The following is a 55,577-nucleotide window of genomic DNA, read 5'->3' as shown; positions in this document are numbered from 1 at the left end:
CGCTCAGCTTGTTCTTTTGCTAACTGCTCTTGGCGCTCTGCTTCTTGTTGCTCTTTATCGGATTTACCAAAGCCCAACCAAGATAAAAATTTGTTTTTCTTTCCCATATTCACTTATGACCGTGTTAGATAAATTGCATAAACCCAAAGCAAAATGTTGATGATCTTGCTACCATACTCGAAAGCGCCAATCCGCATCAGCTTATTGCTTTTACTTGGATTGATATCACACTTAATTTTGGGCTCGAAAGGCAAGCCGAGGATGGCAACCTTAGTGCTTAGACAAAATTGCGTGCAAGTGTACCATGTTCCGTAAGGATGAAAAATCCTGACACCAAGAACCTTTAATAAAGAAGCAAATTACGTCGCTATGAGAAAATCTAAGCCTAAGTCAAATACCAAACAGTCGGGATTTATTCGCCTGATCAGTGGCAAACATAAAGGTCGCAAGTTACCAGTTCATGATGTTGTGGGATTAAGACCAACAACGGATAGAATGAAAGAAACCGTTTTTAATTGGCTCATGCAGGATGTAAGAGACGCAAAAGTACTCGATTGCTTTGCCGGTGCTGGCAGTCTAGGATTTGAGGCTATTTCACGCTTTGCAGCAAGCGGAACCTTTATCGAACTGGATAAAACCGCGGCGACGCAGCTTAGCAATAATGCAACCTTACTTAAGCTGGATAACGTTGAAATCATTAATACCGACGCATTAACCATGCTGGCAAATAACCCTAAGCAACAGCAATATAACTTGGTTTTTATTGACCCACCCTTTCGCAAAGGGCTTGTGACTCCTTGTTGTGACTTACTTGAGTCACAATCTTGGCTCAGCGAAGACGCACTCATCTATGTTGAATTTGAACAAGAGGCACAACCTGAAACACCAGAAAATTGGCAAGTAATTAAAGAAAAGCATGCAGGACAAGTGATCTGCCGTCTTTATCAGCGCTGAAATTCCCCCATAAAGAATGAAAAAACAGCCGCTAGCGTATGACATGACAGGGCTGGTGTTTTTAGCTATAATTTAAGCTTTACATGCGGTCTTGCTTCAGATTACAATACCGCACCATTTTTGAACCAATTGGCTAGTTTTTAGCCAGATAGAGCTAAGCTCATTAATTAGGTAGGTGAATTTTTAATGCCAGTAATTAAAGTAAGAGAAAACGAGCCGTTTGACGTTGCACTACGTCGTTTCAAACGTTCATGTGAAAAAGCAGGTATCCTTTCTGAAGTTCGTCGTCGCGAGCACTACGAGAAGCCAACTGCTGAGCGTAAGCGCAAAAAAGCTGCAGCGGTTAAGCGTCACATGAAGAAGCTTTCTCGCGAAAACGCACGTCGCGTTAAATTATACTAATCAGTATTGGTCTTGTATCAATGAGCTTATTAGTTACGCTAAAAGACGCACAAAAAGAAGCGATGAAAGCCAAAGATAAACTTCGTCTTGGCGCGATTCGTGCGGTACTTGCTGAAATTAAACAGCGAGAAATCGACAACCAAACTACACTAGACGACGCAGGCATTACTGCGGTTTTAGTTAAGTTGGTTAAGCAACGTCGCGATTCTTATACCCAGTATAAAGATGCAGGGCGTGAAGACTTAGCTGAGATCGAAGCTAACGAAATTAGCGTACTTGAGACATTCCTTCCTAAGCCACTTAGCGAAGATGAAATTGTCGAGCTAATTGATGCCGTGATTGCACAAACTGGTGCGTCAGGCATGCAAGACATGGGCAAAGTAATGGGTGCGATTAAAGCAGAAGCTGAAGGTCGTGCTGATATGGGTAAAGTCTCTGGTTTAATTAAGCAAAGACTTACCGCTTAAGCCCACATACAATTGTATGATTGATAAGTGAACCGAGCCTAGTGCTCGGTTTCTTCGTTTTAGGCGTCATTCGCATCAATGCAGCGCTGATAAAATATCTCACTTGAATTAAGTTGATTTTTTCTCGTTGCTCCTTGATATAATGCGCTCACTCACTAATACAACTTCGGAACTTAAATGAAAGGCAAAATCCCTAGACAGTTTATTGATGACTTGCTCGCAAGAGCGGACATTGTCGAGCTCATAGACGGTCGCGTGGGATTAAAAAAAGCAGGAAAAGACTATCAAGCTTGCTGTCCATTTCACAATGAAAAAACGCCTTCATTTACCGTGTCACGTGATAAACAGTTTTATCATTGCTTCGGCTGTGGTGCTAATGGCAACGCAATTTCCTTTTTAATGGAATACGACAAGCTTGAGTTTGTCGATGCTATTGAAGAATTAGCCGCCCTATTAAACTTAGAAGTACCACGCGAAAATGCCCCGCAAGGGCCGCAACGTTCAATGGAAGAAAAAAAGTCTGACTATGACTTAATGCTCCAAGCGGCTAAGTTTTATCAGCATCAGTTAAAGCACCATAGCAATGCCACGCAAGTAATTGACTACGTAAAAGGGCGCGGCTTGAGTGGCGAAACTGTACAAAAGTTTATGATTGGTTATGCACCACCTGAGTGGGAAGCATTGTGCAATCAAATAGCCCGCAAGCCAGAACACAAGCAACAACTGCTTGATTTAAAATTAGCATCAGAAAAGTCAGCTGGCCGCCAATTTGACTTCTTCCGCGATCGCTTGATGTTCCCTATTCGTGATAAACGTGGTCGTGTCATCGCATTTGGCGGAAGGATAATGGGTGCAGATCAAGGCCCTAAATATCTAAACTCGCCTGAAACACGCATTTTCCATAAAAGTTTCGAGCTTTATGGTTTTTATGAAGCCAAGCAAGCACACAAGCAATTAGATAAGGTGTTGATTGTGGAAGGCTATATGGACGTCGTTGCCCTAGCAGAAAAAGGCATTGATTACGCCGTTGCCGCATTAGGCACTGCAACCACAGCTGAACACATGCAAACTTTGTTTCGTAATACCGACAGAGTGATCTGCTGCTACGACGGTGACAGAGCTGGCCGCGATGCTGCTTGGCGTGCGCTTGACCATGCCCTACCTAACTTGAAAGACGGTAAGTCACTACAGTTTGTATTTTTGCCTGATGGTGAAGATCCGGACTCATTAGTGCAGCAAGAAGGCAAAGACGCCTTTGAAGCACGACTGGAAACGGCAAGCGATTATACGCAAGTATTGTTTACCAAATTACGTGAGCAATGCGACCTTACAAATGATGCAGGCAAATCCAAGCTGCTTACCGATGCCATTCCACTGATCAGCAAAATACCCAGTGACTACTACCAAGAGAGTTTGTTAACTACCTTAGCGAGGTTAATTGGTCGTACTCGTGAGCAGCTTAGTGCTAAATTGGCAAGTAACAAACAGCAGAATAAAATTGAGCGCCAATTTAAAGTGACTCCGATGCGTCGAGCGATTGGCTTACTGCTCCAACATCCACAGCTTGCGCAAACGGTTGAGTATATGCCTGAACTCGGTGAAATGGCGATCCCAGGTATTCAACTACTGCTGAGCTTACAAATGTTATGTAGTGATAATCCACAAATAAACACAGCGCAGTTACTTGAACACTATCGCGGCCAGGCTGAATTCGATGCCTTGAAAAAGCTTGCGATATGGCAACATGGCGTTGCTGAAGATAGGCTAGAAGACGAATTTAAAAATACTTTTCAATTTATTGAAGATCAGTGTTTAAATTATCGCCTAGAGACCCTATTAATAAAGGAGAAAACCGAAGGCTTAACAAATGATGAGCGGCTAGAATGCGCACTCCTTACCCAAGCGCTTAAACAGTAGAAGTTCTAGTCAATAGCAATTTTCGGTGCTATAATGTTCTATTCACTGCGTCATCAAAATTTAGCTGTTAAATGGCTGGCGCCTGTTGTATCAACTTTTCAGAGTGGAAGCAAATTTCTCTATGGATCAATCTCCTCAGTCACAACTCAAACTTCTGATTCAGAAAGGTAAAGAGCAAGGTTATTTAACTTTTGCAGAAGTTAACGATCATCTTCCACAAGACATCATAGACTCAGATCAGGTAGAAGATATCATCAGCATGATCAACGATATGGGTATTCAGGTCTCTGAAAATGCGCCTGATGCTGATGAGTTGATGATGCAAGAAACAACAACAGATGAGGATGCTGCGGAAGCAGCAGCTGCGGCATTAGCAACAGTAGAAAAAGAAATTGGCCGCACAACTGACCCTGTTCGTATGTATATGCGTGAAATGGGTACGGTTGAACTTCTAACTCGTGAAGGCGAAATCCAAATCGCTAAGCGCATTGAAGAAGGGATCAACCAAGTACAGATTTCTGTTGCTGAATACCCAGAAGCTATTACTTATCTTCTAGAGCAATGGGACAAGTACGAAGCAGAAGAAATGCGTCTAAGCGACATTGTTTCTGGCTTCTTTGATCCTAATGCTATTGAGGAAGATGAAGCACCAATTTCAGCAACACACATCGGTTCTGAGTTAAGTGATGAAGACTTAGATGACGAAGATGATGATGAAGATGATGACGATGACGACTCAGAAGAAGGCGATTCAGGCCCTGATCCTGAAGAAGCTCGTGAGCATTTTGAACATCTTCGTACATTGTATAATACAGCGAGAGAAATTTTTGAAAGTAAAGGTCGCTCGCACCCAGATGCAAAAGCTGCAATTCAGGAAATCGGCGATCACTTCCGTACTTTCAAGTTAGTACCTAAGCAATTCGACCGCATGGTAAATAACATGCGCGACATGATGGACAAAGTGCGTGTTCAAGAACGTATCATCATGAAACAAGCAGTCCAGATTGCTAAGGTACCAAAAAAGGTTTTTGTTAAGCACTTTGCTAACAATGAAACCGATACCGCATGGATCGATGCTGAAATTGCATCAGGTGAAAAACATTCGGCAAAACTTGCTGAAGTAAAACCTGAAATCGAACGTTGTGTTAACAAGCTTAAAGCGTTTGAAGATAGCACGGGTCTTAGCATTGAGCGTATTAAAGACATCAACCGTCGCATGAGTATTGGTGAAGCGAAAGCTCGCCGTGCGAAGAAAGAGATGGTTGAAGCGAACTTACGTCTTGTAATTTCAATCGCTAAAAAGTATACCAACCGTGGCCTGCAGTTCTTGGATCTGATCCAAGAAGGTAACATTGGTCTGATGAAAGCGGTTGATAAATTTGAATACCGTCGTGGTTATAAGTTTTCAACATATGCAACGTGGTGGATCCGTCAGGCGATCACACGCTCGATTGCGGATCAGGCAAGAACTATCCGTATTCCAGTGCATATGATTGAAACAATCAATAAGCTGAATCGTATCTCTCGTCAAATGCTACAGGAAATGGGCCGTGAGCCAAGTCCTGAAGAATTGGCAGAACGTATGATGATGCCTGAAGACAAGATCCGCAAAGTGTTAAAAATCGCCAAAGAGCCGATCTCAATGGAGACGCCAATTGGTGATGATGAAGATTCACATCTTGGTGACTTTATCGAAGACACAACTATCGAGTCGCCGATTGATTCAGCAACGATGGAAAGTCTTCGTGGCGCGACCAACGAGGTACTTGCAGGTCTTACCGCTCGTGAAGCTAAAGTACTACGTATGCGTTTCGGTATCGATATGAATACAGACCACACGTTAGAAGAAGTGGGTAAACAGTTTGATGTAACACGTGAGCGTATTCGTCAGATTGAAGCTAAAGCGTTACGTAAGCTGCGCCACCCTTCTCGCTCAGATCTATTAAAGAGCTTTTTAGACGTTAAGGGCTAAAAAGTAGCAAATAAGATTAAGGCCGCTATTCAGCGGCCTTTTTTATATTAATTGGATTAAATAGGTATACACACATGGCTTGGATCCAAATCCGAATTTATTCAGATAAAGCCGATGCCGATGCGTTAAGCGATATGCTTATGGATGTCGGTTGTCCGTCTGTCACATTCATGGATAGTAAAAACAATCCCGTTTACGAACCAAAACCCGGCGAAGTCATCCTATGGCCCGAGACAACGGTGATCGGTTTGTTTGAAGCGAATCATGATATGCAAGCAGTCGTTGACTTTGTCCAATCACAGTATCACAAGCCGTTGAACTACAAGCTTGAACAGCTAGAAGACAAAGACTGGGAACGCGAGTGGATGGATAATTTTCATCCGATTAAGTTTGGTGAGAGATTATGGATCTGCCCAAGCTGGCGTGATGTGCCAGAGCCCAATGCCGTCAATGTGTTACTGGATCCAGGCCTTGCATTTGGTACTGGTACCCATGCCACAACCGCACTTTGCCTGCAATGGCTAGAACAACAAGACCTCAGCGGTAAAACGGTCGTTGATTTTGGCTGTGGCTCTGGGATTTTAGGTATTGCAGCAATCAAATTAGGCGCTGAGCGTGTGATTGGTATTGATATCGATCCACAAGCGCTTATCGCAAGCCGCGATAATGCCGAGCGTAATGGCGTTGCAGATAAACTAGAAGTGTATTTACCTGAAAACCAGCCGCAATTCAGTGCTGATATCGTTGTTGCTAATATTCTTGCACAGCCGCTGAGAGAGCTACACGAAATTATTCTCGGCTTCTTGGGCGACAAAGGTGCCATCGCCATGTCTGGGATTTTAGAAGAGCAAGCGCAATCTGTTGCGGATGTTTATGCGCCATTTTTAAAGCTAGACAACATTGCCCAACAGGGTGAATGGACGCGCGTCAGCGGTGTGAAAAAATAAGGCTGCTAACGTAACGCTGACAAAAGTATCAGCGGCTCAATGAAAGTTAGTAAGTTTTAACTGGTAAAGCCTGTAATTAACAGGCTTTACGCATTTTTCACAGCTTAAATTTTCGACTCAAATTGTACCTTTAAAATTGTTTTTGCATAAATTTCGTGCAAATTATCTGAGCTCTCAGGTTGTTATCAAATGTCAACCCATAAAGTTCAAAAAAAAAGCAATTATGTTCAATTTATAACCTTTGATTTTTGCGAAAAAAACCGTAAACTTAGCGCCCCTTGAGGTAAGGCGGATTAAACTGTAGTGCGTATTGGTCCATACCAACTTGAAAACAATCTTATCGTAGCACCAATGGCTGGGATCACCGACAGACCGTTTCGACAACTGTGTCGACGTCTAGGTGCAGGGCTTGCGGTATCAGAAATGTTGTCTTCAAATCCAAAAGTGTGGAAAACCGATAAGTCGCAAAATCGCATGGATCACAGCGGTGAATCGGGCATTCGCTCGGTACAAATCGCAGGAGCGGATCCTGAGTTGATGGCGCAAGCAGCACAATTTAATGTCGCAAACGGTGCGCAGATCATAGATATCAATATGGGCTGCCCCGCTAAGAAAGTGAACAAGAAGCTTGCAGGCTCAGCATTGTTGCAATATCCAGAGTTGGTTGACGAAATCGTAACCGCTGTGGTTGCTGCTGTTGATGTACCTGTGTCGTTAAAAATCCGTACAGGATGGGACACAGACAATCGTAACGGTGTTGAGATTGCTCGCATAGCTGAACGTCGAGGCATTGCTTCGCTAGCCGTGCATGGCCGTACAAGAGCATGTATGTATAAGGGCGAAGCTGAATACGCCACGATCAGAGAAATTAAACGTTCAGTATCTATTCCTGTGGTAGCAAACGGTGACATTACGTCTCCTGAAAAAGCGAAGCAGGTGCTGGAATACACGGGCGCAGATGCCATTATGATTGGTCGAGCCGCCCAAGGTCGTCCTTGGATTTTCCGAGAAATAGACCACTATTTGCAAACCGGTGAACATTTGCCAGAACCTGAAATAGCAGAGGTTCGAGCAATATTGATGGAGCACTTAGTAAATCTTCATCAATTCTATGGTGAGCCAATGGGAGCGCGCATCGCACGCAAGCATGTATCTTGGTATTTGCAGGCCCATGACCAAGAAGGTCAATTTAGGCGAGTATTCAATGCCTTGGAGACGCCAGAAGCGCAAATCGAGGCATTAGAAGACTATTTTGAAACATTAGGGTGAATGAATTTATTCATCCTTCAGGCTAACTAAGAAAGAGACATAACGATGTTCGAACAAAATGTGACTTCTCCATTTATTACTAACGCTCATGTTCAGTCACAAGAGAAACCGCAACCTTTGCGCGATGCAGTTAAAAAAGCTGTACATCACTACCTAAAGCAGCTTAATGGTCAAGACGTACAAGACGTTTATGAGTTAGTTCTTTCTGAGCTTGAAGCACCTCTACTTGAAGAGGTTATGACTTATACTCGTGGTAACCAGACTCGTGCAGCGATCCTTTTAGGCATCAACCGTGGCACACTTCGCAAGAAGCTAAAAAAATACGGCATGAACTAAGCACTGCTGGTAAAATTTAGTTGATAAAAAAGCACCTTCGGGTGCTTTTTTATTGTTTAAAATTCAGCAGCTAGCGGACATTTATCCTTTTCATATCGCACTTTTCTCATGTTTATCTCGCCTTTTAACATCGTCATCTTAACAATAATGCGCTAAAATACCGGCTTTCTAAGCTAGCCCTTAACTAATCATTGAGGAAACCTGAACCATCATGGATATACATCGTCCAATTCGTCGCGCCCTACTAAGCGTGTCAGATAAAACCGGTATCGTTGAATTCGCCACAGCACTTGCAGCTCAAGGCGTAGAAATTTTATCAACTGGCGGTACTTGCAAACTACTTGCAGACAACGGCATTAAAGTAACAGAAGTATCTGATTACACTGGCCACCCAGAAATCATGGATGGTCGCGTTAAAACGCTTCACCCAAAAGTGCACGGCGGTATCTTAGGACGTCGTGGTCAAGACGAAGACGTCATGACTGAAAACAATATTTCAGCAATCGATATGGTAGTAGTCAACTTATACCCCTTCGCACAAACTGTTGCGAAAGCTGACTGTAGCCTAGAAGATGCAATCGAAAATATCGATATTGGCGGTCCAACTATGGTTCGTGCTGCGGCTAAGAACCACAAAGACGTGACCATTGTTGTAAATGCGAATGACTACAGCCGTGTCATTGAAGAAATGAAGGCAAACTCTGGTTCTACAACATACAAGACACGTTTCGACCTTGCCATTGCTGCCTACGAGCATACCGCACAGTATGACGGCATGATTGCCAACTACTTCGGTAAAATGGTTCCGGATTATACGGAAGAAGCAGCAGAGGAAACCAAATTCCCTCGCACTATCAATATGCAATTCACTAAGAAGCAAGATATGCGCTACGGTGAAAACTCGCATCAAGACGCTGCTTTTTATGTTGAAAACAACATTGAAGAAGCATCCGTCGCGACGGCTAAACAACTTCAAGGTAAAGCGCTGTCTTATAACAATATCGCTGATACCGATGCGGCACTTGAGTGTGTTAAAGAGTTTGATAAGCCGGCTTGTGTTATCGTAAAACACGCAAACCCTTGCGGTGTTGCGGTAGATGAAAACATTCTTGCCGCCTATGACCGCGCGTTTAAGACTGACCCGACTTCTGCCTTTGGTGGTATCATCGCCTTTAACCGAGAGCTAGACGGCGACACGGCGGAAGCCATCGTAGCGCGTCAGTTTGTTGAAGTTATCATCGCGCCGAGCGTATCAGAAGAAGCCGCACAAATCGTTGCTGCAAAGCAAAATGTACGTTTACTAGAATGTGGTCAGTGGTCAAACAAAACCACTGGTACCGATATTAAGCGTGTTAATGGCGGTATCTTAGTACAAGATCGTGACCAAGGTATGGTTGGTTTGGACGACCTTAAGGTGGTTTCGAAACGTCAACCTACAGAGCAAGAACTAAAAGATCTACTGTTCTGCTGGAAAGTCGCTAAATTTGTTAAGTCCAACGCGATTGTTTACGCCCGTGATGGGATGACTATTGGTGTGGGCGCTGGCCAAATGAGCCGCGTATACTCTGCGAAAATCGCAGGGATTAAAGCCGCAGACGAAAACCTAGAAGTTCCAGGTTCTGTCATGGCTTCTGATGCGTTCTTCCCATTCCGTGATGGCATTGACGCCGCTGCAGCTGCGGGTATCACTGCGGTTATCCAGCCGGGTGGTTCAATGCGTGATGAAGAGGTGATTGCCGCCGCTGATGAAGCGGGAATGGCAATGGTGTTTACCGGCATGCGCCACTTCCGCCATTAATCAATAAAGCGCGAAACTTATGAGTTTCGCGCTTTTTGTTTCAGCTAATTTCCAGTATTCTGGCTACAGCATAATCATAACAGAATGAAGGAAGCTAACGATGAATCTAGGTATGAAATCTCTTATCGCTGCTGCAGTATTTACCACTTTAGTGGGCTGTAACGCGACAGAATCCAACTCCAGCCAAGCAGTACCAAGCGCGATTGCAAAAGCAGTTGCTAGCGACAATCGAGCTGAGAAAAATAGAGCGCGAGACCAGTATCGCCACCCAAGTGAAACGCTTGCTTTTTTTGGCATTGAGCCATCAATGACCGTGGTAGAAATTGCACCTGGTGGTGGTTGGTATAGTGAGATTTTAGCGCCACTGGTTAAAGGTCAAGGCACCTATTATGCAGCGCACTTCCCTGCTGATTCAGATGTTGGCTACTATCAACGCTCATTAAAAAGCTACAAAGAAAAAGTAGCAACCAACCCAGACTATAGTGAAGTAAAGATCACGGAATTTGCACCGGTAACACACAGCAACATTGCACCACAAGGCAGTGCTGACGTGGTACTAACTTTCCGTAACGTGCATAACTGGTACATGGGTAAGGGAGATGAAGGTGTACTTAGCGCGTTCAACGCGTTTAATAAGGCACTGAAGACTGGTGGCATTTTAGGTGTTGTTGAACACCGTCTGCCTGAGCACCGCCAACTTGAGGATCAAAAGTCGTCAGGTTATATGAAGCAAAGTTATGTTATTGATATCGCCAAGCAAGCTGGGTTTGAATTAGTTGCAAGCAGCGACATTAACGCTAACCCGCTAGACAGCGCCAATCACCCAAAAGGCGTCTGGACTCTGCCACCTCGCTTAGCGCTAGGTGATGAAAAAGCAGCGCAATATAAAGCGATTGGGGAAAGCGACCGCATGACCTTAAAATTTAAAAAGCTTTAATAGGAAAATTTCGCCATGAATGTACTCGTCATTGGCAGCGGTGGACGTGAGCATGCGCTTGCGTTCAAAGCCGCACAAAACCCATCTGTAAAAACGGTTTTTGTAGCACCTGGAAACGCAGGTACTGCGCTTGAGCCTAAACTCGAAAACGTGGCTATCGGCGTTGAAGATATCGATGCCTTGGTCGTCTTTGCTAAAGAAAACAATGTACAATTAACCATTGTTGGCCCTGAAGCACCGCTAGTTATCGGTGTGGTTGACCGTTTCCGTGAAGAAGGCTTAGCTATTTTTGGACCTACTCAAGCGGCAGCGCAGCTAGAAGGCTCTAAGTCGTTTACTAAAGACTTTTTAGCACGTCACGATATTCCAACAGCGGCTTATCAAACGTTTGAAGAGATTGAACCTGCGCTTGCCTACTTGAAAGCACAAGGGGCACCTATCGTTGTTAAGGCTGATGGTCTTGCTGCTGGTAAAGGGGTCATCGTGGCAATGACCGAAGCGGAAGCAGAAGAAGCTATCCGCGATATGCTTGCGGGGAATGCGTTTGGCGAAGCGGGCAGCCGTGTGGTTATTGAAGAGTTTTTAGAAGGTGAAGAAGCCTCTTTCATCGTCATGGTTGACGGCAAAAATGTACTTCCTTTTGCCACCAGCCAAGATCACAAACGTGCGTACGATGGTGATAAAGGTCCAAATACAGGGGGCATGGGTGCATACTCTCCAGCTCCTGTAGTCACGCCAGATATTCATGATCGCATCATGGCCGAAGTGATTAATCCAACGGTTGAAGGTATGGCGAAAGAAGGTCACCCTTATACAGGTTTCCTATACGCTGGTTTGATGATCACAGCAGACGGCACACCAAAAGTTATCGAGTATAACTGCCGCTTTGGTGACCCAGAAACACAACCTATCATGTTACGCCTCCAATCTGATTTAGTTGAGCTGATTGAAGCGGCAAACCGTGAAGAGCTTGATCAAACATCGATTGAATTCGATCCGCGAGCTGCCGTTGGTGTTGTGCTTGCAGCTAGTGGCTACCCTGGCAACTATCCTAAGGGTGACGCTATCTCAGGTCTTCAGGTGAACTATCCTGAAGGTGAAAAAGTGTTCCATGCCGGTACTAAGCAAGATGGCGAGCATGTAGTCACCGCTGGTGGTCGAGTATTATGTGCAACGGCCCTTGGCCACACGGTAACCGAAGCGCAAAAACGCGCCTACTCTCTAGTGAAAGACATTCACTGGGATGGCGTAGAGTACCGCACAGATATCGCATATCGCGCAATCGCACGCGAAAGCTAATTCGCGTTCAGTTTTGTAAGGCCAGCTCGATGCTGGCCTTTTTCATTTTTACACACTGCGTTTCTTAGTTTGTAATGGTATCCTACCCTTTTATGAGCATTTTTAGGGGCAAAGATGCAAGTACAAGGTACACTCAGCAAGTTAAAGTCAGCGCTTGTTGAACCTATTCAATATCAATTACCCGTGGGTGATAACTTAGTATCACTCAATGACTACTTTGGTAAATCCGTCACCCTTACCTTCACCGGCAATATATTTTGCAGTAGCTGTGGTAAAAAAACCAAAAAAAGCTATTCGCAGGGGCACTGCTTCGTGTGTATGAGAAAGCTCGCCAGCTGCGACATGTGTATTATGAAGCCAGAGACCTGTCACTATGATCAAGGTACCTGTCGTGAACCCCAATGGGGCGAAGAGAACTGTATGATCCCGCACTATGTGTATTTGGCCAATACCTCAGGCCTTAAAGTTGGGATCACCCGTCATACGCAGATCCCAACGCGTTGGGTAGATCAAGGCGCAACGCAAGCATTGCCGATTTTTAAGGTGCAGACCCGTCACCAGTCAGGATTAGTGGAAGTGGCGCTGGCTCAGTTTATTGCCGATAAGACTAACTGGCGCAATATGCTCAAAGGCATCAACCCTGAAATAAACCTCAAAGCAGAAGCCGCTAAACTTATCCCACAGATCCAAGCCAAACTCGACGAACTCGCCGAACTCTTTGGTGCAACCGCTATTGAAGTGCTAGACGAGGACGTGGTCGACCTCACCTTCCCAGTAAACCAGCACCCGAGTAAAATCAGCTCGTTTAACTTTGATAAAGACCCTGTTGTATCAGGCGTGCTTGAAGGGATCAAAGGCCAATACCTTATTTTTGATAATGGTGTGATCAATATTCGTAAGTTTACTTCTTACGAAATTACCTTCTCTGACGAATAAAATGCATGCCAATCGTCTTCTGTAAGCGGCTTACAGAAGACGTAACCTTGGATTGTATGACAACCGAGCTTGCGCAGGTAACGTTTCTGTACTGGCTTTTCAACGCCCTCAGCTACAACTTGCAGGTTGAGCGCCTTAGCCATCGCCACAATTGCCGAAACAATTTCGCTGTTGCCATATTCATCGGGCACTTTAGCGATAAAACTCGCATCTATTTTTAAGATGTCGATGGGCAGCTTAGCCAAGTAACTGAGCGCAGAATACCCTGTACCAAAATCATCAATCGCCAGTTTGACACCCAGCTCCTTGAGTTTTTTCAAGGTGTACTTAGCCTCGTGAAGATTACCGATGAAGCTATTTTCGGTAAGCTCAAGCTCAAGATACTTACCGTCGACGTTATGCTTTTTTAATGCCTGCGCGACACACTGATAAAGGTCGCCTTGAGTGACATGAGACGCCGAGATGTTAATCGCCATGCGCCTAATCTCAACCCCAGCGCATTGCCATTGCGACAAGTGCTGACAGGCTTTATCTATTACCCACTGATCTAAGCGCATAATAAGCCCGAGCTCCTCAGCAAGTGGGATAAATTGGGCCGGCGAGATCATCCCGAGATTTGGGTCACGCCATCTTAGCAAACACTCAACACTTGAAATGCGACTGCTGGTTAAACATTGCAATGGCTGAAAATGCAGTTCAAACTCGTCATTTTCCAAGGCATTCTGAAAACGACTTAGCATGGACAAACGCTCAAATGAACGTGCATTCATCGAAGCTTCGAATAATTGGAATGAATTACGCCCGACTTCTTTGGAGCGATACATAGCAACATCGGCGTGTTTGAGTAAAGTTTCCGTATCATGACCATCCTCGGGATAAATAGCAGCCCCCATTGAGGCCGTCGCAGCCACCTGCATATCACCAAGTTGAAAGGGATTCGATAATGCCATTAAGATTTGGTCTGCAAATTCAATAACCTCCGACATGCCATTCACTTCGCTTAGTAACACGACAAATTCGTCGCCACCAAGTCGGGCCAACGTGTCACCTTCGTTTAGAATAGACTTTATTCGCTCACTAACCTGCACTAATAACTCATCTCCAGCGCTGTGCCCAAGTGAGTCATTCACTTCTTTAAAGCGGTCTAAATCTATAAACATCACACTGAGTTTTTGCTTATAACGGTGCGCTGATGCCAATGCCATAGAGAGTCTATCGTAGAATAAGCGACGATTAGGCAGCCCAGTCAATTCATCAAAGTAGGCTAAGCGAGCAATTTTTTCTTCCGCATTTTTACGCTCTGTAATGTCGCTAAAAATGGCTGCGTAAAGCATATCGTCACTGTACGGTTCTCTGATCTCAATAATCGTGAGCCATTCAACATAAATCTCACCGCTCTTTTTACGATTGCATATCTCGCCCTGCCACACACCCGTTTCTCTGAGCGTTTGCCACATACTCTGATAATAGGATTCATCATGTAGCCCAGAGCTCAACACACTTGGGTTTTTCCCTAGCACTTCGTAATTTTTGTAGCCAGTAAGCGCACTAAACGCTGGGTTGATCTGGATTATTTCTCCTGAGCTTTTGGTGATCATGATGCCATCGAGAGAAGCATCAATAATACGGTTAGCTAGATATAGATTTTTCTCCGATTTTTGCAGTGCAATATCACGTTGTACTAGGACTTTTTCCAGCTCACTACAATATGCAGTTTCAATTTCAGTCAGGACATTTTTGAGTGCTAATAGCCCAATCACTTGTTGCGAATCTGGTGAAGTCACCACCAAATGACGAATGGAGTTTACCGTCATCAGCCGGTAAGCATCGAATAGGCTGTCTTTTGGCGTCATGGAGAGCATAGGATAGCTGGCCAATTGCCAGCAAGGCTGGCGCCAATCAGGGTTGAGAATAATATACGCAATATCACGCTGAGTAATAATGCCATACTCATTTAATTCACGGTTATACACCAGCACGGCGGTAAGCTTTAGCTCACGCATATTATTGATAACATCAGAGACGCAGTCTTCACTGTCTAAAATCACTATGCTCGAGTCAAAGTGCTGCTCAATTGGTCTAAAGTGCAAATAATGGTCGAGCCCTTGACTGCGCACGATATCGGATAAAGAAACCACACCACAAGGCAGATTATCTGAGTCCACCACGAGTAAGTGACGGATCCCTAGTTGGTGGAACTTGACCGTTGCCTCGCTCAAGGTTTTATCTATTTGAATTTTTTGCACTGGTGCTGTCATCACGGCCCGGATCGGGACCTGTGCAAAGTCGGGATCGTTAAAATTGAGCTTAACGCAATCCGATTCGGTCCAGATACCAATGATATCATCGGCACGAGTAACAAAGATCGAGCTCACTCTACTGGCTCGCATCTTCGCCACCGCATCGTATAGACTGGTTTGCTCATCGCAACATAACAAGCTATTGGTAAATACTTCTTTGATCTGTAACTGACGTGAATCACCAACCATAAGCACACTCTCGCAATATTATTCCAATTTAAAGTATACTGGGCGACACTTTTTATAACTTGACCAAGAACAAATTATGGCGATAAAAAGCTATCCTTTATTGCTGGTATTAGACCAAAGTATTGAGTTTATCGAAGATGAAAAAGCACTTAGAGATGCAACGCATCTGCTCGATGATGCGTCACTAAAACGGTTAATTCTAGTATACCCAAACGATTGCTGCAGCAACGTACACGGTGCGCCCGTGCAAGGTATTGATTTGAAATATTTAACCGAATTAGTGCAACAATATCTCGTTGACGAAGGCCAGTGTTGCGTGAGCAAAATCCAATTGAGCAATACTCAGCAGGCTTTTGATTTGTTAGGTCTAAGCTAACCGGCTTCAACCAGCGCTTTGATATGTGTCACAGCGCTGCGGCCTAAAGAAGAAAGATCGTAGCCCCCTTCTAAGTATGAAATAATCCCCAAACAGTCCGATGAGTTTGCAAACTCTACCACTTGCTCGGTGAACCACTGGTAATCTTGTTCAACAAACTTGAGCCCGCCCATATCATCCTCTAAATGACCATCAAACCCTGCACTGATAAAGATGAGCTGAGGTTTAAATGATTGCAGCTTAGGTAACCATTGTTGCTCCACCAAGGCTTTTAATTCTGTGCCATCTGCTCCCGCACTCAATGGAGAATTGATAAGTGTTTGATGATTCTCAATCGCGGTATTTGGATAAAAAGGGTGCTGAAATAAAGAGCAAAATAACACGCTATGATCGTCTTTGAAAATGTCTTGTGTGCCATTACCATGATGTACATCGATATCCAATATAGCCACCCGCTCTACGCCCTTTGTCTTGGCATAAGCGGCGGCAATAGCAACATTATTAAAGACACAAAATCCCGATGAAGTACTTTGATTGGCATGATGTCCAGGAGGTCTAACAGAACAAAATGCAGCATCAAGTTTACCAGCAACGACTTCGTCCACCGCAAGTATTCCTGCGCCAACAGCCCGTTCAATCGCTCTCATAGAATCAGGACAAAGCCAAGTGTCGCCGTCTAGTTCGGTTAACCCTTCATTAGGAATTTTATCCATGACTTCTTTGATCATGGCTTGGTCATGAACCAATGCATAGTGTGACGTATCGGCTTTCAGTGCCGTTTTGTGTTCAATGGCGATATCAAGTCCAGACGCTAGCAACCGATCTGATATCGCATCTAACCTCGCAGGACACTCAGGATGTTCCTCGGTCATTTTATGCTTGCGGCAATATGGATGAGTAATAATTGCAGTACGCATAACGAATATACATCCTATGTTAGTTTGCGACGAGGTTGATTTAAGTAGCTACTCTTTCACTATATCAAAGCCACATAATTGTGGCTTTGATACTTTGGTATACTTAGTGCTGGATTTCTTTCGCCTTTAAATCCAAGTTATGAAAATCGAAACTAAAGTCGCTTATTTCTGGATTAACAAACTCCATCGCAGCAGACTTAACCCGTTGAGATTTATCCATCACAAAATTGATGTAAGCATCTGCTTCAAGTAATGGCTCATCCCAACGCACCACAAAAGTGTTACCGGTTAAGTGCTCAAGTTTCCCTTTTAGGCGCTTAGTATGCGTAAAATCAATGCGCAGTGCCTTACCAAGCTTTTCCACTACCACATCGCCATACCAAGCGCTATTTAATGTCCCCGTGTAGTTGTTCAACGGTAAAGCAGGCTGTGGTTTTGCAACTTCGATTATCCCAGCTTTGGCATATTTTTCTTGTTGCGCCTTAAAGTAATCATCGGCGATGATCTGCACCCAGTTTTTATCTTCTAGGCCAAGCGCATCTTCAAACACTTCATTGATAATCGCGGAAAGTGCAGGGTATTTTTGCTGGTTTGATAAGACCACCACACCCAGTTTTTTCTCTGGGATCATCGCAACTTGCGACACCATACCTAAAATCCCACCGCCGTGGCCCACCTTCTTGTAACCAAAGTAGTCCTCTACTGCCCAACCAAGGCCGTACCCTCTAAACTGCTGGTGATATACTTCTGCGGCTTTTCCTGCGGGAATACGTGTAATGTGTGGATGCCACATTTGCACTTGTTGCTCTTGGCTAAATAGCTGCTCGCCAGAAGGTAAACGACCACCTTCAAGCTGAGTTTGTAACCACTTGGTCATGTCATCCACGTTAGACGCAATGGCGCCAGCACCACGGAAATCTTCTAGGTAGTTAACAAAGAACGGTGTAAGTTTGCCATCCATCGGAATATGGCCAGTCGCCCAATTACTATTGTTAGCCGGGATCCGAGAGAATCCAGCCTTTGAGTCATCCATATCTAGCTTGGTAAACATTTCCTGCTCAACAAAATCGCGCCAATCTTTACCACTGACTCGGCTTACAACTTCTCCTGCAACAACAAACATCAAATTGTTATAAGCGTAATGACTGCGGAAACTTGAATCCGGTTTGAGGTGTGAAATACCAGCAAGCAATTCAGGCATGGTTTTATTAGTATCAGGCCAGATCATAAGATCGCCCGCCCCAAGGCCCAATCCACTTCGATGACTTAATAAATCTCGGATAGTCATCTCTTGAGTAACATAGCTATCGTAAAGCTTAAATTCCGGAATATGCTTGATGACTTTGTCATCCCAACTCAGCTTACCTTGATCTATCAACATCGCCAGTGCTGCTGCCGTGAATGCTTTGGTATTGGATGCAATACCAAACAAGGTATCCGCATTGACCCTAGCAGGCTTATTTAAATGCGTCACCCCGAAGCCCTTGGTCATCACAACCTGACCATCTTCTACAATACCAATTGCCAAACCTGGAATATTAAATTTTTCCATCGCACTTTTTACCGCAGCTTCAACATCCTGTTGGTTTACTGCCGCGCTTGCCTGCGCACTAAGAAAACTTGCAGCAACTAGGCCTGAGGTTAATAGCCATTGTTTTATTTTCATTATTTTTCCTTGGTTTTTTGCCACAACCAATCATGATGTTACCAGTCAAGCTTTGAGATTTAACTTCGTAATATCACAGTGGTAGATGGCTAATTCTTGTTGTTGTCTGTCACTATTATTATCTGTAACGTGTGATTGCGCCGAAATTGCCTGTAAATAGCTAGTCGGAAACTGATGCTCCTTTGCCCCGGCCAACACATGATGTACGTACCAATCGAAAGGTAATTGATGTTCCACAAAGGTGTTAGCAATATAGCACCAAGCGTCCACCATACCGCCATCTTGCCTTTCAACAGGCAAACAATGACAGCTGTAGCGCTCCCCTTCAATGTCGTCCAAACGCGCCTTTTCTTGCTCATCCAACGCATACAAAACGCCATAAACATGGCTATTTGCTTTAGTGCTCGGCGTAATACTGCACTTGGCTGAACCATCGGTGCTCAACATATCAAAAGTCAGCCGATAGCCATGCAATTTCCCCACTCCAAGTAGCTTCGCTTGTGGTAAGCGAGCAAGCAGACGTGCAGTCGACATATTTGAACCAAAACTAAAGTTAATAATGTTTTTGTCACTCATTACATCACCAATCTTACTGCAAGCAATAACATGATCACACCGATCCCGCGATCAAACCAATGTCCTGCACGACGAAAAAATTGTCTTACCGTAGTTTTTGATAAAACTAAAGATAAAAATGAAAACCAGGTCCAGGTAGCCAACGCCATATAAACACCGTAAAACAACTGCACACTGCTTGGTGTGGTTGGCTCAATCACTAAGGTAAAAAGCGATAAGAAAAACAGCGTTGCTTTAGGATTTAAGGCATTGACCAAAAAGCCTCGTTTTAACGCAGTCCAATTAGACTCAGTAACAGCGTGTTCAGTAATATTTTCTTGCTCTGAATTGGGTTTTGCATACCGCAACGCTTGGACCCCTAGGTAAGCTAGGTAAAGCGCGGCGATGTATTTTACTGCTGTGAACAAGGTTTCAGATTGAGATAGCAGTAACGCAACTCCCAATAAGCAATAACTGACATGTACTAAAATACCAAGGCCAACCCCAAAACTCGTCCAAAGGGCATTTGCTCTACCCTGCTGTACACTTTGTTTAAGCACTATCGCAAAATCAGGACCAGGACTTGCGACAGCAAAAAAATGTGCCAGCGCAATTAAAATAAACTCATCAAGATAAGCGAGCATGTGCATGCTCCTGTAAGGCCAGTAAATCACCCCGCTCTGAGTTATTCATTAAGGTATTAATTTGCTTTTTGGCCTTTTTATACTGACTCACAAGGTGTGACTTAAGATGCTTATGACCATCTTTCACTCCTTTAAAATGACATACTAGGGCATGTACAAAAACACTTTGCTGCTCCGTCAGTGCAGCTTTTCGGTTAGCATATTGGTTGTAGCAAGAACCACATCCTCCCCTAAAGTGATATACGGTATTAGACACCATGACTCCAAAGCCAAAAAAGCTCGCCAGCACATCACAAGCTGCATCTAATTGCGCTTCCCCACCTGGAGGTAACACGCCACGCTGTAAAATTAGAACTTTTGCCATAACACCTGCATAACTGGCGATCAGATCTTGAGGCTGATTTATTTGATTGGGATTATAAGAAATCAAAATAGGCGCAGCCGCTTCAGCGATAACCGCTTGCTCACCGCGCCAACGCCCTGCAATGTTTAACTTAGTCATGCTGGTCGACGTGAGCATGCGTTCAGGCGCAACTAAAGTGATTGGCCACTGCTGTAGCCCTGCATAGGATTTTACTCGGGAGAAAACCACTGCCGCCATTTCTTCAATGCTGGATACCGGCTCAGGAAAACAACTGGGAGTCGGAGTAATGATCTGCGTTTCATGTAAAAAGTACTCGCCATCAAAATGCTCAAATGCCCAGACAAAGGTATCAATTAACCATTGGGTTTCTTCACCGCTAAGCAAAGGTGAGACTTTAAATAAGGACAGCATGCTAATAATTCACTCTTTTCTGGAATAACCCCTGATAAATAGCATAAACTCTGAGCCTAATGCAAAAACATGGAGTTTCACATGCCACACTTTATTCTCGAACACTCAGCTAATTTGCCAATTGAAACCGAGGCGTTAGTATCACAGGTGCAGCAATTTGCCTGTGCAAGTGGCTTGTTTGATCCAACTTCCGTCAAAACCCGTGCTGTTGCTTTTGAGCACTTTCAGCTAGGTGATGGCAAACAAGGATTTATTCACCTGCAGATCCATATGATGGCTGGTAGAACATTAGCGCAAAAACAAATGCTCACGGAAGGTGCACTAAAGCTTTTGCTCGCAAAAGTCGGGGAGCATTTTGCGCTCAGTGTCCATTGCTATGATTTATTATCCGATATTTACCGCAAAAACTAATTTATTATTCGAGTTATTTAGCTATGAAATTTCCATGTAGATTGGAGAAATTTTTGAGCCACGTTGCAGAGATGCCGCGCAGCAAGGTCAAAATTAATATTAAAAAAGGTCTAGTTACCGTCAATGGCAATATCGTCAAAAAAGGCGATATCCAAGTCACCCCAGCAGACCACATTACTTTCGATGGCAAACGCCTAGAGTATTTGGGTTTACGCTACTATATGCTAAACAAACCACAAGGTTATGTGTGTGCAAATAGTGATGAATTACACCCAACAGTATTCGATTTAATCGAAGAACCTAACTTAAAAGATTTTCATGTTGCAGGTAGGCTGGACATCGACACGACGGGTTTGGTTTTGCTCACTAACGATGGTGATTGGTCTCATCAAATCACCTCGCCGAAAAAACAAAAGTTTAAAACTTATGTACTAGAAAGCCGCGATGAGCTCACTGAAGAAGCGCTAACACAGCTTGAACAAGGCGTTGAGCTACACGGTGAAAAACAAGCAACCCTGCCGGCAAAAGCGGAGCTTATTGATAAATTTGCACTACGCTTGTCTATTTGCGAAGGAAAATACCATCAAGTAAAACGTATGCTTGCCGCAGTTGGCAATCAAGTAGTTGAACTTCATAGAGAAAATATTGCAGGGATCGAGCTTGATCCAAACCTTGCAGAAGGTGAATATCGCCCGTTAACTGATGAAGAAATAAGCATAATTAATGCAAGCTAGTTATCCTATTTGTGTAGTATGAGTAAATATCATCTCAAAATAGTCCGCATAGAGCATTAACCTACTTACAAACTCCCCCTAAACGTGCTAAATCATGTAATGAGAGTATTTTTAGGGGGCGATCCTGTGTTTTCTAGTTTCACGTTAAAAACAAAAATAATTACCTTTGCCGCCGCAATATTTGTATCCTTACTTGCTGTTGCCTTTGTAGGTCTTCAAGCTCTGCGCCATGCCAGTGAAAGCGATAATATTGCACGTATCAACCAATTAATGAAAAGCACGGTTAATATTGTTAAACAGTTTGAGCGCTTTGCAGAGCAAGGGAAACTGACTGAGCAACAAGCAAAAGAGATGGCAATCCAGGTTTTAAGAGAAAATAAATATCATGACTCTGAGTATGTGTATGTTGTTAATGATAAAATGGACTTCGTAGCAACACCTCATGACCCCCAACTACATAACACCAGCTTTAATGACTTTGAAGATGCTGACGGAAAAAGCATAGGCAGCATGGTGAAGCGCTTAGTCGGTAACCAATTTGATCGGATCATTACTTACAATTGGACTTCACTGCGAGATGGAGAAGTTGTCGACCTTACTTCAGTGGTACAAAAAACACCAGGGTTTGGCTGGTACATCGGCACAGGTATTAGCTACAAAGAAGTGAACGATCGTTATTGGGACACCGCAATCTGGTTAGTCGCACTTTCGTTAGCGGTTGCCGTTGCATTGACCACCGCACTTGCGCGGTTTGGACTGTCACTCAACAATAAACTGGGTGCCGAAATCAATGATGTGCTCGAAATCGTAAAACATGTTTCAAGAGGAAACCTCACGACACCTATCAATACTACTGACTGTAAAGATTATAGTATTCTCGCAGCCATGGACTATATGCAAGACGGATTAAAAGGAGTAGTTGAAGGACTTAAAGAAGCAACCAAGGCGCTACAAAACCAAACATCAGACAGTGAGGTGCGCTCTGTAGAACTTGAGAACCTAACTCGCAGTTTAAATGCAGAAACTCAAATGGTGGCTTCAGCAATTACAGAACTCACGGCATCAGCACAAACCGTTGTCGAACATGCGGAGCAAGCTGCAAATTCAGTTCAAGAGGCTGAAAAGCAAGGTAATGCTGCCGACAAACTGACTGCTCAGGCAGCAACTGAAATTGCATTATTAGAGCAACAAATTGACAGCGCTGGTAATAATATTCAAGTACTAGATGAAGAAGTATCTAATATCGCTAATGTACTTACCGTTATCCAATCTATCGCCGAGCAAACCAATTTGTTAGCCCTCAATGCTGCAATAGAAGCTGCTCGAGCCGGTGAGCAAGGACGAGGCTTTGCTGTCGTAGCGGACGAGGTCAGGCAGCTTGCTCAGCGCACTCAAACCAGTACAGAAGAGATCCGTACCATGATCACTAAACTACAGGGTGCAACTCAAGATGCCAAGGCTTCTGTAAGCTTGAGCATTGCAACAAGCGAAAAAACGGTGAGTATGTCATCTAAGGCATCTCAAGCGCTTGTACAAGTCGCCGATTCTTTAAAATCTATATCGCAGATGAGTCATCAAATAGCTCAAGCAGCCAAAGAACAGTTGGATGCAGGAGAAGATACAGCCAAACGTGTCGTTGTTATCTCTGACACGGCCTCACAGACGGCAAGTGTGTCTGAAAAAGCACATAAAGCGACTGACACAATTAAATCTTTATCCGGAAATCTAGAGATTGAGATGGCCAAATTCAAAGTGTGAAAAATTGATTTTATCTTTACTTTTCATACCATTAGAATAGTGTAAATATATCTAAACTATTATTTTAAAATTTTCTTTAATTTTTCATTCACCTTGTGTTTATTTGGTGTTAAGTTTGTACCTGTAGGGAGTGTCGGTTGAGTAGTCTGGCACGGCTCTCCTGAAGTTGTGATAATCACAATAAAAGATAAATCCAATACAATTTGATCGCTTGGTATTCAAGTGTCTTCAATAAGGACTATGATAATGCAAAAGCTAAATTTGAAAGAATGCAAAAAGGTTTCTGGTGGCGGTATTTTTGAGCCTGAATTTCCAGTACAAAAAAGCCAAGAGTCTCAGAAGAAAGACTAAGTTTTAGATTGTCAAAATGAAAAAGAACTTTTCAATAAGAGATCTACTTCTCCCCTACGCTGTGATCGGAGTAGGTCTTTTTGTATTATATGATATTAGGTATCACTTCTTTCTAATTTATATTATGACAATCTCTGCAATTTTGGTGGTGGGGATTCGGCTGAAAGATATTAACATTTCCACTTTAGCTATTCTGGTTGCAATTCCTTTTTCTCTCGAAGTCGTTGTTTTTTCGTCCGGATTAATTAGCTTATCTTCAACCGAAAGCAGTCGCTTACTCCAAAATAGCATTATTTTTGGCGTACATTTCCTAATAAATTTGTCAGTTGTATTTCCATTAACTCATAGAGTAGAACTAACTAAAAAGCTGTATCCCAAAGCAAAAGTAAAGTTTACTTTCGCTGACTCTATTTTGCCCTGGTTAGCTATTTTAGGAGTATTTATGAGCTTTGCAGCCTTGGTTGAAAACTATTTAAGACATGCTAAAGGTGTCAATAGTACTATTTTCTTTTACAGCTTTGACGTTAGTGGTTACATTATTTACGCTTCCAATTGTGGCGTCCTACTTGTTTTAACTGCCTTAACGTATAAAGAAGAATACGACTATGCGCTACCAAGCTTACGCAGAAAGCGTTAACCTCCTGTAAAATAAGGATTCACCAAATTTATAGTTGCGCTTGTGAACTGTTTATCTAAACTATACCTTTGTTTTAGGTTCTGCAGCTCACCAGAGGCTTGAAGTTTGGTAAGCCCTTCTTCCAACGCCTTTGCCAGCGCTTGCTTGTCTTTGTTTACAAAGAAGTAAAAGGCAGTTGAATACGATAGATGAAAATCAGGTACGATCATGAGGTTTTCGTTATTTTGTGCGATCAATTCCGACTTTGCCTCAATCACCGAGCGTGGAAAATAATCCGCTTTTTTATCCGCAATTAAATTAAACATGGTTTGATAATCGGAAATTGGCCTGACCTTCAGACCATTATAACTAAGAATTTTAGTATCGGGCCAATCGTGTCCTTGTACCGCGGTAAAGCGCTTTAATTCGTCAAGCGAACGAACAGCTTTTATGGCTGGATAAATATCTTTATGAACAATCAGCACACGCTGTCCGATAAGTCCATCATACAAAGGGACTTTTATGGGGATAGCGATTTGCTCACGCGCGGGGCTGGTCATCGACCAATGTAAATCAACCTTACCTCGGCTTAGTGCCATTAACGTGCGTTGTTGATGAGGGTGAATTTTTATGTGTTCGATTTGAGCTGAGTACTTAGCAGCAGCCAGTGCCTTTTCTAGTAATTCATAAAGATAAAGATCGCGATCGTACAAGGTTCGCGCTTCTTTCGCGACATAGATTAACTCGGGGGATTGCGCTGCAATACAAGCACTTTGAAACACCAGAGCAGAGATCATTACACTCGACTTTAACTTCATCGCACAACCCCTTTTAGTGGAAACAATACTACAAGCAAGAGTATTTTTACGGATTGCTATTACTATTGCGTAATTAAAAATATAGTCAACCTGCATTTTCCAATCGTACAGTCGATACAGTAGGCTTGCGACGGTTACATACAAATAAATAGCTATTACGATAGCGCTTTGCTTCTTTTTTAGCATCTGTTGCTAAAGCTGCAACTTGATGCGAATTAATACAGTGTTGTAAATCAGGCCTCACTAAACCAATCGATAAAGTGAGTAAAGGTACAAACTGCTTTTGCCCTTCACGATTTGTGGCCCAATAACCGCCAGCGCTAACATGCTCGGGCGTAAAAAAAGCTTTTGATTTAAGCTCAAACTGAGAAATGATCTCATGGCACAATACTTCTGCATCATTGTTATCGAACACCACCATAAAGTCGTCGCCCCCGATATGCCCAACAAAGCTAGAGCTCTGTGCACACACATCAACAGTCACCTCGGCAAGTAGCTTAATCACGCTATCGCCACTGGCATAACCATACAAATCATTAAACTGTTTAAAATGATTAAGATCGATATATGCAAGAGAAAAGTCATGATGTGAACGTAACCTTTGCTCTATTGCTTCATTTATCGCGACATTACCCGGCAACATAGTTAATGGATTGGCATGTTGAGCATGACGAATTTTTTCTTCAGTGATGTGCTTGAGTATGTCTCTCAAGGGCGCTAAACCAAGATAACGACTATCTCTCGTAATGATGATATGGCGTCGAATATCAAATTCGTGTTCCGTTATTTGCTTACTCACCGTATCAAGTTCTTGCTGCTCATCCACCACTAACGGCTGTTTATCCATCAATTTAATTACTGATTTTTTATCGAAAAGTGCATGACCATATGGTGCAGCAAAGACCTCAGTCAATTGATCTCTATGTAGCAGCCCCACGGGCTCTCTAGCATCATTGACCACTGCAAGGCTGGTAAGCTTACGATCTTGTTCAAACAACCGATGAGCATCGATGCATTGCGTACATTCATGGATAGCATTGGCCTCTTTGGCAAGCCAACCGATTGCCATCGACGACTCAAATTGATTGAAGGTTGTTTTGGATTCCGTGTGTAAAGTTTTAAACAGTGCGAGTTCTGTGGGAGGTTTGCGAGTTGGCTTGGCAAGTAAAAAACCCTGCGCAATTACTATACCGAGTTGTTCAATAAGCTTTAGCTCTTCAATTCGCTCAATTCCCTCGGCAATTACTTGAGTACCGGTGGCTTTGGCAAGCTCGATAATGGACTTTAAAAACTCGCGTTTCACTACACTTTGGTCACAATGGTCAATAAAATATCTGTCGACTTTGACGTAGTCAGGGCATAACTCCGACCACTTTTTGAGACCGGAGTAACCCGCTCCCAAATCATCAATCGCAATGTGAAATCCAAGTTCACGATAATGGGTAATTGTAGTTAGTAGCAGATTTGCATCATCTACTTTGTCTTGCTCTGTCACTTCAATGACGACACGCTTGGGATCGAGCCCATACATTTCTGTGAGGTGTCTGGTTTCACCCTTTGGGTGACTCGGATCAAGTAACGCTTTTGGACTAACGTTTAAAAATAACTTACCGGGAAGGTTGAGTGAGACGAACTGCTTAATAGCGGCTTCACGACAGATAATCTCCAGTTCTGACAAACGCTCCAGCTTACTCGCAATCGCAAAAAGTTTGTCTGGTGATTCCAACAGTGAGCCGGACATACCACGGCTTAATGCTTCAAACCCTAAGATTTGGCGTTTCGCAAGATTGTAGATAGGCTGAAACAGAGTAAATACAGCTTTTTCTTTTATTATTGTATTAAGTACTAACGTGCGCGAAGGATCCACAGTATTAAACTCACTGTAAAAGTATAATCGCGCACGGTAGCAACAGAGTATGACAGATATATGTCAATCGGGTGAAATGTACCCAATTTACAATTGAATGATTTTCAACCCCTTACTTCAGCGCTCGTTCTACCTGATCAAAGTGTGCAATCACTTCCACAATTTCCATCTCTGCACTCTTATAGTCTTCAGCGCCACTAAACCCTTTCATCGCAATCGCTTGAACAGTTGCTGGATGTACTAATAAATCTTTGGCATGGTAGCAAACAGGGTCATCAAACTTGGGTAATTTGCCATCTGCGTGATAACCCGTTTCAATCTCTTCAAGTGGTAAGGTAGGAATGATATCGGCGGCTTTATCCAAGGCATCTAGATAAGTCTGACACTGAGGATACTTGGCCACAAACTCATTAAGCAAAGTTCTAGAAAGAGTCACGAGGCCGGCGGATTGAGCTTCAAGTGCTGCAGAATCCTTTTCTATGCGAATATCCGCAAGTAAAGCCTCCGCTTGCGCTTTATATTGTGCTAAAGATGAGGTTGCTTCTGTGGGAGCAGATTCTGTGCGTTGTTCTAATTCAGGTTGCTTAGAACATGCGGTCATTAATGTCAGTGCACCAACCGCCATCACAAATTTGTACATAAGTATCTCCTTTATTGATAACGATTATCATTATATAGTAATGTAATATTTTAGAAACAATAAAATGACGTTTTACAAGCAACAAAAAAGCGGCCAAAAAGCCGCTTTCGATTATCACAACGATTTCAGTGATTAAGGCATAGCGTCTAGATCTGCACCTTCTTTTTCAACTTCTACCGGGATCAAATCTTCTTTGCTGACACCCATTGCCACTGCAACAGAGCTTGCAACGTAAACAGAAGAGTAGGTACCGATAAACACACCGAATAATAATGCCGTTGCAAAACCATGTATGGTTTGACCACCCCATACGAATAACGCAACTAATACTAAAATAGTCGTGATTGAAGTCACTAATGTACGGTTAAGCGTTTGGGTCAGTGAAATATTGATGATCTCTAGGGTGTCGTCAATGCGTACTTTGCGGAAGTTTTCACGAATCCGGTCGGACACAACGATAGTATCGTTGAGTGAGTAACCGATCACCGCCAATATTGCCGCCAAAATCGTTAAGTCAAATTCAAGACCTAAGATTGAGAACAACCCCATAGTCAGCACAACATCGTGAAATAACGCTGCAACAGCACCTACAGCAAAACGCCATTCAAATCGAAAAGCAACGTAGATCAAGATACAAATAAGCGCAGTTAACATCGCCAAACCGCCCTGCTCCTTGAGATCTTCACCGACACTCGGGCCTACGAATTCAATGCGACGCATAATTACGCTTTCATCCGCTTGTTTAAGCGCTGCAATGAGTTGGTTACCCAACACCTCTGCTTTCACATCATCTCCGCGTGGTGCGAGTCGTACGAGTACTTCCTGGCTCGAGCCAAAAAGCTGTACAGAAGCATCAGCGAAACCATTTTCGGCTAATACACTACGTACCTTTGCTAAGTCTGCAGGCTGTGAAAACCCAACTTCAACTGCCGTACCACCGGTAAAGTCCAAACCAAAGTTTAGCCCTTTTACCATGAACGAGGCGATTGAAGCCAAGATCAACAATGCCGAGAAAGCCATTGAGAGCTTTCTTGCTGACATAAAACGGATAGTGCTTTTTAAGTTTAATAATTGCATGCCCGTCTCCTAGATTGATAGCTTAGTGATACGTCTGCCACCGATAATGGCATTAATAACCGCACGTGTACCAACAATCGCTGTAAACATTGAAGTAATGATACCGATAGCTAAGGTTACCGCGAAGCCTGCAATTGGGCCCGTACCGACAGAGAAAAGGATCACTGCTGCAATTAGGGTCGTGATGTTAGCATCAAAAATCGTACTAAATGCACTGTCGTAGCCATGATGAACGGCTTGCTGTGGACTGCGCCCTTCCGCAATTTCTTCACGAATACGTTCAAAAATAAGTACGTTTGCATCAACAGCCATACCAACTGTTAACACGATACCGGCAATACCAGGCAGCGTCAGTGTAGCACCTGGGATCATCGACATCACACCTACAATCATGATGAGGTTAGCCGCAAGGGCTAGGTTTGCTACCAGACCAAAGCCTTTGTAGTACAGCAACATAAAGGCAAGAACAAAAGCAAAACCAAGGACAACCGCTGTCATACCAGCTTCAATGTTCTCCTGACCAAGGCTTGGTCCCACAGTACGCTCTTCAACGATTTGAATTGGCGCCACCAATGCCCCTGCACGTAGTAGCAAGCTTAAATTATGCGCTTCTGCTGGACTATCAATTCCGGTAATACGGAAAGAGCTATTTAAACGTGCTTGAATCGTTGCAACGTTAATCACTTCTTCCACTTTGATTGGGGGTAACGCTTTGCCGTTTTCATCTTTCTTGCCTGATGGCTTGTACTCAATGAAAACCGTCGCCATACGTTTACCGATAGCGCGTTTAGTAAAGGCATTCATTTTTGCCCCACCTTTGCTATCAAGTTTGATATTCACCTGAGGGCGCTGATATTCATCCATACCAGACTGCGCACCTGTGATATGCGTACCTTCAAGAATAACACGCTTTTTAAGCACGACAGGATACCCATCTTTATGTGGGATCACTTCAGTGCCTGGGGGAGTGCGGCCTTGTGCCGCGGCACGTACGTCAGCATTTTCATCTACTTCACGGAACTCAAGTGTCGCAGTGGCACCTAGAATTTCTTTTGCCCGAGCCGTGTCCTGAACCCCTGGAAGTTGAACAATTATACGCTCGCCGCCTTGACGTTGAACATTGGGTTCGGCAACACCAAGTTGGTTAATACGGTTACGAATAATGGTTTCGTTTTGCTTGATAGCGTATTCACGCAGCTCTTTATATTTAAGATCGCTAAGGCTTGAAAAGAAAGCGAGGCTGTCGCTACTATCATTGATGAAATCGTTACCTGGGTAACGCTTTCTCAAAAAGCTCATCGCCGCATCTTTATCTTCTTCCGAACGCATCGTTACTTGTACACGTTCACTATTAGAGACACGACGCACCGAACGATAACGCAATTTCTCTTCACGTAAATCGCTCTTGAAATCTTGCTCCATTTGCTCAAGTGCATTGTCCATCGCCGTGACCATATCCACTTCCATAGTGAAGTGAACACCACCACTTAAATCTAGACCGAGCTTCATTGGGTTTGCACCTAAGTCTTTTAACCACTCAGGTTGTGCTGGAGACATATTGATTGCTGAAATGTAATCGTCGCTTAAGCTATTACGCAAAATATCTTGTGCTTTAAGCTGATCTTCAACATTTTTAAAACGAACAAGGATTTGGCCGTCTTCTAACACAGAAGATTTCACGGCAAGGTCGTTCTTTTGTAGGGTTTCGTTAACTTGATCTAATACACTGAGCGTCGCATCAGCACCTTTTGTGCCAGATACTTGTATGGCCGGATCGCGGCCATACAAGTTAGGTGTGGCATAAAGAATACCGATAGCCAACACAGCGAGAACAAGTAAGTACTTCCACATTGGAAACTTGTTTAACACTGGGCTATCCCTTTATTGTTATTCTTATAGAGATTTCATTGTACCTTTAGGTAACACAGCTGAAACCGCTGACTTTTGCACTGTCACTTCAGTTTGATCGTTTAGTGCGATTACAACAAAGTCTTTATCATCAGCAACTTTTGTGATTTTACCCACAAGTCCACCTTGAGTTAGTACTTCGTCACCCTTACCTAATGCACCCATTAGGTCTTTATGTTCTTTAACACGCTTAGCTTGTGGACGGTAAATTAAAAAATAAAATACCAAACCAAAAATACCTAACATGATTAGCATTTCCATGCCACCACCAGCAGGAGCTGCCGCTGCAGTGCTAGCATGCGCGTTTGAGATAAAAAAGCTCATTTCACTTCCTCGTTTATAAATTAATTATTTTCTGTCAAGCCAACTCTGGCACCGCAATGCCACGGCGCGCATAAAAGTCTTCGACAAATTCATCAAATGTACCTTCAGATAAGGCGTTTCTCATTCCTTCCATCAAACGTTGATAATAACGTAAGTTATGGATGGTATTGAGCCGAGCGCCTAGAATTTCATTACACTTATCTAAGTGATGTAAGTACGCTCGAGAGTAATTCTTACAAGTATGGCAATCACACTCCGCATCTAGTGGACTGGTATCTGTTTTGTGTGCTGCATTGCGAATTTTTACCACGCCGCCAGTCACAAACAAGTGACCATTACGAGCGTTACGCGTTGGCATTACGCAGTCAAACATGTCGATACCACGACGCACCGCTTCAACCAAATCTTCTGGTTTCCCAACGCCCATCAAATAGCGTGGCTTGTTTTCCGGCATTTTATACGCGCATTGGTCAAGAATATTGATCATGTCTTCTTTTGGCTCACCAACCGATAAACCACCGAGTGCATAACCGTCAAAGCCGATTTCTTCTAAGCCCTTTTGCGACTCGGCACGAAGCTCTGGGTACATACCACCCTGAATAATACCGAATAGCGCAGAAGGGTTGTCACCGTGTGCTTCTTTAGAGCGCTTGGCCCAACGTAAGCTTAGCTCCATCGAGTCTTTTGCTTCTTTTTCTGTCGCTGGATACGGCGTACATTCGTCAAAAATCATGACAATATCTGACCCTAAATCGCGCTGTACTTCCATCGCTTTTTCTGGAGACAACATGATTTTCTCACCATTAACTGGTGATTTGAACAATACACCTTCTTCCGAAATTTTACGCATCGCACCAAGACTAAATACTTGGAAACCGCCTGAATCGGTCAAAATCGGCTTATCCCAATTCATAAAATCATGCAAATCGCCATGCTGTTTGATGATCTCAGTGCCTGGTCTTAGCATCAAGTGGAAGGTATTCCCTAGACAGATATGTGCGCCCGTTTCTTTGAGCTCATCAGGGGTCATGCCTTTTACTGTGCCGTAAGTACCAACAGGCATAAATGCAGGCGTTTCTACCACACCACGGTCAAAAATCAAGCGACCTCGGCGAGCCTTACCCTGTTTGCTATCTAATTCAAATTTCATTATTACCTCGTTGTCGGAAAAACAGTCCAACTTTGACTAAAAAACGTGCTAAGCCAATGCTTAGGGCAGTGATCTTCCGATTCTACCAAGATTACTAGCGCAATTCTAATATTGGGATAAAAAACACAAAGTCCATATCGAGCGTGTAACTTTACAGCTATAAAACGCAAAATGCCCAGCAATACTGGGCATTTAAATAGTTGTATGGCGTGAGTTACTTATCTTGCTTTTGCAAGAACATCGCATCACCGTAACTAAAAAAGCGGTATTTTTGCTCAATTGCGGTTTGGTAGGCCTTCATAATATGCTGTTGCCCTGCAAACGCACTCACTAACATAATTAGCGTTGATTCTGGTAAGTGAAAATTAGTCACCATTGCGTCGACCACGTTAAAACGGTAGCCCGGATAAATAAAAATATCGGTATCGCCGTAAAGCGGAGCAATTTCACCGCCATTTGCTTTAGCGGCAGACTCAAGTGAGCGCACTGACGTAGTACCCACAGCGATCACCCGTCCCCCTCTGGCTTTAGCCGCTTTAATTGCCTCCACGACTTCTGCTGAGACCTCGATATATTCTGAGTGCATAACATGCTCTTCTACCGAATCGACTCGCACCGGCTGAAACGTGCCTGCGCCCACGTGCAAAGTAACAAAAGCCATCTCAACACCTTTGTCTTTTAGCTTGGCCATCAATTCATCATCAAAGTGCAATCCGGCAGTAGGTGCGGCGACTGCGCCTGGTTTCTCACCATAAACAGTCTGATAACGCTCTTTATCTGCTTCATCATCCGGCCTGTCGATATAAGGAGGTAAAGGCATGTGGCCAATTTTATCTAAAACAGCCAATACATTTTCTTCGCCCTCGAATCTCAGCTCAAATAATTCACCGTGGCGCTGAACCATTTCTGCGGTTGCTTGGCCTTCAAGTTCAATTTTAGTACCAGGTTTTGGCGACTTACTCGCTCTTACGTGAGCAAGCACAGTACGCTCATCTACAACGCGCTCAACCAGTACTTCGAGTTTTCCACCACTGGCTTTTTGACCAAACATACGAGCAGGAATAACTTTAGTGTTATTAAAGATGATTAAGTCTTCTGGATTTATGAGTGCCAAAATATCTCTAAATACTTTGTGTTCTATTTCACCACTATTGCCATTTAAGGTAAGAAGACGACTGCTAGAGCGTTCCTTCATTGGGTGTCTGGCAATCAACTCATCAGGAAGATCAAAACTAAAGTCTGCTACGCGCATGGAAAGGCCTCATTTCTAAAAGTTCGCCAAGTCTAGTGCGGTGTTTTAGCGAAATCAAGTGCTTGTAACCTTGCGTAAATACCTTTAACCTAGCGAGTCTAAAACGGTAATCACCATGTAAAATTTTGTGCGGTGTGCACCTTTGTTTAGTGCGTTCTTTATTCTTTACGTTTAAACAATAACTTATCGCTATCGGCTATGATTTCCGAGCAACGTTCGTGTCACTGTTTGATTATTATCAAGCAGCGGTTAAGTGCGATTTGCTAACTTTAAGATAAGCCCAATGATTGTGTCGCAGTATCTGGTGAGGTTTTTTTATTGTGTCTAGACAACTAACGTTGCTCATTGTTAACGCCAGTGCTCACGAGCGTCAAACCTTGACTAAAACTCTTAGTGCATTAGATGTCTTTACTATCATTGCCAAGTCCGACTCTCAAGATGCGCTAAGCTTACTGAAGACCCAAGCAGTAGATTTAGTGATCACCGGTTTGGATGTTGGCAAAATTGACGGTTGGCGATTCTCTCGCATGATCCGCTCAGGTCTGCTGGCAACCCCCAAAAACACCCCTATCGTACTTATTCCACCGACTTATTGTGAACGAATAGCCGAAACCACCGCACGTAGCTACAGTATCGATGCCGTGCTGCCATTTGAACGTCAAGACATGTTGCCGCAAATTTTGGCCAATGTATTGTCAACGCATTTAGACAAAAGCAGCCGCCTCAACTTGCTCTTGTTAGAGCCCAACCAACAACGTGCACAAAAAATATGTGAGCACTTATCGCACAATTTTGTTTGCACCCATGTAAGCTCGGCGGCCAGCGCTTTATCACTATTTCTACAAGATCACTACGCTATTGTTTTAATGGACACTACATCTAACTTGTCAGGTTCAGCAGAAAGCTTAGTCGAAAGTATTCTCAAACATCGTCCAAGCCAAGCCATTGTAACCATTATTGACAAGCGCGATGCCGACCATGCCGAACAACTATTATTATTAGGTGTTACCGACTTTGTTCGAGCGCCATACGATATGCCCTTTTTAAGCAAAGTATGCGACCATGCGGCGCGGCGAGAAGATTTTATGGTGAGCTATGCTGAGTTTGCCAATAAAGTCGAGCAACTCAGTCGCAGTGAGAGTCGCTATAAAGATTTGTTTTCTGCGCACCAAAGGATCTTGCTACACCTTAGAACTGTAGTCGTTGAATTGGATTTGGAAGGCGCGATCCGCTTTATAAATCCAGCATGGGAATATCTCTCGGGATTTGGTATTAAGTCGAGCCTTAATACCCAACTCAGCAACTATATTGCCAAAGATGAACTGGTAACTTTCAACAAGGTCATTCGAGAAATTCAAAGTGGGATAAGGCAACATGCGCAAGTCGAGCTACAGCTCTGCCATAAAGCTGGACATCTAGTATGGGTCGAGTGTCGCCTGCAACTTATCAAGAATACCTCAAGTTCGGTCGCAATAACTGCAACACTCGATAACATTCACGAGCGCAAGCAAGCTGAACTACAGCTCAGACACTTAGCACTGCATGATACGCTTACCGGCTTACACAACCGCTACTATTTTGACCAGCAATTAAATCAGCTTTGCAATGAAGTAAAATCAGCAGAAGAGATAGAGCATGCGCTAATTTACATCGACTTAGATCACTTTAAGATCATCAATGACAGTAAAGGTCATCAGCAAGGAGATATCGTACTCAAAGAAGTATCTGAGTTGTTTGGTGACAAAATAGGTGAAGAGCATCTCACTTTCCGTATTGGTGGAGACGAATTTGCTGTACTGCTCAAGCACACCAATTTACTCGATGCGCATATGTGTGCTGAAAGCATTTGCATGGCTATCGAAGAACATAAATTTCACTTTGAAGATAATGCATACTCTCTCAGTTGTTCTATCGGATTAACGCAAATAACCAATGAAAATGCGGATCCCAGCGAGTGTTTGAAACAAGCAGACATAGCCCTTTATATTGCCAAGAATCTCGGTCGCAACTTGGTTCATTGTTATAACAAAGAAGATGAACAAAACCAGACCCTGCAAACCGGTTTAGAATGGGGCCATAGTGTTAGGCAAGCGCTTCAGAACGACAGCATAGAACTCCACTATCAACCAATCTGGGATTTCAAAAAACAACAAATAGCCTATTACGAAGCACTGCTTAGATTAAAGATCAACGGTGAGACAATTTACCCAAATCAGTTTATTCCTGCATTAGAGCTGCTTAATGATACATTTTTGATGGATCAATGCGTGATCAGAACAGCAATTAAAGCATTGGCGGAACACGAACTCCTGAGCCAAGTGGCAATTAACTTATCCGCTCATTCATTTTTAGATGAACGACTACAGCCCCACATCCAAGCTTGCTTAAAGGAACATCAAGTTTCAGCTAATCGCGTTATTTTCGAAATCACTGAGTCTGCCAGTATTAACAATCTTAACGCAACGCAGACGATGATCAAAAACCTGAACGATCTTGGCTGTCATTTCGCTATTGATGATTTCGGGACAGGCTTCAGCACTTTTAGCTACCTAAAACAGCTACCTGCACAGCATGTTAAAATAGATGGCTCCTTTGTTCGGGACATGCTCAACGACCCTATTGATCTGGCGCTGGTCAAAGCTGTAAACGATATTAGTCACTCATTAGATAAGTGTTCAGTTGCTGAATATGTCGAGAACAAAGAGATATTTCAAAAACTTAAGGAAATAGGTGTTGACTATGGTCAAGGTTACTTTATCTCGAGACCACTCCCTATTGAACAACTAGCGAGCAGTGCAAAAACTATTTTATCTCTAAAAACAGCGTAGTAACATTTTTATACTAAAGGTCACTTTTACTTCTTGCAAAGTCCACTATAATTAAAGATACCAGTTTAAAATGTCATCAAATTTTAAGGTAACACCTTAATTTTATAGACATTCAAAGGATTGAGTTACATCTTGCTATGGACTTCAAGGGGTAAATTATGCTGTCATTATCACTGTTTTTACTACTTGCAAACTTGCTCATCGCTTATCAATGTTACCGCTATGCCAACACTAAAGGATATCCGGTAAAATTGTTCACAGGGCTCGGTTTGCTACCCTACTTTAATCTAGTGGTTTGGGTTTACTTACTCTTTTTACCAAATTTAACTACTGCAAAAAATATAGAGCAGGCTTAATACAAGCGAGTGTAGTTCCTTTATAAATAAAACAGCATGTAATCATGCTGTTTTTTGTGTTATCACTTTGCGCCCCTAACCTCAAAGAAACACTTTTACCCCAAGCTTAGATTAACTAAAAGCGATAGCTAGTTACTGTCTCGGCTAGCTCCTTAGCCGTTTTCTCACCTTTAACACATTGCTGCACCAAGGATTTTGGATAAACAAATACCTGTTTATTGTTTGGATTACTAAGCTCACTGTAAATAAAGCTTACATGCTCATTTCTAGGCAAACTTCTTAAACCCGCACCATAGTCGCATAAACTTCGGGCTAAGCTGGTTACTAGCATTTTTTCAAGCGCCTGCTGCTTTTCCGCTTTCTCTTTCGCGCGTTTGACCCGAGAAGCCTCAAGGCTCGCTTTCAGCTTATCTTTCAGGTCCTTTAATTCCGAATCCTTAAGTGAAAGCTTTTCTATGCGCTTTTCAACTTCTCTCAATGACTCGGTAAATTCTTTTACTTGATCATCACTTTCGTGCCTTTTCGCAAACTCCAGCTCCGCTTTTTGGCGTTCAAGCTCCCTCAATTGAATTCTATTCTCTCTTTCTTGCTCTACGGCTTCGCGGACTTTCTCGGCTCCTGCTCTCACTTTCTCAGCAGCATCCGAATAAGCTTGAGAAAAAGCTTCAGCTATCGGCTGTGAAATCTCGATCTCCGCGATGTCCATATCAAATTCCGGCAGTTCAAACTCCCCTATTGCAGCCACATCATCGAGATTGTCGATATGAGAGATCCACTCTAAACGGTGCCGGCGCTTTAATGCCAGTTCAAACACAACTCCCTGGTCTTTTAAATAATAGCCAGAAACACTACGAACTTGATCTTGTGTGTCATGCTGCAGTGCACTCATTAATACCCGCTCAAAAATAGCAACCTCACGCTTTAGCGCTTCATCAACAACTTGGGCCTGAGCAAAGCTTGTAGCAATGGCTGCAACAGCGCCAAAACAAAGTGGAATTAACTTCATGGTTTACCTCGATACTGTGCTAAATTTTGTGTCGGTGTTTGCTCTACTTGCTCTGCCAATTCATTCAATTGCAGCCTAAGTAGGGCTTGGTCTTGCGCTCTTTGTGCTTGGATCAGATCAACGAGATTATTCATCGCCAAACTGCGCTCTTTGCGATTTTGTTCAACCACTTGCGTTGCTAACTTGGCAAGCGTAGCTTGATCTATTGGCTTAGTCTCATCAAGTTTTGCAAGCATAGCCTGCATAGCGCTTTGCTGCTGTGCCAGTTGTGTTTGTTGAACACTCAACTGTTGATGCAAGCCTAAGTTCTGTAGCCAAAGTCCTGATACACCGAGCCCAACAACCAGCCAAGCAGCAACGGCAGCCACAGGCCAAGCGCGAGTTTGGTGCTGCAAAGTGAGCTGCGAGGGTGGCGCTTGCTCTTCGAATCTAGCGGCACGCTGTTGCCAAGTAGTGGCAGCACTCATCAATTCTCCATATTCACTATCTGCCTGAAGTTCGGCCAACTCTGCCTCAGACAGCACTTTGCCATCTAACCACTGCTCAAATAAGTGTGCTAATTTAGCCATGATTTTGCACCTCTAGTTGCCCTTTCATCTTACCTAACGCACTGTATAGCCTAGCCTTCACCGTATTACTTGATAATTCAAGCTGCAGCGCAATTTCATCAAAGGTGTAATGCTGGAAAAACTTTAGCTCCACGACAATGCGCTGCTCAAATGGTAGTTGTTTCAGCGCGATATATATCTCTTCATTACTTTGTTGTTGCGCTATTTTGCTGTCAGGTCCGTGTTGCGGCGTCTCAGGTTCTTTACCTTCAATCGATTCAAACTTATGTTTTCGCATGTGATCCACAATCCTTGCATGGGTGATTTTAAATACCCAAGTCGAGAACTTAGCATCACCATTAAAGGTATGCAGATTTCGATACATACTTAAAAATACATCTTGAGCAATATCTAGCGCGTCTTGCGGATTACCAACCAGCCTCAAACATTGGTTATAAACACGACTATGATGCTGGGCGCAAAGCTTTGACCATGCTCCTTGATTACCTTGCAGTGCTCTTTTTATTAATTGTTTTTCGCTATTAAAAAACACGCAGTTCACTCATCCAATCTTCTCACTAACTATTAATCGTAGCGGGCGCAAAAAAAGTTGCTCAGACGGGAAATTTTTTTGAAAAAAAAGCACCGTTACGGTGCTTCGTCATCATTATTGCGACTGACATTGGCCACTGATGTAGCCACCAACAAAGTCGCTAAACAGTCTAAAATCTCTGATCCGCCCAGTAGTACGACGCCAAATCAAGCCAATCTCACGATATGCATGATCTTGTGGTGGCATAGCCACTAAAGGCTTACCTTCCAAAATCCCCGCATTGATCGCCATTTGAGGTAAAAACGTCACGCCATTTTTATATTCCACCATACTTAATAAAGTATGTAGATTTGCCGCCTCAAATGGATTGATGCACGCGCTACGGTTCAGGTGACAAGCACTAAGCGCATGCCCCGTCATACAATGCTCTTTTTCGAGTAAAAATACACTTTGCTCAGGTAACAGGTTAAAGTCCTCTATCGGCTCTGGTACGCTGTACTCCGTATGGCGAACCAAACTAAAGTGATCTTTTGCTAGTACCTGTGTATGAAACTTATCGGTTCTATATGGCAGCGCTAGCATGGCCATATCAATATGCCCATGCTCTAACTTATCCAGTAAGTTATCACTGGTATCTTCAACCAGTACCAAATTAAGCGCTGCAAACTCCTTTTTGCACGCCTGATAAAGTGGCGCGGCAATAAAACTCGCAATGGTGGGAATGATCCCTAACGTTAACTTGCCAGACAATGGATTTTTATAGCTTTTAGTGAGCTCTTTAACGCTCATGGTGTCGTCGATAATTTTCCGCGCTCGCTCAACCACTTCCTCACCAATATCGGTAAACATTAGGCTGCGATTTTCGCGTTCAATTAGCTGACATCCTAATGTCTCTTCAAGGTTTTGTATCGCGCTACTTAGCGTCGATTGACCAATAAAGCATGCTTCCGCTGCTCGACCAAAATGTTGGTGCTGATGCACCGCAAGAAGGTATTGTAGTTGTTTGATACTAGGTAAATTCGTCACAAGCTTTACTCTTAATTTTCAACAGCACAAATAAAAAGACCCCAACACCAAAGGTGTTGAGATCTTTTCAAGCTAAAAGTCTGTCTTTTTGAAAATGTGCGGTTTATTTTTATACGCCGAACACTAATCTCAAAATATAGAATATAACAATAGCAAGGGCAGCACCAACTGGCAATGTAATTACCCAAGAAACTACGATGTTACGGATAACACCCATGTTTAATGCCGCAATACCACGTGCCATACCCACACCCAATACCGCACCAACTAAGGTTTGAGTTGTAGAGATTGGGAGGCCTGTGCCTGATGCGATTACTACTGTGGAAGCAGCAGCAAGTTCAGCTGCGAAACCACGGCTAGGAGTAAGATGCGTGATGCCTTCACCGATAGTCTTGATAACTTTCTTACCAAGGATCGCAAGACCCGCAACAATACCTAAACCACCTAGTGGTAAGATCCACCAAGCTAGGGCCGCTTTCTTAGCAATTTCACCGTCGTTTTCAACAATGTTTACCACAGCAGCTAATGGGCCAATTGCGTTAGCAACGTCATTCGAACCATGTGCGAATGCCATACAACATGCTGTTAGTACCATAAGGATAGCGAATACTTTTTCAACATTATTGAACTGCATTTGCTTGTCTGCATTGGGATCCATTTTCAGCTTAGCTATCGCAATCTTACCGATAATAGCAATGATAATAGCGATACCGATAGCGAGGGCAAAACCTTCGAATGTGCCGAGCTTGATACCAATATGCTTAAGGCCTTTCTTGATTGTAACCAAAGACATAACAAAGCCCGCTAGACCCATATAAATAGGCACAAAGCGTTTGGCATTTTCTAGTGGCTTACTGGTATCGAAAATGAGCTTTTGGGCGCTCATAAAGATGAGGTAAGCAATAAAACCAGAGATTGCAGGAGTGACAATCCAACTACCAACTATGCCTGCAACTTTACCCCATTGGATTGCTTCACTGCCTACAGCAACTAGCGCAAAACCAATGATTGCACCTATGATTGAGTGCGTTGTAGATACAGGCCAACCTAACATTGAGGCCATCAATAACCAGCTACCCGCAGCAAAAAGTGCAGAGATCATTCCCAATATCATCAGTTCAGGAATATCGATGAAAGGAGTAGAATCTATGATCCCTTTTCGGATCGTTGATGTTACCTCACCACCAGCAAGATAAGCACCAGCGAATTCGAAGATCATAGCAATAATAATTGCTTGTTTGATGGTAAGTGCTTTTGAACCTACCGAAGTACCCATAGCATTGGCAACATCGTTTGCGCCAATACCATAAGCCATAAAGAAACCAACTGCTGCGGCAATTAAAACCAATACTGTGCCGTAGGATGCAATGATATCCATAAGAAACCTTACTTTATTTTAAAAGATCGATTTTTATTAACGAGCTAACATCAGCTCAAGACGTGAACCAACGCGCTCTGCGATATCTGCAAGCCCACCGACCCATTCGATGATCTTGTATAAGAACATCGCATCAATTGGGTTAAGCTCGCCTTCAACAGCGCGTAACTCTCGACGAATTTTAATTTGCATATCGTCGGTATCTTGCTCGATGGCATCAAGCTCAACTAGCATTTTTTCAACTAAAGTGACTTCACGGCCTCTAAAGCCTGTCTCAAGCAGTTCATCAAACTCATTGATCGCTTCTGATGCTTGTTTAGTTGCGTCCACACAACGCGTGACGTAAGCAAGAAAATCTTTTTGAATGGATTCAGGGATGACCATTTCACGACCGATAACGCGACCTGCGATATCTTTCGCTTTGTTGGCTATCTTATCTTGGTGGGTGATAAGTTCCAGTAAATCAGTCCGTTCTACTGGCATGAATAAACCACGAGGCAAATGTAAGCGCACTTCACGCTTTAGTTCATCTGCTTCACGCTCTAGGTTGCGGATTTCAATGCGAATTGCATCCGCTTCTGTCCACTCCCCTTTGAAGACATGGTTAAAAAATGGGATCAAAGCCGCACTGGCTTGATGGACTATTTTTATATGCTCTTCAATTGGCTTAATAGGAGATTTAGCAAATACTCCTAAAAACGCGTTACTAGGCATAACTGACCCTTAAATCATATTTGTATGCATGTGCAAAGTGTAATTTTACAGCATTGAGCGCCGTTGTGAACGGTTTTATTGCAAGTTTAGATGAACTTACTATGAAATTGCGCGCCGAAAGCGCGCAACTAGTTGATAAGCATCACAAGGTTTTTGCGATATCTTCTTGAGATGTATGACGAATATCTTTGCCATTTACGAAATAAATCACGTATTCCGCAATATTCTGACAACGATCACCGATACGCTCTAATGAGCGTACAGACCAAATTAAATCCATAATTTTTGGAATAGAGCGTGGGTCTTCCATCATATAGGTCATAATTTGGCGCGTTACGGCTTCGTATTCACGGTCCACTTTGGCATCGGCTTTATGCACTTCAAATGCCTTTTGCGCGTCCATACGGGCAAACGCGTCAAGCACATCATGCAGCATTTGCGACACTTGGCGGCCCATGTTGTCAATATTTACCAATAAGTCTTGCTGATCTTTGGTAAACGAATCCAACGCAACTTTGGCAATTCGCTCAGCTTCGTCTCCGATACGTTCAAGATCTGCAATCGTTTTTGCGATGGCAACGACCAAACGCAAGTCACTGGCTGCTGGCTGTCTTTTGGCGATGATACGTGTACATTCTTCGTCAATATTCACTTCCATCGCATTGACTTTGTAGTCGTTCTGACTGACTTTTTTCGCTTTTTCAGCATCATTGTGGTTAACCGCATCAAGCGCAGTGTTTAATTGCTGCTCTACCAGTCCCCCCATGCTGAGTACGTGATTTCTCACGTTTTCTAGCTCTTCATTAAAGCGGCCAGAAATGTGCTTATTAATATTGTGTTCCATGATATTCTCCTCGCAAGCTCGCCTTAACCGTAACGACCTGTAATATAGTCTTCTGTTTTCTTCTTAGACGGCGTGGTGAATAAAGTATTGGTATCTGCATACTCAATTAACTCACCCATATACATAAACGCAGTTTGATCAGATACACGCGCAGCTTGTTGCATGTTATGTGTAACGATAACTACAGTATACTTGTTTTTCAGATCGTTAATGAGTTCTTCGATAACCAATGTTGAAATCGGATCGAGTGCTGATGTTGGTTCATCAAGTAACAATACTTCAGGTTCAATCGCGATAGAGCGAGCAATCACCAAACGCTGCTGCTGACCACCAGATAAGCCAAATGCACTGTCGTGAAGTCGGTCTTTTACTTCATCCCAAAGCGCGGCGCCACGGAGTGACTTTTCAACCACTTCGTCTAACTTGCGCTTATCTTTGATACCTTGCAGACGCAGACCATAAACCACATTCTCATAAATAGATTTAGGGAAAGGGTTTGGCCTTTGGAATACCATGCCTACGTTACGGCGCAATGCCGCAACATCTACGCTCTTGTCATAAATGTTCTGTCCTTGAAGGTTAATTTCTCCTTCAATACGACAGCTATCAACCAGGTCGTTCATGCGGTTAATACAACGCAGTAGCGTTGACTTACCGCAACCTGATGGACCGATAAATGCGGTTACTTGCCCTTTTGGGATCAACATATTGACGTTGCTAAGGGCTTGTTTATCACCATAGTAAAGATCTAGGTTTTTGATCTCTAGTGCGGTGAGTTCTGGACTTAAGTTTGCTAAATCAAGCTTGCTATTGCCGTTTGCTTGATTGACTTCTGGCGCTACTGTAATCATGTTTTTACCTATTAAAAATCTTTACTATTAATGCTCTAACGATCTGAATTTTTCGCGTAAGTGGTTACGAATACCAATCGCTGTAATATTCAGTGCAATAATCACTGTAACCAATAAGAACGCGGTTGCATAAACCAAAGGTCTAGCAGCTTCAACATTCGGGCTTTGGAAGCCAACATCATAAATATGGAACCCTAAGTGCATAAACTTACGATCCAAATGAATATAGGGGAAGTTTCCGTCTAGTGGTAGTGTTGGGGCCATCTTTACTACACCAACTAGCATCAGAGGAGCTACCTCTCCCGCAGCACGCGCAACAGCAAGAATAAGACCCGTCATAATTGCCGGACTTGCCATTGGTACAATGATCCGCCATAGAGTTTCAGCTTGAGTTGCACCAAGTGCAAGTGAACCATGACGCACTGAGCTTGGGATCCGAGACAGACCTTCTTCCGTGGATACAATAACTACTGGCAAAGTAAGTATGGCAAGTGTAAGTGCAGACCAAATCACACCAGGTGTACCAAATACAGGACTTGGCGCAGCCTCAGGATAGAAAAGTTCGTCAATTGACCCACCTAGCATGTAAACGAAGAATCCTAAGCCAAACACTCCATATACAATGGATGGAACACCCGCAAGATTGATTACCGCGATGCGGATCATCTTAGTCACGGCATTCTTTGCCGCATATTCATGGAGATAAATAGCAGCAACCACACCAAAGGGTGTCACGATCACTGCCATCAGCATAACCATAAATACCGTACCGAAGATTGCAGGGAATACCCCACCTTCAGTGTTTGCTTCGCGCGGATCATCGCTCACAAATTTGCTAATTTGCACTAAGTAGTGACCCACTTTGGCAAAAAAGCCCATGTCATTGGGAAACCAAACGTCTAATACTTGGTACAGAGGTAAAGTCACTTCTTCGCCGCGCATATCGCGCACCACAACTTGATCGCGTTTTGCCTGCTTTCTTAGCTCAAAAAGACGCTTTTCGAATACTTTGTAATCTTCACGCAGCTCTGCACGGCGTGCATTCAGCTCTGCGAGCCTCTCATCAGTCAGTTCGTTATCTAACTGATATGATTTTTCTTTTAAGCGTAAGCGCTCAAGTTCATAGTTAATATGGCCGATTTCACTATTTTGTAGTTCAAGCGCTTCGTCATTGAGGTCTACGGCGCGCTCAACAAGCTCATGCAGCCTTTCAATCGGCTGTTCAGTAACTACTTTTCCGTCTTCTAAAACACGGGCAACATAGCCATAGAAATTACCATTTTTACTACGCTCAAATACCGCTAATTCCGCTGGCGTAGACTGGCTTTTGATGTCTGTTGACAATACCCAACGGAAATCAAGTTCTACGTACTCACGGTTACCCGTCTTTACTAGTAAACGCTCAACGTTTTCACCTTCATATCCAGACAGATCATATCCAGCTGCTTCTAGGCGAGATTTTGGTACCATCTCGCGGTCATATATTTCACCAATAACGGTCTGTTTAGCAACTGAACCATCAAGATGCATCTCAACAACTTGAGACGGCCAGAAGAAGCTCAGCCCTTTCCACGCAATCATCGCAAGTAGTCCGATTACTGAAATCAAACTAATACTGACCGCGCCACCTGTCATCCAGATCCACGGAGAACCTGACTTAAACCACTGCTTTACCATGTCATGTCACTCCAATTACATTGAACTGTATTTTTCACGCAGCTGCTGACGAACAAACTCAGCAACGGTGTTAAATACGAAAGTAAAAATAAACAATACAAAGGCAGCTAGGAACAAGATGCGATAGTGAGAGCTGCCAACTTCAGACTCCGGCATTTCCACCGCAATGTTTGCGGCAAGCGTACGCATACCTTGGAAGATACTCCAGTCCATGATTGGCGTGTTACCGGTTGCCATCAACACTATCATTGTCTCCCCTACGGCGCGCCCAAGGCCCATCATCACAGCAGAGAAGATACCAGGACTTGCTGTCAGCAATACAACACGAACCAAAGTCTGCCACTGCGTTGCACCGAGTGCCAATGAGCCATTTGAAAGGTGTTTAGGTACGCTAAATACCGCGTCTTCTGCGATAGAGAAAATTGTAGGAATAACCGCAAAGCCCATTGCGATACCCACTACTAGGGAGTTACGCTGGTCGAATGTTAGACCTAGCTCGTTGGTCAAATATTGGCGCACATTACCGCCAAACAGCCAAGACTCTATACCACCGCTCATAGCAAATGAAATCCAGCCTACGATAAGTACAACGGGGATCAGCAAGATTGAATGCCAACCTTCAGGCACAACGTGTCTAACTTTTGCAGGTAGCTTAGTCCAGCCAAATGCCGTTGCTATCATCGCGATTGGTAATAGCACTAATAAAGCAACCACGGCGGGTAGATGCGTTTCGATTAAAGGAGCTAGCCAAAGGCCCGCCAAAAAGCCCAAAATAACCGTTGGTAGTGCTTCCATTATCTCTACCGTCGGTTTAACTACTCGACGTAATTCACTCGACATAAAATAAGCGGTGTAGATTGCTGACGCTAGTGCAATAGGTACCGCAAATAACATAGCGTACATTGCTGCTTTAATAGTACCGAATGAAATCGGCACTAGGGAAAACTTAGACTCAAAGTCATCGCTAGCTGAAGTTGATTGCCAAGTGTAAGCTGGCTCTGGATAACCTTCGTACCACACCTCTTGCCACAAAGCAGACCAAGTTACTTCAGGGTGTTCATTATGTAGCTCTACTACCGTTAACGTATCATCGGCGAGTAACAAAGCTGCATTCGCACGCGGCGCTACCGCAAACTTCTGTACAGCTTTATCTGTGACCTTACCTTGCCATAAGTGCGCTTCACTGGTGGTGTAATATAGACCTAATTGACCATTTTCGTTGGTCGTGAAAAAAGTACGACGATAGTATTCACTGAATAGTTTGACCTGTTTGCTCTTTGGCGTCTCAAAGGAACGGATTTTAGCAAACTGGCGCCCATCATCGGTATTGACTTCAAACCACTGTGAAACTTCACCGTTGTCGTTAGCAAGCATTAACGAATTGGCACCCGCTAGCAAGTTCATATCGACTAAGTTGGCATTTTCTTCGTTTGCAGCAAGTAATTGGAATAACTCAACTTCAGAAGCATAGCGAGAATCAAAGACGTAAACTTGATTTGCTGAGCGAACAAATGTGCGTGATGTGTCTGGAGAAATAAGTAACTCATCAACACGACCATCAATATCTAGCTCGGTACGCTCAACTGCCCACTCAACCTCTCCAGTAAACATGTTTTCTTCTGCAACAAAAGAAGCAAAAATCACACGTTTATCAGCAGTTTGTGCAACTACCGCAGTTTTGTCTTCGAAGTGACTAAAGGCGAATTTGCGAATTGCTTGTCCTTGTTCATCAACAATCAGTTGCTTCGCATTAAGTGGATAACTTAAGCGAGGGGTTAAAACACGTTGATTTCCCGGAAAGCTGACCGTGAACATCGGCTTCACTAGTTGTACTTGACCGTTATCTAGACCAAATGCATACTGCCCTAAGAAAGGCGCGCTCTCTGCAAATGCTGTGACATTACCGTCAAGTTCAACATCCAATGTATCCAGTAATTTACCGGCACTTTCACCTTTGATCTGGTAATAATCTACCGAACCTTGACTACCGAGTAAGTATGCAATTTCAGTTTGTTCTTCTACTCCTACACCTAAATATGTTTTATCTTGTGTAAGCTGAATATCCATACGCTTTTCAACCTTTGCTGATTCAAAGATTGGTTGAACGACATATAGTAAGTAGAAGAAGATAAGTAAAAGTGCGACTAATACCATTACTCCACCAGAAGTAATGCCAAATTGTGCAAACCTGTCTTTAAAGAGACGGCTTCTATCCGTTTTAAAGGATGGCTTTTGCGGATTTGAAGTCATCAATATACCCTTTGGTTTAAAAATTGAGGGCATTATATTTCATCAAGATGACAGTTGTGTTACACCTGAGACACAATTGAACTTTCTTCAATTGGCATTTACCATCACATTCATTATAAAAATAATGGAACTAATCAGCTCAAAAAACGCTCTGATTGTTAGCCTAGAGTAAATGCAAAAATTTCGTTGCATTTCTTTACATTAAGTGTTTCTGGGCACTGGACAAAGTAAGTTTTTAGACTAGTCTAAATCATGCGCCGAATTCGTTTTTTCGCCCACGGGCGCCACAAAAAAAGAGACATGATATGAAGCAGTTAATATTAACACTTATAGGTAAGGACCGACCGGGTCTCGTTGAGGAAATCTCTTCCACTATTCTTTCTAACCATGGCAATTGGTTAACCAGTAACTTAAGCCACCTTGCAGGGCAATTCGCAGGCATCGTACAGGTTGAAGTCGCTGAAGAACATTTGCAAGAAATACAAGATGCATTGCATAAATTGCCAGGATTGGATGTGAAAGTTGAATCAGGCGAAAACTTGCCATCGCAAGAAGAGCCGGACACATTAAATTTAATCATTACAGGCAACGATAGACCGGGAATTGTGCAAGAACTTGCTACGGTTATTCGCCACAAAGGTGCAAACATCACGCACCTAACTTCAAAACAACGTAGTGCTCCAAACTGGGGATTGCCTATTTTCAGCGCTTTTGCAACCGTAACTTTACCTGCTGGCACGGTCAAAGAAAACGTAATTGAGGCACTCGAGTCAATCACCAGTGATTTGATCGTGGACATAGAAGAAAGCTAAAACCTACACTATACTCATGATGGTTGAATGACAAACACGACAGGCGCGTTGTGTTTGTCATAATTGTGTCACACACCCTGCTTAAGCTGTAAAAATAAGCTGTACCTATGGAAAGCACCATGCAGGCCGTATCTCCAGAGCATAAAACTATCACTTACTTTGCTAAAGAATTAAGCTGGCTCTCTTTTAACGAGCGCGTTTTACAAGAAGCCAAAGACCCAACCAACCCGATCATTGAGCGGATCCGTTTTCTTGGTATATTTTCCAATAATTTAGATGAGTTTTTCCAAGTTCGTGTTGCGGATGTAAAGCGCCGTATCTTATTAAATAATCTGCCTGATACCAATTTCGATGAAGATGAAGTACTACTCGCCGACATTCAAAAGAAAGTATTGGAACTAGGTAAGAAGTTTAGTGTGATTTATGACCAGATCCTCATTGATTTAAATGAGCATCATATTCATATTAAGCAACCTGATGCGCTGTCGGACTTCCACAAGAATTGGTTGGCTAACTACTTTAAAGATCAAGTGCTGCCCCACCTATTACCAATGATGATTAACGAAAGCAAAGACTATTCGGATAATATCAATGACACCATGACTCACCTATTTGTGGAGTTAAATGGCGAAAAACAGCATCATGCCTTTTTGGAAGTCCCGACTGATCGCCTAAACCGCTTTGTCCAGCTGCCACCAGAAAAAACCCGAAGACATAAAACGATTGTATTGCTTGATGACGTTATTCGATTTTTTATTGCCGATGTGTTTAAAAGTTTCTTCAAATTTGAGCGCATTGAAGCCTATTCGATGAAGCTCACTCGAGACGCTGAGTACAACTTAGATGATGAGCTAGAAGAAGGCGTGTTAGATACCATGTCTAAAGGCCTCAAACAGCGTTTGTATGCCGAGCCTGTACGTTTAGTCTACGAAGAATCTATGCCTGAAGAAATGCTCAAGTTAATGAAAAAGCGTTTAGGGGTGACAGGCCAAGATGCCATGATCCCAGGCGGTAGATATCGCAATTTCAGAGATTTTATTTCTTTTCCAAATGTTGGTCGCGGCTATCTAGAAAACAAACCATTGCCGCCGCTAAAAAGTGCAGCCTTTTCAAAATATAGCAGCGTCTTTCGCGCGATTTCTGTTCAAGATATCTTGCTATATTACCCCTACCACACCTTTAATCACATGCTGGAATATATCCGCCAAGCGGCGTTTGATCCCAGAGTGACACAAATAAAGGTCAACATTTATCGTGTGGCAAAGCAATCTCGATTGATCGCTTCATTGATCAACGCTGCAAAGAATGGCAAAAAAGTCACCGTGATGGTTGAATTGAAAGCCCGCTTCGATGAGCAAAACAATATTGAGTGGGCAAAACTCATGAGTGAATACGGTATTAAGGTCATGATTGGCATACCGGCGCTTAAGGTTCATAGTAAGCTTTGTGTGGTTCACCGTAGAGAAAAAGGCAAAATCGTCAAATATGCACACATAGGTACGGGTAACTTCCACGAAAAAACTGCTCGAATTTATACTGATTTCAGCCTGTTTACCAAACACCCCGACATTACGGAGGAATGCGATAGCGTATTTCGCTTTATTGAGAGTAGTTACCTGCCATTTAAATTCGAACACCTGATGATTTCACCCATCAATGCACGTAGCCGGATTGTAGAGTTGATCGATGAAGAGATAACTCATGCAGAGCAAGGGCGAACAGGAAAAGTAACAATTAAGATCAATAACTTAGTTGATAAACAGCTCGTTGATAAACTTTACGAAGCTTCACGCAAAGGCGTAAAGATCCGCCTCATTGTGCGAGGTATGTGCGCGCTTGTACCGGGCCTTGCACAGTTTAGCGATAATATAAAAATCATTAGTATCGTCGATCGTTTCTTAGAACACCCGCGAGTGATGATTTTCGACAACAACGGCGACCCCAAGGTCTATATTTCGTCAGCGGACTGGATGACCCGTAACCTTGACCATCGTGTTGAAGTTGGCACGCCTATTTATGCCGATCATTTGAAGAAACTAATCATCGATATCATTGAACTGCAATTTAAAGATCGCACCAAAGCCAGAGTTATTGACGCCGAACAGAAGAATCTGTACGTTCGCCGAGGTAACCGTAAAAAAATTCGCTCTCAGATTGCGATTTATGACCATTTAAAAAAATGGGAGTTACATCAATTAAATGAAGCGAAAGAATAACCGTTGAGGAAGAATATATGCGCGACTACCCTTCTATTGCCGCAGTGGACTTAGGTTCAAATAGTTTTCACCTTGTTGTAGCAAGAGAAGTAGATGGTCGCCTTCAACTCCTTCATAAAGAAAAGCAACGTGTTTACTTGGCCGCAGGCCTTGATGATGATTTCAATTTAAGTGACGACGCGATCGCCAGAGCATTGGATACCCTCTCGCAATTTGCGACGACACTACATGATTTTCCGAAAGAGTCCGTGCAAGTAGTAGCAACCTATACGCTGCGAAATTGCAAAAACCTTAATTATTTTCTCGCTAAGGCAAAACAAGTTTTTCCATATCCAATCAATGTGATTTCAGGCCAAGAAGAAGCTCGTCTTATTTACCAAGGGGTCGCCAACCATGAACATGATAGTCATAACCGTTTGGTTATCGACATCGGTGGAGGCAGCACAGAGTTGGTTATTGGTCAGCACCTTACACACAAACTATTAAGTAGTCGCAATGTGGGCTGCGTAACCATGCAAAAAGCCTACTTTGCTGATGGTAAGCTATCTGCAAAGCGATTCAAAAAAGCCGAAATAAAAGCAGAGCAACAAATTGAGAGTATTACCGCGAGCTACTTAAGGCTCGGCTGGAATAGCGTTATCGGTACTTCTGGTACTATTAAGGCGATTGCGGCTATGATTCACGAACTCACTCAAGCCGATGAAATTACCCTGCCTGTTTTGGAGCAAATTAAGCAGTTATTTATTGATGCTGGACACATAGACAACGTCTCCTTAAAAGCATTACCTGAGGAGCGAAAAACCAGTATTGCTGGCGGCCTTGCTGTTTTAATAGCACTGTTCAGACAATTAGGGATCGAGCGCATGCGTCTTAGTGAATATGCACTGCGAGAAGGATTGTTGTTTGAAATGCATCAAACTGACGAGTTTGATATTCGTACCCGCACAATTAACACGTTCAGCGATCACTATAATATTGATAAGCAACATGCCGAAAATATTTGTAAAACCATCAAACTTTTTACCACTCAACTAAAAGAGCAATGGCAACTATCCTCTTATGATGTTGAAATGTTATGTTGGGCAGCAAAGCTTCACGAAGTTGGGCTCGCCATTAATTCCTCCGGCATGCATAAGCACGGTGCTTATATTGTCAGGCACAGTCAACTTCCAGGCTTTACTCAAGCCCAGCAATTAAGGCTAAGTGCACTTGTACGCTTTTATCGAAAAAAGATAAAAATGCCAGAATTAACAGAGTTAATTGACGAAGAGCTAACCCAATTTAACCGTATTTTGGCTGTGTTCCGTCTCAGCGTTTTAGTGAACCAAAAACGCCAACAAGACCAACTTCCCGAATTAAGCATTACAGCCGTTGATAACGCCTTGACACTTCACATTGCCACTGAGTGGCTCGAATCACACTCACTATTTCAAGCAGATTTAGAGCAAGAACAAAACTATTTAAAAACAATAGACATACAGTTTAACCTGAACTTTGGATAAGTAATACCAATAGCTAGGGAATTCAACGCCATTAGCGCTGAAATAGACTGCTAGAAAGGCACTAATTATCCTCAGATCAAGTTACTGACCTTTTCATATTGTCAGATGAGAACTACAGCTCATCACCTGCCACAATAGAAAGAATTTCATCTGCGTAGACTCGACTAGAAAGCGCCATATCATAGAGATAATTGGTCGGTGTTGCCGGTCGGATAGCTTGTAATATAAGCTCTGCCTCTCGCCAGTCATTACGCTCAATTTCGAATGCTAAACGTAGCGCTCCTCCAAGCAACCCTTGATAACTCAATAGCGCACTAGAAAGCGAATCATCGAGAGAAAATTCCGCCGCAATCACAGCAAGATCAACATCAAGTATCACATCAAGGATAGACATCAAGCCAAGCAAATAGCCAGTTTCTGCCATTTCTTCGCCTCCTGGCATCAAGAATGTTTCCACAAACTTAGCACGGGTTAATCCCATTCTTGTCAGCTCACTGGGTTTATCTGAACCCAACTCGCTCAACGCCAGTACTTTAACAAACTGCCTAATTGCGTCTTCACCTAAGTACACAACGGCCTGAGAGATAGACTTAATGTCTAATCTGTCTTCACCGGCTTTCGCGTTCGCAAGTTTTAGCAATCGTGCGGTTAAACTCAGATCTTTGCTTACTCTAGTTTGTATTTCTTTGAAGCATAAAGACTTTTTTGCAGTGGCTTGTAGCAGCTGAAACACCACCATTTTCGACGGCTCCACGTTGCCATGGTTGAGCATTTCAGGCTTGGCGAAAAAGAACCCCTGGAAAAAGTCTGCTCCAGAGGATTTGATGATCTCGAACTCTTCTTTTGTTTCGATACGCTCAACAATAACTTTAATATCTGGATACTGACGCTTGAGCTTCTTTACCGTCATATTGGTTTTTATAATTGGCTGCTCAACTTCAATTTTGACGAATTCCATAAGTGGTAACAACGGATCCCACTTTGACGTGCCGTCGTAGTCATCTAGTGCAAATCGGTAACCTTTCTCTGTTAACTTAGTCACCGTATTCACCAGCGAAGGAATATTTTTAGAGCGCTCAACGATCTCCACCACTATCTTCTGTGGCGCTAATAAACTAGGTAATTCTTGCAGCAACGATTCGTCGGATAGGTTTATAAAAGCAAGCTGCCCGGCAGCCAACCGGTCTACACCGATAAACATTAAGGAGTTAAAAAACATTCGCCCAGTCGCTTGCCCATCGCTCACCCCAACTGGGAAAGCGTTGTTATCTGAGTCTCTGTAAAGCAACTCATAGGCAAAGACTTCTTGATCTGGCCGTAAAATGGCCTGTCGTGCAATATACTGCACTGCTGATTTACGTACTTCAGTCACCGGACCACTCATTAACATTCGTATCCTTTATTAGGAAAAAGGAAACCACGTATATCGGAGCGTATAATATGGTAACGCCCCGAGCAATAAAAAAGTTTCGCTATTTTACAACACTTATAACCAAAAATTACCAACTTATTAAACTACGCTTTTATAAAGAGTAAGCTTTTAATTCACAGAACGCCAGCAGCTTGCCTGACTAAGAACAGTTAAGCTAAGATGAGTGCATGAAGCAAGTTTTGATCGTCTGGTTACTCGCCTTTGCCGGTTTGACTAAGGCAGAACAAGTCCCCTACTTAAAGTACAGTTTAAGTGGCTCGGGCAGCTTTTACCCTTATTTTACTCACAGCGAAGATGCACCAGGGATCCTACCCGAAGTGGTGGAAGCCATTTTGGTAAAAGCAAAGATCAGAGGAGAAAACCTGCTTCTCCCAGCGAAACGTACTAACTTTTATTTAGAAAAGCAGCAAATTGATTTTGATATTATCAGTCCAGGTTGGTTGAACGAACAGCAAAAGCAAGATGACAGATTTATCTATTCAGACTCTATCCTTCCTATTAAAGAGTACATTGTTACTCGTCAGTCTCAACCACCTGTATTAACCTTATCGGGTATCGAAGTTGGTACAGTGAGAGGCTACTACTACCATGATGATCAAATATTCGAGCGGGTTGATTTCGCATCCGAAAAAGACCTACTACAGGCCCTAACCTTACGCCGAATTGAACATATTATCATTGGTGATTTACCCGCATTATATTGGTCAGAACAACTTGGTATTACTTTTAGCTTCAACCGACTACATTCAGAAGGGATGTTGCAGCTACGCCTGTTAGCTAAGCATAAAGGATTACTTAAGCGGATAAATCAAGCTATCGCACAACTTAAACACTCTGGTGAAATCGAGAAAATAGCACAGCAGTATATTTCGCAATTACCGATACACGCTAAAGGTGGCAGATAACCTCAGCTCTGGATATAGATCAAGTTATACGCATAAATCCTTCCCGTAAATTGAGCACCAACGGACGCATTTGGTATAATGGCGCTTTTACAGCTTGGGAAATATTATGACTATCGCTGCCGCGCTTGCTGAGCGCAGTAACAATCAATGTGAGCTATGTACCTCAACGGATGGTCTCGAAGTATACGAAGTACCACCAGTCGCCGAGGCGCATTCTGACAAATGTGTTTATCTTTGTAGCCAGTGCAAACCACAGGTTGAGGGTCAACAGGATATAGAAGCCAACCATTGGCACTGTTTAAATGATAGTATGTGGAGCCAAGTTCCTGCTGTTCAGGTTGTTGCCTACCGCATGCTTAAGCGCCTTGCGCCGGATAATGGCTGGGCTCAAGATGCATTAGACATGCTATATCTTGAAGATGAGACTCGAGCATGGGCTGATCAAGCACTTGCAGAGGATGAAGACCTTGTTCATTTAGACAGCAACGGGGTGAAACTGAGTGCTGGTGACACAGTGACTTTGATTAAAGACTTGGATGTGAAAGGTAGTAGCCTAGTTGCAAAACGCGGCACTGCGGTACGTAACATTCGCCTTTCGCCTTCAAACCCAGAACATATTGAAGGCCGTGTAGAAGGTCAAAACATCGTTATTTTAACGAAGTTTGTTAAGAAATAACTAGCGTAAACTAACACGCCGTAAGATAAACGGCTAAGCCTCTTCAATACCTTATCGACTAGGGCCTGTTGGTCTTTGCTGTTTGATTTTTGTTCTCCTGAGTGTGTTTTGGTCGCGACGCTCGACTTGCCGCCTAGTAATCTAGGCAAAAGTTGAGCAACAATGAACAAAGCGCACTCAGGTGAACCCAAAGGGCAGCGCTTGATTAGCATTTCTACTGTGTTCTCGCCTGACTCACATAGAATAACTATGTTACGCAGGCTCTGCCTTGTACAAATACCAATCAAACTGCTGCAAAAACAAACTTGAAAGGTAAACAGGCCCTAGATAACCTGAGCTGCGGATAATTAATGCCTTTCTAGCAGCCAGTTTTAGCGCTAACTGCGTTGAATTCACTTCCAATAGCCAGCTATTGGTGCGTAAATTCGCCTTGTTTTCCGT

Annotated in this window: 51 protein-coding genes; 24 read left to right on the top strand and 27 right to left on the bottom strand. The window is 43.2% G+C overall.

Translation table 11 applies throughout. From position 1 onward, the window contains the following. Nucleotides 1-369 precede the first annotated feature (369 nt). The 12 genes from rsmD (at nucleotide 370) to CWC03_RS01970 (ending at nucleotide 13,234) form a co-directional block, all read left to right on the top strand. Entirely contained in the window at nucleotides 370-954 is a 585-nt protein-coding gene (rsmD, locus tag CWC03_RS02025) for a 16S rRNA (guanine(966)-N(2))-methyltransferase RsmD (protein ID WP_138580375.1), read from the top strand. 186 nt (nucleotides 955-1,140) lie between these two features. Next, the gene (gene rpsU, locus CWC03_RS02020; RefSeq protein WP_010362466.1) at nucleotides 1,141-1,356 is read left to right on the top strand and encodes a 30S ribosomal protein S21; all 216 of its coding nucleotides are present in this window, start codon (nucleotides 1,141-1,143) and stop codon (nucleotides 1,354-1,356) included. 20 nt (nucleotides 1,357-1,376) lie between these two features. Next, nucleotides 1,377-1,823, top strand: a complete 447-nt coding sequence (locus CWC03_RS02015) for a GatB/YqeY domain-containing protein (protein WP_128727706.1) — start codon at nucleotides 1,377-1,379, stop codon at nucleotides 1,821-1,823. Between the two features lie 177 nt (nucleotides 1,824-2,000). Further along, a complete protein-coding gene (gene dnaG / locus CWC03_RS02010) occupies nucleotides 2,001-3,740 on the top strand; it encodes a DNA primase (RefSeq protein ID WP_138580374.1) in 1,740 nt (579 codons plus the stop codon). A 121-nt stretch (nucleotides 3,741-3,861) separates the two neighbouring features. After that, nucleotides 3,862-5,712: an RNA polymerase sigma factor RpoD gene (gene rpoD, locus CWC03_RS02005; RefSeq protein WP_128727704.1), complete on the top strand. Its 1,851-nt coding sequence runs from the start codon at nucleotides 3,862-3,864 to the stop codon at nucleotides 5,710-5,712. A 74-nt stretch (nucleotides 5,713-5,786) separates the two neighbouring features. Further along, the gene (gene prmA, locus CWC03_RS02000) at nucleotides 5,787-6,659 is read left to right on the top strand and encodes a 50S ribosomal protein L11 methyltransferase (RefSeq protein WP_138580373.1); all 873 of its coding nucleotides are present in this window, start codon (nucleotides 5,787-5,789) and stop codon (nucleotides 6,657-6,659) included. A 303-nt stretch (nucleotides 6,660-6,962) separates the two neighbouring features. Next, nucleotides 6,963-7,928: a tRNA dihydrouridine synthase DusB gene (dusB, locus tag CWC03_RS01995; RefSeq protein ID WP_010374120.1), complete on the top strand. Its 966-nt coding sequence runs from the start codon at nucleotides 6,963-6,965 to the stop codon at nucleotides 7,926-7,928. A gap of 45 nt (nucleotides 7,929-7,973) precedes the next feature. Beyond that, nucleotides 7,974-8,264: a DNA-binding transcriptional regulator Fis gene (gene fis, locus CWC03_RS01990; protein WP_010374122.1), complete on the top strand. Its 291-nt coding sequence runs from the start codon at nucleotides 7,974-7,976 to the stop codon at nucleotides 8,262-8,264. Between the two features lie 211 nt (nucleotides 8,265-8,475). After that, nucleotides 8,476-10,062, top strand: coding sequence for a bifunctional phosphoribosylaminoimidazolecarboxamide formyltransferase/IMP cyclohydrolase (gene purH, locus CWC03_RS01985; protein ID WP_039492703.1), 1,587 nt, complete (start codon nucleotides 8,476-8,478; stop codon nucleotides 10,060-10,062). Nucleotides 10,063-10,162: 100 nt separating this feature from the next. Continuing rightward, entirely contained in the window at nucleotides 10,163-10,999 is an 837-nt protein-coding gene (locus tag CWC03_RS01980) for a class I SAM-dependent methyltransferase (RefSeq protein WP_138580372.1), read from the top strand. A 15-nt stretch (nucleotides 11,000-11,014) separates the two neighbouring features. Beyond that, nucleotides 11,015-12,298, top strand: a complete 1,284-nt coding sequence (gene purD / locus CWC03_RS01975; protein ID WP_045990370.1) for a phosphoribosylamine--glycine ligase — start codon at nucleotides 11,015-11,017, stop codon at nucleotides 12,296-12,298. Nucleotides 12,299-12,412: 114 nt separating this feature from the next. Next, complete coding sequence (locus CWC03_RS01970) at nucleotides 12,413-13,234, top strand: DUF2797 domain-containing protein (protein ID WP_138580371.1); 822 nt, start codon at nucleotides 12,413-12,415, stop codon at nucleotides 13,232-13,234. On the opposite strand, the gene CWC03_RS01965 is transcribed toward CWC03_RS01970, so the two are convergent. Beyond that, entirely contained in the window at nucleotides 13,207-15,723 is a 2,517-nt protein-coding gene (locus CWC03_RS01965; protein ID WP_138580370.1) for an EAL domain-containing protein, read from the bottom strand. The genes CWC03_RS01970 and CWC03_RS01965 overlap by 28 nt on opposite strands. A 76-nt stretch (nucleotides 15,724-15,799) precedes the next feature. Here CWC03_RS01965 and CWC03_RS01960 point away from each other — a divergent pair, with 76 nt between their 5' ends. Continuing rightward, complete coding sequence (locus CWC03_RS01960) at nucleotides 15,800-16,099, top strand: DUF4144 family protein (protein ID WP_138580369.1); 300 nt, start codon at nucleotides 15,800-15,802, stop codon at nucleotides 16,097-16,099. Here the strand turns inward: CWC03_RS01960 and CWC03_RS01955 are convergent. From CWC03_RS01955 to CWC03_RS01935, 5 genes are all read right to left on the bottom strand, one after another. Next, nucleotides 16,096-17,016, bottom strand: coding sequence for a histone deacetylase family protein (locus CWC03_RS01955; RefSeq protein WP_138580368.1), 921 nt, complete (start codon nucleotides 17,014-17,016; stop codon nucleotides 16,096-16,098). The two genes, CWC03_RS01960 and CWC03_RS01955, sit on opposite strands and share 4 nt — an antisense overlap. A 103-nt stretch (nucleotides 17,017-17,119) precedes the next feature. Further along, nucleotides 17,120-18,682, bottom strand: a complete 1,563-nt coding sequence (locus tag CWC03_RS01950) for a serine hydrolase (RefSeq protein WP_138580367.1) — start codon at nucleotides 18,680-18,682, stop codon at nucleotides 17,120-17,122. A gap of 45 nt (nucleotides 18,683-18,727) precedes the next feature. Further along, a complete protein-coding gene (locus tag CWC03_RS01945; protein WP_138580366.1) occupies nucleotides 18,728-19,258 on the bottom strand; it encodes a gamma-glutamylcyclotransferase family protein in 531 nt (176 codons plus the stop codon). After that, a complete protein-coding gene (locus CWC03_RS01940) occupies nucleotides 19,258-19,881 on the bottom strand; it encodes a LysE family translocator (protein ID WP_138580365.1) in 624 nt (207 codons plus the stop codon). Before CWC03_RS01940 ends, CWC03_RS01945 begins: the two co-directional genes overlap by 1 nt. Next, nucleotides 19,865-20,656: a hypothetical protein gene (locus tag CWC03_RS01935; protein WP_138580364.1), complete on the bottom strand. Its 792-nt coding sequence runs from the start codon at nucleotides 20,654-20,656 to the stop codon at nucleotides 19,865-19,867. The genes CWC03_RS01940 and CWC03_RS01935 overlap by 17 nt, the downstream gene beginning before the upstream one ends. Before the next feature lie 81 nt (nucleotides 20,657-20,737). Between CWC03_RS01935 and CWC03_RS01930 the strand changes: the two genes are divergently transcribed. The 4 genes from CWC03_RS01930 (at nucleotide 20,738) to CWC03_RS01915 (ending at nucleotide 24,547) form a co-directional block, all read left to right on the top strand. Beyond that, nucleotides 20,738-21,067 carry a 5-carboxymethyl-2-hydroxymuconate Delta-isomerase gene (locus tag CWC03_RS01930; protein WP_138580363.1) on the top strand — a complete coding sequence of 110 codons (330 nt, stop codon included), beginning with the start codon at nucleotides 20,738-20,740 and terminating at the stop codon, nucleotides 21,065-21,067. Nucleotides 21,068-21,090: 23 nt separating this feature from the next. Continuing rightward, nucleotides 21,091-21,801, top strand: a complete 711-nt coding sequence (rsuA, locus tag CWC03_RS01925; protein WP_171040191.1) for a 16S rRNA pseudouridine(516) synthase RsuA — start codon at nucleotides 21,091-21,093, stop codon at nucleotides 21,799-21,801. Between the two features lie 126 nt (nucleotides 21,802-21,927). Further along, nucleotides 21,928-23,559, top strand: coding sequence for a methyl-accepting chemotaxis protein (locus CWC03_RS01920; protein WP_138580377.1), 1,632 nt, complete (start codon nucleotides 21,928-21,930; stop codon nucleotides 23,557-23,559). Nucleotides 23,560-23,926: 367 nt separating this feature from the next. After that, nucleotides 23,927-24,547, top strand: coding sequence for a hypothetical protein (locus tag CWC03_RS01915; protein ID WP_249313920.1), 621 nt, complete (start codon nucleotides 23,927-23,929; stop codon nucleotides 24,545-24,547). Here CWC03_RS01915 and CWC03_RS01910 read toward each other — a convergent pair. The 8 genes from CWC03_RS01910 to queA form a co-directional block, all read right to left on the bottom strand. Then, nucleotides 24,544-25,344 (bottom strand): substrate-binding periplasmic protein, encoded by an 801-nt coding sequence (locus CWC03_RS01910; RefSeq protein ID WP_138580361.1) that lies wholly within the window; start codon nucleotides 25,342-25,344, stop codon nucleotides 24,544-24,546. The genes CWC03_RS01915 and CWC03_RS01910 overlap by 4 nt on opposite strands. Before the next feature lie 85 nt (nucleotides 25,345-25,429). Continuing rightward, on the bottom strand, nucleotides 25,430-27,211 hold the full coding sequence (locus tag CWC03_RS01905; protein WP_138580360.1) for a bifunctional diguanylate cyclase/phosphodiesterase: 1,782 nt from the start codon (nucleotides 27,209-27,211) through the stop codon (nucleotides 25,430-25,432). Between the two features lie 112 nt (nucleotides 27,212-27,323). Continuing rightward, the gene (locus CWC03_RS01900) at nucleotides 27,324-27,851 is read right to left on the bottom strand and encodes a hypothetical protein (RefSeq protein ID WP_138580359.1); all 528 of its coding nucleotides are present in this window, start codon (nucleotides 27,849-27,851) and stop codon (nucleotides 27,324-27,326) included. A gap of 132 nt (nucleotides 27,852-27,983) precedes the next feature. Further along, the gene (secF, locus tag CWC03_RS01895; RefSeq protein ID WP_128727688.1) at nucleotides 27,984-28,928 is read right to left on the bottom strand and encodes a protein translocase subunit SecF; all 945 of its coding nucleotides are present in this window, start codon (nucleotides 28,926-28,928) and stop codon (nucleotides 27,984-27,986) included. 9 nt (nucleotides 28,929-28,937) lie between these two features. After that, on the bottom strand, nucleotides 28,938-30,797 hold the full coding sequence (gene secD, locus CWC03_RS01890) for a protein translocase subunit SecD (protein ID WP_138580358.1): 1,860 nt from the start codon (nucleotides 30,795-30,797) through the stop codon (nucleotides 28,938-28,940). A gap of 24 nt (nucleotides 30,798-30,821) precedes the next feature. After that, nucleotides 30,822-31,160 carry a preprotein translocase subunit YajC gene (gene yajC / locus CWC03_RS01885; RefSeq protein ID WP_010374166.1) on the bottom strand — a complete coding sequence of 113 codons (339 nt, stop codon included), beginning with the start codon at nucleotides 31,158-31,160 and terminating at the stop codon, nucleotides 30,822-30,824. A 34-nt stretch (nucleotides 31,161-31,194) separates the two neighbouring features. Beyond that, on the bottom strand, nucleotides 31,195-32,310 hold the full coding sequence (gene tgt, locus CWC03_RS01880) for a tRNA guanosine(34) transglycosylase Tgt (protein ID WP_138580357.1): 1,116 nt from the start codon (nucleotides 32,308-32,310) through the stop codon (nucleotides 31,195-31,197). A gap of 214 nt (nucleotides 32,311-32,524) precedes the next feature. Beyond that, nucleotides 32,525-33,562: a tRNA preQ1(34) S-adenosylmethionine ribosyltransferase-isomerase QueA gene (gene queA, locus CWC03_RS01875; protein ID WP_138580356.1), complete on the bottom strand. Its 1,038-nt coding sequence runs from the start codon at nucleotides 33,560-33,562 to the stop codon at nucleotides 32,525-32,527. Between the two features lie 320 nt (nucleotides 33,563-33,882). Here queA and CWC03_RS01870 point away from each other — a divergent pair, with 320 nt between their 5' ends. Together CWC03_RS01870 and CWC03_RS01865 are read left to right on the top strand one after the other, a co-directional pair. Next, nucleotides 33,883-36,390, top strand: a complete 2,508-nt coding sequence (locus CWC03_RS01870; protein WP_138580355.1) for a two-component system response regulator — start codon at nucleotides 33,883-33,885, stop codon at nucleotides 36,388-36,390. A 158-nt stretch (nucleotides 36,391-36,548) separates the two neighbouring features. After that, nucleotides 36,549-36,746, top strand: a complete 198-nt coding sequence (locus tag CWC03_RS01865; RefSeq protein WP_010607165.1) for a hypothetical protein — start codon at nucleotides 36,549-36,551, stop codon at nucleotides 36,744-36,746. A gap of 115 nt (nucleotides 36,747-36,861) precedes the next feature. On the opposite strand, the gene CWC03_RS01860 is transcribed toward CWC03_RS01865, so the two are convergent. The 10 genes from CWC03_RS01860 to CWC03_RS01815 all read right to left on the bottom strand — a co-directional run bounded on the left by CWC03_RS01860 (nucleotide 36,862) and on the right by CWC03_RS01815 (nucleotide 47,593). Beyond that, nucleotides 36,862-37,752, bottom strand: a complete 891-nt coding sequence (locus CWC03_RS01860) for a hypothetical protein (RefSeq protein ID WP_045990383.1) — start codon at nucleotides 37,750-37,752, stop codon at nucleotides 36,862-36,864. Continuing rightward, complete coding sequence (locus tag CWC03_RS01855) at nucleotides 37,749-38,321, bottom strand: hypothetical protein (protein ID WP_138580354.1); 573 nt, start codon at nucleotides 38,319-38,321, stop codon at nucleotides 37,749-37,751. Before CWC03_RS01855 ends, CWC03_RS01860 begins: the two co-directional genes overlap by 4 nt. Next, nucleotides 38,314-38,853 (bottom strand): RNA polymerase sigma factor, encoded by a 540-nt coding sequence (locus tag CWC03_RS01850; RefSeq protein ID WP_039492741.1) that lies wholly within the window; start codon nucleotides 38,851-38,853, stop codon nucleotides 38,314-38,316. Before CWC03_RS01850 ends, CWC03_RS01855 begins: the two co-directional genes overlap by 8 nt. Nucleotides 38,854-38,967: 114 nt before the next feature. Further along, nucleotides 38,968-39,879 (bottom strand): hydrogen peroxide-inducible genes activator, encoded by a 912-nt coding sequence (locus CWC03_RS01845; RefSeq protein WP_039492743.1) that lies wholly within the window; start codon nucleotides 39,877-39,879, stop codon nucleotides 38,968-38,970. 109 nt (nucleotides 39,880-39,988) lie between these two features. Continuing rightward, a complete protein-coding gene (locus tag CWC03_RS01840) occupies nucleotides 39,989-41,257 on the bottom strand; it encodes an inorganic phosphate transporter (RefSeq protein ID WP_138580353.1) in 1,269 nt (422 codons plus the stop codon). Between the two features lie 36 nt (nucleotides 41,258-41,293). Next, on the bottom strand, nucleotides 41,294-41,971 hold the full coding sequence (locus CWC03_RS01835; RefSeq protein WP_138580352.1) for a TIGR00153 family protein: 678 nt from the start codon (nucleotides 41,969-41,971) through the stop codon (nucleotides 41,294-41,296). Nucleotides 41,972-42,113: 142 nt separating this feature from the next. Continuing rightward, nucleotides 42,114-42,815 (bottom strand): phosphate signaling complex protein PhoU, encoded by a 702-nt coding sequence (gene phoU, locus CWC03_RS01830; RefSeq protein WP_010607158.1) that lies wholly within the window; start codon nucleotides 42,813-42,815, stop codon nucleotides 42,114-42,116. Nucleotides 42,816-42,838: 23 nt separating this feature from the next. Next, a complete protein-coding gene (gene pstB / locus CWC03_RS01825) occupies nucleotides 42,839-43,666 on the bottom strand; it encodes a phosphate ABC transporter ATP-binding protein PstB (RefSeq protein WP_138580351.1) in 828 nt (275 codons plus the stop codon). A 27-nt stretch (nucleotides 43,667-43,693) separates the two neighbouring features. Beyond that, nucleotides 43,694-45,343, bottom strand: coding sequence for a phosphate ABC transporter permease PstA (gene pstA / locus CWC03_RS01820; protein WP_138580350.1), 1,650 nt, complete (start codon nucleotides 45,341-45,343; stop codon nucleotides 43,694-43,696). A gap of 15 nt (nucleotides 45,344-45,358) precedes the next feature. Then, on the bottom strand, nucleotides 45,359-47,593 hold the full coding sequence (locus CWC03_RS01815; RefSeq protein WP_138580349.1) for an ABC transporter permease subunit: 2,235 nt from the start codon (nucleotides 47,591-47,593) through the stop codon (nucleotides 45,359-45,361). Between the two features lie 305 nt (nucleotides 47,594-47,898). Between CWC03_RS01815 and CWC03_RS01810 the strand changes: the two genes are divergently transcribed. The 3 genes from CWC03_RS01810 (at nucleotide 47,899) to CWC03_RS01800 (ending at nucleotide 52,123) form a co-directional block, all read left to right on the top strand. Beyond that, nucleotides 47,899-48,405, top strand: a complete 507-nt coding sequence (locus CWC03_RS01810; protein WP_138580348.1) for a glycine cleavage system transcriptional repressor — start codon at nucleotides 47,899-47,901, stop codon at nucleotides 48,403-48,405. 119 nt (nucleotides 48,406-48,524) lie between these two features. Then, nucleotides 48,525-50,621 (top strand): polyphosphate kinase 1, encoded by a 2,097-nt coding sequence (gene ppk1, locus CWC03_RS01805; protein ID WP_045990387.1) that lies wholly within the window; start codon nucleotides 48,525-48,527, stop codon nucleotides 50,619-50,621. Between the two features lie 17 nt (nucleotides 50,622-50,638). Then, entirely contained in the window at nucleotides 50,639-52,123 is a 1,485-nt protein-coding gene (locus CWC03_RS01800) for a Ppx/GppA phosphatase family protein (RefSeq protein WP_138580347.1), read from the top strand. Between the two features lie 112 nt (nucleotides 52,124-52,235). Here the strand turns inward: CWC03_RS01800 and CWC03_RS01795 are convergent, their stop codons facing one another. After that, on the bottom strand, nucleotides 52,236-53,513 hold the full coding sequence (locus CWC03_RS01795; RefSeq protein ID WP_138580346.1) for an EAL and HDOD domain-containing protein: 1,278 nt from the start codon (nucleotides 53,511-53,513) through the stop codon (nucleotides 52,236-52,238). Between the two features lie 209 nt (nucleotides 53,514-53,722). On the opposite strand from CWC03_RS01795, the gene CWC03_RS01790 reads away from it, so the two are divergent. Then, nucleotides 53,723-54,460 carry a substrate-binding periplasmic protein gene (locus CWC03_RS01790; protein WP_138580345.1) on the top strand — a complete coding sequence of 246 codons (738 nt, stop codon included), beginning with the start codon at nucleotides 53,723-53,725 and terminating at the stop codon, nucleotides 54,458-54,460. A gap of 106 nt (nucleotides 54,461-54,566) precedes the next feature. Beyond that, the gene (locus tag CWC03_RS01785; RefSeq protein ID WP_138580344.1) at nucleotides 54,567-55,136 is read left to right on the top strand and encodes a PhnA domain-containing protein; all 570 of its coding nucleotides are present in this window, start codon (nucleotides 54,567-54,569) and stop codon (nucleotides 55,134-55,136) included. Here the strand turns inward: CWC03_RS01785 and CWC03_RS23920 are convergent. Then, nucleotides 55,097-55,348: a hypothetical protein gene (locus CWC03_RS23920; protein ID WP_138580343.1), complete on the bottom strand. Its 252-nt coding sequence runs from the start codon at nucleotides 55,346-55,348 to the stop codon at nucleotides 55,097-55,099. The genes CWC03_RS01785 and CWC03_RS23920 overlap by 40 nt on opposite strands. Before the next feature lie 40 nt (nucleotides 55,349-55,388). Continuing rightward, a partial coding sequence (locus tag CWC03_RS01775) for a hypothetical protein (protein WP_138580342.1) occupies nucleotides 55,389-55,577 on the bottom strand: 189 nt, incomplete at its 5' end.

Origin of the sequence: Pseudoalteromonas sp. S2755 (assembly GCF_005886535.1) — a bacterium.
Lineage (GTDB): Bacteria > Pseudomonadota > Gammaproteobacteria > Enterobacterales > Alteromonadaceae > Pseudoalteromonas.
Note: the sequence above shows the minus strand (reverse complement) of the source record. Positions and strands in the feature narration are given on the sequence as shown.

Excerpts from the sequence above, each read along its gene's own strand:
- CWC03_RS01860 (WP_045990383.1), bottom strand. The coding sequence starts at position 37,752 with ATGAAGTTAATTCCACTTTGTTTTGGCGCTGTTGCAGCCATTGCTACA.
- tgt (WP_138580357.1), bottom strand. The coding sequence starts at position 32,310 with ATGAAATTTGAATTAGATAGCAAACAGGGTAAGGCTCGCCGAGGTCGC.
- CWC03_RS01785 (WP_138580344.1), top strand. The coding sequence starts at position 54,567 with ATGACTATCGCTGCCGCGCTTGCTGAGCGCAGTAACAATCAATGTGAG.
- prmA (WP_138580373.1), top strand. The coding sequence starts at position 5,787 with ATGGCTTGGATCCAAATCCGAATTTATTCAGATAAAGCCGATGCCGAT.
- CWC03_RS01960 (WP_138580369.1), top strand. The coding sequence starts at position 15,800 with ATGGCGATAAAAAGCTATCCTTTATTGCTGGTATTAGACCAAAGTATT.
- CWC03_RS01855 (WP_138580354.1), bottom strand. The coding sequence starts at position 38,321 with ATGGCTAAATTAGCACACTTATTTGAGCAGTGGTTAGATGGCAAAGTG.
- CWC03_RS01930 (WP_138580363.1), top strand. The coding sequence starts at position 20,738 with ATGCCACACTTTATTCTCGAACACTCAGCTAATTTGCCAATTGAAACC.
- CWC03_RS01910 (WP_138580361.1), bottom strand. The coding sequence starts at position 25,344 with ATGAAGTTAAAGTCGAGTGTAATGATCTCTGCTCTGGTGTTTCAAAGT.
- purH (WP_039492703.1), top strand. The coding sequence starts at position 8,476 with ATGGATATACATCGTCCAATTCGTCGCGCCCTACTAAGCGTGTCAGAT.
- pstB (WP_138580351.1), bottom strand. The coding sequence starts at position 43,666 with ATGATTACAGTAGCGCCAGAAGTCAATCAAGCAAACGGCAATAGCAAG.
- CWC03_RS01945 (WP_138580366.1), bottom strand. The coding sequence starts at position 19,258 with ATGAGTGACAAAAACATTATTAACTTTAGTTTTGGTTCAAATATGTCG.
- phoU (WP_010607158.1), bottom strand. The coding sequence starts at position 42,815 with ATGGAACACAATATTAATAAGCACATTTCTGGCCGCTTTAATGAAGAG.
- CWC03_RS01815 (WP_138580349.1), bottom strand. The coding sequence starts at position 47,593 with ATGACTTCAAATCCGCAAAAGCCATCCTTTAAAACGGATAGAAGCCGT.
- CWC03_RS01835 (WP_138580352.1), bottom strand. The coding sequence starts at position 41,971 with ATGCCTAGTAACGCGTTTTTAGGAGTATTTGCTAAATCTCCTATTAAG.
- CWC03_RS01790 (WP_138580345.1), top strand. The coding sequence starts at position 53,723 with ATGAAGCAAGTTTTGATCGTCTGGTTACTCGCCTTTGCCGGTTTGACT.
- rpsU (WP_010362466.1), top strand. The coding sequence starts at position 1,141 with ATGCCAGTAATTAAAGTAAGAGAAAACGAGCCGTTTGACGTTGCACTA.
- CWC03_RS01970 (WP_138580371.1), top strand. The coding sequence starts at position 12,413 with ATGCAAGTACAAGGTACACTCAGCAAGTTAAAGTCAGCGCTTGTTGAA.
- CWC03_RS01800 (WP_138580347.1), top strand. The coding sequence starts at position 50,639 with ATGCGCGACTACCCTTCTATTGCCGCAGTGGACTTAGGTTCAAATAGT.
- CWC03_RS01915 (WP_249313920.1), top strand. The coding sequence starts at position 23,927 with ATGAAAAAGAACTTTTCAATAAGAGATCTACTTCTCCCCTACGCTGTG.
- secF (WP_128727688.1), bottom strand. The coding sequence starts at position 28,928 with ATGCAATTATTAAACTTAAAAAGCACTATCCGTTTTATGTCAGCAAGA.
- queA (WP_138580356.1), bottom strand. The coding sequence starts at position 33,562 with ATGCGCGTAGCAGACTTTAGTTTTGATCTTCCTGATGAGTTGATTGCC.
- fis (WP_010374122.1), top strand. The coding sequence starts at position 7,974 with ATGTTCGAACAAAATGTGACTTCTCCATTTATTACTAACGCTCATGTT.
- CWC03_RS01935 (WP_138580364.1), bottom strand. The coding sequence starts at position 20,656 with ATGCTGTCCTTATTTAAAGTCTCACCTTTGCTTAGCGGTGAAGAAACC.
- CWC03_RS01955 (WP_138580368.1), bottom strand. The coding sequence starts at position 17,016 with ATGCGTACTGCAATTATTACTCATCCATATTGCCGCAAGCATAAAATG.
- ppk1 (WP_045990387.1), top strand. The coding sequence starts at position 48,525 with ATGCAGGCCGTATCTCCAGAGCATAAAACTATCACTTACTTTGCTAAA.
- CWC03_RS01980 (WP_138580372.1), top strand. The coding sequence starts at position 10,163 with ATGAATCTAGGTATGAAATCTCTTATCGCTGCTGCAGTATTTACCACT.
- purD (WP_045990370.1), top strand. The coding sequence starts at position 11,015 with ATGAATGTACTCGTCATTGGCAGCGGTGGACGTGAGCATGCGCTTGCG.
- CWC03_RS01950 (WP_138580367.1), bottom strand. The coding sequence starts at position 18,682 with ATGAAAATAAAACAATGGCTATTAACCTCAGGCCTAGTTGCTGCAAGT.
- CWC03_RS02015 (WP_128727706.1), top strand. The coding sequence starts at position 1,377 with ATGAGCTTATTAGTTACGCTAAAAGACGCACAAAAAGAAGCGATGAAA.
- dnaG (WP_138580374.1), top strand. The coding sequence starts at position 2,001 with ATGAAAGGCAAAATCCCTAGACAGTTTATTGATGACTTGCTCGCAAGA.
- pstA (WP_138580350.1), bottom strand. The coding sequence starts at position 45,343 with ATGGTAAAGCAGTGGTTTAAGTCAGGTTCTCCGTGGATCTGGATGACA.
- CWC03_RS01810 (WP_138580348.1), top strand. The coding sequence starts at position 47,899 with ATGAAGCAGTTAATATTAACACTTATAGGTAAGGACCGACCGGGTCTC.
- CWC03_RS01865 (WP_010607165.1), top strand. The coding sequence starts at position 36,549 with ATGCTGTCATTATCACTGTTTTTACTACTTGCAAACTTGCTCATCGCT.
- CWC03_RS01900 (WP_138580359.1), bottom strand. The coding sequence starts at position 27,851 with ATGTACAAATTTGTGATGGCGGTTGGTGCACTGACATTAATGACCGCA.
- CWC03_RS01840 (WP_138580353.1), bottom strand. The coding sequence starts at position 41,257 with ATGGATATCATTGCATCCTACGGCACAGTATTGGTTTTAATTGCCGCA.
- CWC03_RS01940 (WP_138580365.1), bottom strand. The coding sequence starts at position 19,881 with ATGCTCGCTTATCTTGATGAGTTTATTTTAATTGCGCTGGCACATTTT.
- rsuA (WP_171040191.1), top strand. The coding sequence starts at position 21,091 with ATGAAATTTCCATGTAGATTGGAGAAATTTTTGAGCCACGTTGCAGAG.
- rpoD (WP_128727704.1), top strand. The coding sequence starts at position 3,862 with ATGGATCAATCTCCTCAGTCACAACTCAAACTTCTGATTCAGAAAGGT.
- CWC03_RS01795 (WP_138580346.1), bottom strand. The coding sequence starts at position 53,513 with ATGTTAATGAGTGGTCCGGTGACTGAAGTACGTAAATCAGCAGTGCAG.
- CWC03_RS23920 (WP_138580343.1), bottom strand. The coding sequence starts at position 55,348 with ATGCTAATCAAGCGCTGCCCTTTGGGTTCACCTGAGTGCGCTTTGTTC.
- CWC03_RS01965 (WP_138580370.1), bottom strand. The coding sequence starts at position 15,723 with ATGGTTGGTGATTCACGTCAGTTACAGATCAAAGAAGTATTTACCAAT.
- rsmD (WP_138580375.1), top strand. The coding sequence starts at position 370 with ATGAGAAAATCTAAGCCTAAGTCAAATACCAAACAGTCGGGATTTATT.
- yajC (WP_010374166.1), bottom strand. The coding sequence starts at position 31,160 with ATGAGCTTTTTTATCTCAAACGCGCATGCTAGCACTGCAGCGGCAGCT.